Origin of the sequence: Methylomonas aurea, from assembly GCF_024505045.1 — a bacterium.
Classification (GTDB): Bacteria; Pseudomonadota; Gammaproteobacteria; order Methylococcales; family Methylomonadaceae; genus Methylomonas; species Methylomonas aurea.
The window spans coordinates 1-57,671 of record NZ_JANIBM010000016.1; the positions used below are offsets into that span (position 1 = coordinate 1).

Here is a 57,671-nt window from a genome sequence, read left to right on the forward strand (position 1 = left end):
CCCGGCAATCGCTAATAAGTCGAGATAGTCGTCGAAATCATCGAAAAATTCGGCGAAAATCAGCAAAGTGGTTTCTGTTTCCGGATGCGTGTCCAGGTAAATGCATTCGTCTATCAGTGCATTCAGGCAGGATTCGATGCTATTGCCATACTCTACTCGGTAACGAATGCTGTTTCGTTGCTGCTCCCGTTTGGCAAACGGGCAAATGTTGTACGCGATGACAAACGAGTTTAACCAGGCTTGCGTCGCGGCGATGATCTGTTGATTTGACATAACCAATTACTCAAGGTGAAAAAATGCTTCGGCGCTGGTGTTTACTTGCGGTAATTCTGCCTGTTTTGGCAAACGCCGAAGTCTATCGTTGGACTGATGGCCAGGGGCGTAGCCATTATTCGGACCGCAACCACGAAGACGCGCAGGTGTTGCATATCGATCACGGTATCAGCTACTACCGTGTGGAAAAAGTCTTCGACGGCGATACTATTCTACTGAACGATGGCCGCAAAGTTCGGCTGCTCGGTATAAATACGCCGGAAGTTGCCGGCCGAACCAAATCTGCAGAATCGGGAGGCGAGCGGGCGAAGCAATGGTTGAAATCCAAGTTGGAACAACGAAAGGTGTTTCTGCAGGGCGACGTCGAAAAACAGGACAAATACCAACGCACGCTGGCTTACGTATTCGACGAAAACAAGCAACTGGTCAATCTGGAGCTGGTGAAAAACGGTTTGGCGACAGTCAATATTTATCCGCCAAATCTGAGATATGTTGCAGCCTTGTTGGCGGCGCAGGATGAGGCGGAGCGTAACAATATCGGCATATGGTCCGACCCGGCTTACACCCCGATCGCGGCCGAACGGTTGGATCAGACCAATTACCAGGGGTGGAAGCGTTTGACCGGTAAGGTAATTTCGCTGAAACGAACCGCGAAACATAGCTATTTGCTGCTGAGCGATGCCGTTTCAATCGCCATCGATCCGGCCTCAATGGCATTGTTTCCGAATTTGGAGAGCTATGTCGGCAGGCAGATTGAGGCGCGCGGCTGGGCGAGGCGTTCCAAAGACCGCTTCTATCTGACGGTAAGGCACCCTGCCGATATTCGAAGGTTGCCGTAGCGACTTATTCTTCTTCGGCAAATAATTCCTGGATCATTTGCTTTTCTTCGTCGTTCAGGATGGATTCCGCAGAAAACCAGCGGGTACGTTGAAAAATAGCGTCCTCGGATTCTTTGCGCAGTGCCGCCCGGCGGTCGGTCTCGCGCCGTTCGGCTACCCGGCGTTCGCCCATACGCCGCTCTTGCTTGGGCCACAATAAATATTGCTGTTGAATGAAGGCAATCCATTCTTCCGAATTAAACGGGAACGGATTGGTCCGTCTTTCTTGTTGGCGGCGCGCAGTGCGGCGCCGTGCCGAGAAATCGCTATTCATTGCTGGCACTACCATTGGTTCCTCAAGCCGCACCTGCTTATCCGGCAATGCAACTCGATAAGGTCTTAAACAGTAATCGATATGCTCGTTGAGTAATTGCTTCAGTCGGGCGACTTACAACCATGGGTACAGCGTATTTTTAAATATTTGAACCGAGACGATATCGATATCCCGAATTCAGATAATTGAAAATTCGATAAAGTTCCGTTCAAACCATTGAGGTAACCTGACTTGACATTTAGGTTACCGGGTTTTGCCGGATTGCGACAGTTTTTTGGGAAACAGCTTATTTCATGCCGCGTTCGCTCTTGTCCGTCCTCAGTCAAGCGCGGCCAAAGCGGTAGCGTAATCGGGTTCGTCGGCAATCTCGGCGACCAATTGGGTGTAAACCACCTTGTCGTGTTCGTCGATAACGACGATTGCCCGCGCGGTCAGACCGGCCAATATGCTGTCGAGCAGCTCGACGCCGTAGTCGTGGGCGAAACTGGAGCGAAAGGTGGATAGCGGTACCACATGTTTTATGCCTTCAATTTCGCAGAAGCGGACTTGAGCGAAGGGCAAGTCGGCAGATATGGCAAATACCACAGTATTCGGCAAATGAGCCGCTTTTTCGTTGAACTTGCGGGTAGAGGCGGCGCAAGTCGGCGTGTCCAGGCTCGGAACGATATTCAATACCTTACGTTTACCGGCGAACTCCGCCAAGCCCACATCCTGCATTTTCCGGTTGGTAAGCAGAAAGTCCGGGGCTGGGCTGCCGACCGCGGGTAACTCGCCGACGGTATTGATGGGTTTGCCTTGGAAGGTGATGGTGGCCATTCTGGGCTCCTGTAGAGGTTGTTATTTTTATTTCTTCCGCTTGCTGAAGTCGATCAAACGTTTGCGCTTTTTGATTTGCCGTTCGCTGAGCGGGTTTTTTCGGCCTTGAAACGGATTTTCCGGCGATTTGAATACCAAACGTACCGGCGTTCCTTTTAACTGCAGTTGGTCGCGGAAATAGTTCATCAAATAGCGTTTGTAGGCGCCGGGCAGGGCATCGGTTTGTACGCCGTGAATTACTACTACAGGCGGATTGCGCCCGCCCTGGTGGGCGTATTTCAATTTGATCCTGCGGCCGCCGACCAGCGGCGGTTGATGCGCTGCTAGCGCGTCGGTCAAGATTCGGGTCAATAACGGCGTGGACATATCGACCATCGCCGAATCGTACAAGCTGTGCACGACGTCGAACAATTTGCCGACGCCGCTACCGTGCAAGGCCGAGATCGGATGCTTTTCGGCAAAGTCCAAAAACGACAGCTTCATTTCGATTTGCTTTTTGACGAACTCGCGGTGCTCGGCGTTGAGCCCGTCCCATTTGTTCAGACCGATAATCAATGCGCGGCCGGCTTCCAATACTAACCCCAGAATATGCGCATCCTGATCGGTAACGCCTTCGCGGGCGTCGATCAAATAGATCACGACATGGGCTTTTTCGATTGCTTGTAGCGACTTGATGATGCTGAACTTTTCCACAGTCAACGACACTCGGGAGCGGCGGCGCATGCCGGCGGTGTCGATCAGCGTGAATTTTTTGCCGTCGCGTTCGAACGGGATATAAATGCTGTCCCGAGTCGTGCCGGCTTCGTCGAATACCACGACGCGTTCTTCGCCGAGCAAACGGTTGACCAGCGTCGATTTGCCGACGTTGGGTCGACCGACGATGGCGATGGCGATGCCGGGATCTTCTTCCTGAATCTCCTCAGGTTGCGGCGGCAACAGTTCATCGATTCGCCCTAGCAATTCGTGTACGTTACGGCCGTGGCTGGCGGCAATCGGTACCGGTTCGCCGAGCGCAAGACTATAAAAATCGTGGGTGACCGTATTGCTGTCGATACCGTCGATTTTGTTGACGACCAATACCACCGGTTTGCCTAATTTGCGCAGCATATCGGCGATGGCTTCGTCGGAGGCATTGATGCCGTCGCGGGCGTCGACCATGAAGAACACGACGTCGGCTTCCTGCAACGCGATTTCGACCTGTTTCTTGGCGAACGCGTCGATACCTTCCTGGTCGTCGGTGATGCCGCCGGTGTCGACCACCAGGCAATCGCGCTCGCCGCGTTTGACCCGGCCGTATTGGCGGTCCCGGGTCAGGCCCGGATAGTCGGCTACCAGCGCCTCGCGGCTACGGGTCAGGTAATTGAACAGGGTGGATTTGCCGACGTTGGGCCGGCCTACTAAAGCAATAACGGGTAACATCGAATTATCGGGCCTTTAATGCGGCGAGGGTGCCGTCTTTGGCGTAAATGTAAACAGTGTCGTCCACGACTACCGGTTTGGCCTCAATCGCCGCTTTGCTGACCTGGATTCGTGCCAACTGGCGACCGTCGGTCACCGACAGCCAATGTACGTAACCTTCGAAATCGCCGACCACGACATAGCTTTGGTAAGCCACCGGCGCGGTGAGGTGGCGGTTATGCAGATCCTTTTGTTTCCACAACGAAGCGCCGCTGCGTTGGTCTAGCTGCCAAACGTCGCCCTGGGTATCGCTGATATAGATGTAACGGTAATCCAGACTCAGCCCGGTATAGGACGACACGGCTTCGTTGCGCCACAATACATCGCCGTCGATTTCGGAAACCGAAGAAGCGCCGCCGGTAAAACTGGCGACATAGATCGCACCGCGGCTGGCGGCGGGATCGGCGTCGAGATCGACCAATCGTTCGACTTCGGAGCGGCCGCTGGGAATTGCAATGGTGGCTTCCCAAACCGCTTTGCCGTCGCTGAGTTGTAACGCTTGCAGTTTGCCGTTGGCGGCGCCGGCAATGACGTTGCCTTCGATGATAATCGGCGTACCGGCACCGCGAATGCTCAAAGCCGGAACGCTGTGTTCGGAGGTCCAAAGCAAACCGCCGTCGCTTTCGCGCAAGGCCATGATTTTGCCGTCGGTGGTACGGATAATTACCGTGCCGCGGCTGATTACCGGAGTGGCCTGCACTTCGCTGGGCACGTCGGTTTTCCAGCGTTGTTCGCCGCTGGCTCGGTCGAAGCCGATGACTTCGCCGGTGTTGGTTCCCATCACTACGGTATTCACGCCCAAGCCGGGGCCGGCGGAGAAACTGTAGTCGGTATCGGTCTCCCAGGCCAGATTGCCGCTGGCGGCATTGCGCGCTTGCAGATGGCCTTTATAGTCGGCGGCGTAAACCGTGCCGTCGGCCACGGCAGGTATCAATTTAAGGTACTTTTCGTCGGCGCCGGTACCGACCGATTCCTTCCAGACCGTTTCCAGTTGCAGTTCCGGGGTGTATTCCTGCAGTGTCGCCGGCGGATCGGCATTGTCGTCGTCGCCCATTACATAGTCCGTTATCCCGGAGATAAAATCCCGGCCGGCATCCAGACCGGCGCATCCGCCCAATAGCAACGGGCCGGCGACCAGTGTGGCGAGCGTCAGGTATCTGGCTTTCCTTATTTGCATGGCCTAAACGAAACGGTGTTCAACAGCGTTAATTGGCGGCAGTCGGCGCAACCGCAGGGGCGGCGACGTCGTCCAATTTGAATTGAGTCAGCGGCGTGGCTTGGCCCGTTCTGATCGCACTTTGGTAAGCGCTACGCGCTTCGTCGATTCGGTCCAGTGCGACGTACAGATCGCCCTGCAATTCGTCGTAGCTGGCCGAGAAGCCTTCGGCTTTGGCCGAATCGACTTCGGCGATCAATTGCAAGCCTTGCTCGTATTGGCCGGTCGCCAGCATCAGTTGGATCAAACGCAGTCGGGCTACGTGTTTCAGCGGTTCGCTAGCCGCGGTTTGGATTGCCTGTTTCAGCACGGCTTTGGCGCCTTCCAGATCGCCTTTTTGCACTTTGACTTTGGCTAGTTGCAGATGAGCGTAATTGGCGTAGGCGGTGGAAGCAAACTCGGTCGGCAGGCGTTCGGCCAGCTTTTCGGTCGATTCGCTGTTATCCTTGGCGGCACTTTCCAGCATCTGCTGGTACATTTGCGATGCCTGGCTGCGTTGGTTGGTCTGATGGTTTTGCCACATGTTCCAGCCGGCGACCAATACCAAGGCCGTGACCACGCCGGCGATCAGCGACGTTTGGTTGGCCTCCCACCATTTTTTCAACTGTTCCAGTTGTTCTTCTTCGGTATCGTAAATTGCCACGGTGTTTCTCTTATCTTTCCAGGTTACAGGGATTGAGGTTGATGCCGGTCCCGCAGGAATTGCAGGAGTTGGCTGTGGTCGAGCGTGCGTTGTTCCTGATCGGCGCGCAAGGGTTTCAACGCCACCTCGCTGCGGGCGGCTTCGTCGTCGCCGATGACGATGGCGTATTCCGCTCCGGATTTGTCGGCTTTTTTGAACTGGCTTTTAAAGCTGCCGCCGCCGCAATTGACTTGTAATTTCAGATGCGGCAACTGATCGCGGATGGATTCCGCCAGGCGCATGCCGGCGGCTTCGGCCTCGCTGCCGACCCGGATCATGTATACGTCGACGCTAGCTGCAACCGGAACCGTTTCCAGCAGCTCCAACAACGCCAGTATGCGTTCCATGCCCATCGCAAAACCGATCGCATGGTTGGCTTTACCGCCCAGTTGCTCGATCAATCCGTCGTAGCGGCCGCCGGCGCAGATGGTTCCTTGCGAGCCGAGCCGTTCGGTGACCCATTCGAAAACGGTTTTACCGTAATAGTCCAGGCCGCGCACCAGTCGGGTGTTGATGGTGTAGGCGATACCCAAATCGTCCAACGTTGCTTTCAAGCTGTCGAAATGGGCCAGGCTTTCCGCGCCCAAATGTTCCAGTAACACCGGGGCTTGTTGCAGCATCGCCTGCATTTCCGGATTCTTGCTGTCCAGGATGCGCAGTGGGTTGGTCTCCAGCCGGCGTAGGCTGTCTTCGTCCAGCAGGCTCAGATGTTGTTTGAAATATTCGACCAGTGTGCCGCGGTAGGCCAATCGCTCTTCGCTGGTGCCCAACGAGTTGATTTGCAACTCCACCATGTCGCGAATGCCCAGGCGTTTCCACAAGCGGTCGGTCAACAATACCACTTCGGCATCGATATCCGGCCCCGGCATGCCGTAAGTCTCGACGCCCAACTGGTAGAACTGGCGGTAGCGGCCTTTTTGCGGACGCTCGTGGCGGAACATCGGGCCGTAATACCACAAGCGGTGGCTTTGGTTGTGCAACAGGCCATGCTCGAGGCAGGCGCGCAGGCAGCCCGCGGTGCCTTCCGGGCGTAATGTCAACGAATCGCCGTTACGGTCTTCGAAGGTATACATTTCTTTTTCGACGATGTCGGTGACTTCGCCGATCGAGCGTTTGAACAATTCGGTTTTTTCGACGATGGGCAGACGAATTTCCTGGTAGCCGTATCCCGCCAGTACTTGGCGGGCCTGGCTTTCGAGCCATTGCCAGTAAGGCGATTGCTCGGGAAGAATGTCGTGCATGCCGCGGATGGCCTGAATGGCCTGTTGTTGTTTTGCCATGGATTTACTGCGGAATTATTTACTGATCGCGGTTCTAACTTGTTGCGCTTCCTTGGAAGCGGGAAACGAGCCTAGTAGTTGCTCGCGGTATTCTTCGGCCAGCTTGCCGTTGCCCAGCGCGCGTTCGGTTTGGAACGCGATCCACAGGCTTTCCGGGGTGTGTTTGGCAACGCCCAGATAGCGTTCCATAAAAGCCCGCGCCGACATGAACTGCTGGTTTTGGTAGCTGATGCGCTGCATTTCCAGCAACGCCGGCGCATAGTCCGGTTGCGCCTGTAACGCCCGCCGGAAATAAGTTTCAGCTTGGCTGAAATCGTTTTGTTTGACGTGGCACAGGCCGATATTGGTCAGTGCAAACCAGGGCCGGTTATTCATCGCCGATTCCAACGAGGCATTCAGTAATTCGAACGCCTTGTCGTATTTGCCGCGGTCGCATAAGAAACGGCCATAGTTGCTTTTGATACTGAAGCTTTCCGGGTCTTTTTGCATCGCATTGCGGTAGCTGTCGTCGGCGGCATCGTAGTCTCTGATACGCTCGTAAAATACTGCCAGCGTATTATGTATCTCAGCATTGCCCGAATCGAGGCGTACGGCCGTTTCCAGTTTCTCTCTCGCCACGTCGAGCATACCCATGTCCAGGTAACGGGCGCCCATCTGTAAATTCAATTTGGCCTTGTCGGCCGAACTCAACGTTTCCCGGCTGGCCGGCATCAGGCCGCAACCGCCGGCCAAAAATAGCCACAGCAGCGTTGCCGGCAGGTTTTTAACCGACATGCGCCGCTTCCTGGGCTTGCAGTTTCAGATGTCGGCGGCTCTTGTCTTGCACCTGTCCCACCAGTTGGCCACAGGCCGCGTCGATATCCTCGCCGCGGGTTTTGCGGATCGTGGTGACGATGCCGGCGTTATGCAGAATGTCGCGAAACTTAAGAATTGCGCTCTGCGCCGAACAGCGGTAATGGGATTGCGGAAACGGATTGAACGGAATCAGGTTTAATTTGGACGGTACGTCTTTCAGTAATTTGACTAATGTATGCGCATCGGCTTCGCTGTCGTTGACGCCGTCCAGCATCACGTATTCGAAAGTAATGTGTTTGCGCGGCCCGGTTTTGGCGTAAGCCCGGCAGGCCTCCATCAGTTCTTTCAACGGGTATTTGACGTTGATCGGCACCAATTGGTCGCGCAATGCGTCGTTCGGTGCGTGCAGAGAAACCGCCATGCTGACGTCGCACACCGCATTCAAACGTTGCATCGCCGGCACGATGCCGGAAGTGCTGATCGTTACCCGGCGTTTGGATAGCCCGTAACAGAAATCGTCCATCATCAAATTCATCGCTGCTACGACGTTGTCGAAATTCAGCAGCGGTTCGCCCATGCCCATCATCACCACATTGGTGATGCGGCGTTCCGGGCCAAGGCGTTGTTGCGCCAAATAAAGCTGGCCGATGATTTCGGCGGTCGACAGATTGCGATTGAAGCCTTGTTTGGCGGTGGAGCAGAAGGTGCAAGCCAACGCGCAACCGACTTGCGACGAGATACACAATGTGGCCCGGCGTTCCTCGGGGATGTAAACGGTTTCCACCCGGTTGCCGCACTGCATTTGCATCGCCCATTTGCAGGTGCCGTCGCTGGCCAATTGTTCGGCGACGATTTGCGGCGCTTTGATTTGGCAGTTCTCGCTGAGGTAAGCGCGCAAGGGTTTGCTCAGGTTGGTCATCCGCTCGAAGTCGGTGACGCCTTCCTGATAAATCCATTTCAACACCTGGGTGGCGCGAAACGGCTTTTCGCCGAGTCCGACAAAAAAGGCCTGCAGGCCCTTTCTGTCGAAATCGAGCAAATTGATCGGATCCGGTTTAGCGGATGCGGTCGCAGAGTTCATCGGCGGAGAAGAAGTAAGCGATTTCTCTTGCTGCGGATTCCGGCGCATCGGAACCGTGCACCGCGTTTTCGTCGATGCTGACCGCGAAGTCGGCGCGGATGGTACCGGGCGCGGCTTCTTTCGGATTGGTGGCGCCCATCAGCTCGCGGTTTTTCAACACGGCGTTTTCGCCTTCCAGCACTTGCACGATGACCGGGCCGGAGGTCATAAAGCTGACCAGGTCTTTGAAGAAACCACGTTCCTTATGCTCGGCGTAGAAGCCTTCGGCTTGTTCTTGGCTCAGTTGCAGCATTTTGGATGCAACGATGCGCAGACCGTTTTTTTCGAAGCGGCTGACAATTTCCCCAATCACGTTTTTAGCGACTGCATCAGGCTTGATGATTGAGAAAGTACGTTCAATTGCCATTGTTTAACTCCCGTAGGCTAATGTTAAGAAAAGATTTTCGTATTATATCGCGTCCGGCGGGGTGTTGAAAAACGCCCCGCCGAATATCGTGGCTGGGGCCGCCGCGGCGGCCGGTTCGAAGTGGTTGGTTTTCGGTTTAAATGGAAACTCTGCCGTCGCGGCGGTCGCCGCCGTAAAACCAGTTCACCAGCATGCGGGTGCCGGTTACTGCGGTAAATACCGAAGTGGCGATGCCTATCATCAGCACCAGCGCAAAACCTTTCACCGGACCGGTACCGAAACCGAACAGCAGCACAGCAACGATGAAATGGGTGACGTTGGAGTCGAGAATCGTGGCGAAAGCTTTTTCGTAACCGGTGAAGATACTGGCTTGCAAGCTCAAACCGTTACGCAGTTCCTCCCGAATCCGTTCGTTGATCAAGACGTTGGCGTCTACGGCCATGCCGACCGTCAACACGATGCCGGCCATGCCGGGCAAGGTCAGCGTTGCTTGCAGCACCGACATGATCGCAATCAGCAGCACCACGTTGAAAAACAGTGCGAAGTTGGCGATCAAACCAAATGCGCGGTAGTAACCAATCATGAAAAACACCACCAGGAAGAAGCCGGCGGTGATCGACATCATACCTTGGTCGATGTTTTCCTGGCCCAGGCTTGGACCCACGGTACGTTCTTCGACGATTTCCACCGGAGCCGCCAGCGCGCCGGCTCTGAGCAGCAGCGCCAAGGTGCGGGCTTCTTCGGGGCTATCCAGGCCGGTGGTCTGGAAGCGTTTGCTGAAGCTGTCGCGGATGGTAGCGACGCTGATGACCTTTTCGACTTTTTCCTTGTGCTGGACCTTTTCGCCGTTGACTAGACGGGTTTCGGATTTATATTCAATGAAGACTACGGCCATCGGCTTGCCGATATTTTCCTGGGTCATCTTGCCCATTTTCTTCGCGCCGGCGCCGTCCAAGGTAATGAACACCGCTGCCTGGCCATCCTGGTCCAGACCCGACGAAGCGTCGGTGATCTGGTCGCCGGTGACGATTACAGCGCGTTTTAATAACACCGGATTGCCGTTCTTGTCTTTATAGAGGCGACTTCCCGCAGGCTCGTGTCCGCTCAAAGCCGATTGCACGTCATGTTCGACGTCGACTAAACGGTATTCCAGCGTCGCCGTAGTGCCCAGCAGCTCTTTGGCGCGGGTGGTGTCTTGCACGCCGGGCAACTGTACGACGATGCGGCTGTCGCCCTGTTGCTGAATGATCGGTTCAGCTACACCCAGTTCATTGACTCGGTTACGCAGCGTCGTGATGTTTTGGCCCAACGCCGATTTCTTGATCTCGCGCAGGTCGCGTTCCGGAATGGACAGGGTGAATTCGTTGGGTCCGCTTTCTGCCAATGCCAGATTGCGGAAATCCTTGTTCAACACCGCGGCCGCAGCAACCCTCGATTCTTCGTTGGGCAGTACGACTTTGATGCCTTGGTCTTCTTTGGTTACCGACTGGTAACGAACCTTGGCGTCGCGGAATGCGGTACGGATGTCGTTGGTGTAACGTTCTTCCGCTTGCTTCAGTGCGCTGTCCATGTCTACTTCCAGCAGGAAATGCACGCCGCCGCGCAAGTCCAGGCCCAGATGCATCGGGTTTGCACCCAGGGTTCGCAGCCATTCCGGCGTAGCCGGAGCCAGATTCAGCGCCACGGTGGCTTTTTCGGCCAATTGGTTACGCAACAGATCGGCCGCTTTCATTTGCTCGTCGGTGTTATTAAACCGGGCCAGGATTTTGCCGTTCTCGAATTCGAACGCTTTAAGCGTGAAACCCGCGTTTTTGATGGTCGCGGCAACTTCGTCGGCCTGGTTCTGCTGCAACGGCGCCGAAGTGGACGAGGCCAGTTGCACTGCCGGGTCGTTACCGTAAATGTTGGGTAACGCGTAAATCGTGCCGATCAGCAAAATGATCAGCACCAGAGTGTTTTTCCAGACAGGGAAATGATTTTGCATGGTTATTCCGTTAAAGCAGTAACAGCCGGACTGTTGCGGGTAAAAGCGGGAAGTAAACGGGTTACGACGGTCGGGTTTAGGATTTTTTGTTGTTCAAGGTTTTGTAAGTGCCTTTTGGCATCATGCTGGCGATGGCGTGGCGTTGTACTTGAATAAAGCTGTTGTCGGAGACTTCCAATTTGACGAAGTTATCGTCCAGATCCGCGACTTTGCCGAGTATGCCGCCGCTGGTGACCACTTCAGCGCCTTTGGTCAGTGCCGCAAGCATTTGTTTCTGCTCTTTATTACGTTTCGCTTGGGGACGAATAAACAGAAAATAGAAAAATATCAGAATGCCTAGCGGAAACAGCATGCCCTCGAAGCCCGGTTGTTGAACGGCAGGCGCAGTCTGAGCCATTGCGTCGGAAATCAAAAAACTCATATTAATCCTCGTGTTGTTGTCGTTGTTTTAATGGTCCGGCTCGGCGGACAAGCGGCCATTATGCCACATTAGGCCGGCTAAACGCATGCCGGCGGGCAATTGCGAACCTGCGGCTTATTTCAAAACGCGGCCGATAGCTTCACCGAGCTTGACTGCGCAGCCGGCCTGTAACTCGCCGTTCCAAGCGGTAAAGTCTTTGCCGAATAAGACGATGATGGTCGATCCCATATTGAAGCGGCCCATTTCGGCGCCTTTTTCCAGCAGCGGCGGGTTGTCCGGATACTGCCAAGTCCGCGGTGCGCTGATCGACGGCGGCGTCACCACGCCGTGCCATACCGTTTCGATGCTGGATACGAAAATTGCTCCGACCAATACCAACGCCATTGGTCCGGCCTCAGTCTCGAACAGGCAGGCCACGCGTTCGTTGCGGGCGAATAAATTGGGTACGGTCTCGACCGTGGTGTTATTGACGCTGAACAGGCGGCCGGGTATGTGCACCATTTCCGTTAGCGTTCCGCTCAACGGCATGTGCAGGCGATGGTAATCCTTGGGCGACAGGTAGATGGTGGCGAAACTGCCGTTTTCGAAGGCGGCGGCCCGCTCCGCGTCGCCGCCGAGCAATTCCAGGGCCGAATACTCGTGGCCTTTGGCTTGAAAGATACGGCCGCCGTTAATCGAGCCGGCCTGGCTGATTACGCCGTCGGCCGGGCAGGCTATTGCATCCGCCGCGGCCGTGATCGGCCGGGCGCCGTCTTTCAATTCGCGAGTGAAAAATTCATTGAAGTTGGCATAGTGCTCGAGGTCTTGATACTTGGCCTCTTCCAGGTTGACGCCGTATACCCGGCTGATGGTTCGAATGAACAGGTTTTTCCAGGTCTTGTTCCGACAATGGGTCAAAGTGGCCATCCAGCCCGACAACATGTGGTGGGGCAGGGCGTATTGGGGCAGGACGGTGCAAATCTGTTTTAAGCTCATGGTTCGGGATCGGGTGTTTTGCCGCTAAGGAAGTAAGCGAAGGCGATGACTTCGGCAACGGCGACGTAAAGTTGTTGGGGAATTTCCTCGCCCAGCGGAATCTGTGCCAATATCCGCGCCAATTCCGGCTGGTTTTGCAACGGGACGCCGTGTTTTTCGGCGATAGCCAATATTTGCTGAGCGGTAAAGCCTTCGCCTTTGGCGGTGACTTTGGGCGCGTTTTTGCCGTCGTACTTGAGCGCGACGGCAATGTCGGCGTTATAAAAGGTTCTGCCGCTCACGGAGTCTAAGGCAGCTTTACTGGTGCCGGTGCTTGCCAATTCGGGTTGCGGTGCTCGGCGATCACTGTGGTGTAAATACCGCCGCGTACGTTGAATTCGGCACGCAGGCGCATGAAATTGGGCGAAATCGCCGCGACGATATGATCGAGAATTTCGTTGGTGACCGCTTCGTGAAACGCACCGCGTTCGCGGAAGGTCCACATGTAAAGTTTCAGGGACTTCAACTCCACGCAGAGCCGATCCGGTACGTATTCTATGGCCAGTTTGGCGAAATCCGGCTGGCCGGTCATCGGGCACAGGCAGGTGAATTCCGGGATGTCGATACGGATCGTGAAATCACGGGCCGGACGCGGGTTTTCGAAAGTGGTCAAATCTGAGCTGGGTTGGGTGGTCATCGTATTTTTACTCGGGTAATGAAAATTTGCCGCGAACAATCTGCCGCAAAGGCGAAATTTTACCAGCTTAAGAGTCGGGAATATTAATCTTTTGACTCAGCCTGCCGACTGAGTTCGCAGGGCCGATACGCGAGCGTGTTTGGTTTGCTGCGATACCGGTTCGCGTCGGAAAATCCGAAACAAATAGTGAGCAAAGTCTTGGGCTTGGGTTAAAATTCGAAGTGTAGAGCTCTCGGCTCGACGTTGTTTGATCGAAAAATTCAACCATTGGAGGCGACCATGGAGATCAACCCCAGCCATTCCCAACAAAACGTTGCCTTGAATCAAGTGGCGGGTTCGCGTAGAACCGCTCCCGAAGAACTTGCCGAACGGCCTAAACCGACTGAACAAGAGGGCGCGACGCCCAAAAATCAAGCCGTGTCGGGCGACACTCTTGTGCTATCGGAAGAGTCATTGAAGCGATCGCAAGCCGCGGTTGCGCAGCCTAACGGCAACAGTCCGCAAATTGCCAATCGGGAGCAAGCTCAGCAGGTATTAGGCGAACTGATTTCCGGAGTTAATCGGCAGCCGGGACTAGCAATAGCTGCCCAAGGCAACACTTCTGCAGACCGCGTGCGTACGTTGTTAAACTGATTCCCTTGTTGGCGCAACCCGGTATTCGATACCGGGTTGCGCGAGTTGTTTGGGGGATAGCCGGTCGGCTGGGCTGTTGCAGATGCTACTCGCCCAGTTCGTGTAGCGAAATGTCCGAAAAATTGGCTACCCGATTGCGTCCCGCCTGTTTTGCCCTATACAAAGCGGCGTCGGCAGCCTGTAGCAGCGCCGAAAAATTCAAACCGATACTGTCCGAGCCGGCGATGCCGATGCTGATCGTGCTGGTTATGGTTTGGCCTTGCCAATGGGTCGGCCGCGAGGCTTGCATCTGGCGCAGCCTTTCTGCCAGATGGGCGGCTTCTTTTTCGTTGGTGCAGGGCAGAATCAGGCAAAACTCTTCGCCGCCGTAGCGCGCCAGATAATCCTCGCCGCGAATCTGACTCTTGGCGTTTGCTATCAGTTGTTTCAATACTTGGTCTCCGGCTTGGTGACCGTGGGCGTCGTTGATAGTTTTAAAGTAGTCAACGTCCAACATTAGTACGGCCAGGGCCTCTTTGCGCCGCGCGCTTCTCGCCAGCAGTCGCTGGCATTCCAGGTCCAGGCTGCGCCGGTTCCAGGCGCCGGTCAGGGCGTCGATTGCCGCCAAGTTTTCCAGTTCGGCTGCCATCCGGTAGTTCACCATCAAGACAAAGCCGAAGCTCAAGAAAAGCTGGATGATGCTGCCGGCAAAAAACATCAGCGGATTGAGCGGCATCGGATTGAACAGGCCGTAATCCGCAGCCGGCGCGAAAAATATCGATACTGCTCTGGCGACATAAACCAACCCCAGCACGGCGAAAGATGCACCCGTCAGCCAGTGCGCGGTTCTCTGGTAGGATGCCAGCGGAATCAGCAACGAGCGGGCGCAGGCGAAATTGATGACGGCAAAGATCAAGGAATTGGCAGTGGCGCGCCATTGCGTATTGGGTTCGAACAGCGTAAACCAAGTGCTGACGCCAATCACCAAACCGACCGCCAGCATTAGCCAGTGGCACCGGCAGGGCCGGTTTTTGAACGCTTGAATTCCCAAGAACTGCAAAGCGGAGCCGGCCGCCAGAAATGTTGCGCCGGCAACGATATTCCAACCCGGCTGCGGCGTTAACGCCGGATACGCCAGGCCTGCGCCGAAGCTGATAAACAGGCTGGCCATCGACCAGTGGCGGAGTCCCTTAATGCCGCGGGCGTGCAGACTGGCGACCAACAGCAGGATCGAAAGTAAAAAGCTGAGCACGGCAATCATTACCATCATCGTGCGCAGGTCGAGGTTCATCGAATCAATCCATTTTTGGCCGGTTAGTAATGCTTCGGCAGCAACGTTTTAGGGGCGGCGGAAGGATAGTCGAAATTTTCGCACGTGAAGCGGTAAATTCCATAGCCCGATTTGCATTCAGCGCGTAAGCTTCGGCCAGCAACCTAAAATCCATTCCAATCCCCGTCCCATTTCGGGGATAATGCGCCGTTTTGTAGTCGGTCTTGAACGCGCCAACCAGTCATGAAGCTGGAGAAAATCAAACTTTCTGGATTCAAATCCTTCGTCGATCCCACCACGATTCCGATCAACGGCAATCTGACCGCGATCGTCGGCCCCAACGGTTGCGGCAAGTCCAATATCATCGATGCAGTGCGCTGGGTGATGGGCGAGAGCTCGGCCAAGCACTTGCGCGGCGGCAATATGGCCGACGTGATTTTCAATGGTTCGTCCGGCCGCAAACCGGTCAGCGTGGCCTCGGTGGAGTTGGTATTCGACAACAGCGAAGGCAAGGCCGGCGGCGAATACGCCAAATATGCGACGATTTCGATCAAACGCCAAGTCAGCCGCGACGGCCAGTCGCTATTCATGCTCAATGGTTCCAAGTGCCGACGCAAAGACATCACCGATTTGTTTTTGGGGACCGGCCTGGGCTCGCGCAGCTACGCGATTATCGAGCAGGGCACGATTTCGCGGATGGTGGAAGCCAAGCCGGAAGATCTGCGGGTCCACATCGAAGAAGCAGCTGGGGTATCCAAATACAAGGAACGCCGTTCGGAAACCGAAACCCGCATGCGTCACACCCGGGAAAATCTGGAACGCTTGAACGATCTGCGCGACGAGGTGGAAAAGCAGATCAAAAACCTGGCTCGGCAAGCGGAAAAGGCCGAAAAATACACCGAACTGAAAAAACAGGAACGCCGGTTCAAGCAGGAATTGCTGGCGATGCGCTGGCGTAATTTTCAACGTTCCGCGCAACAACTCGAAGCCAAGTTGCAAAGTGTCGCTGAAGAACACAATCGTTTGTTTGTGTTGTTGCGCGATACCGAGAAGGCGATGGAGTTGAAGCGTAGCGAACAAAGAGCTCAGCAGCAGCATCTGGACTCGACCCAAGCTGAATATACCACGCTGGTGGCCGAGGTCAGCCGTCTTGAGCAAACCATCAAGCACAATCAGAAGAGCCACGAAGAGACCTTGATCGAGATCGAGCGCTTGAAGCAACAAGCCGAGCAAGCCCAGGCCGAATGCGAGGAGGATAGGCAGCAACTCGAGGAGATCCGGCAGACGTTATTGGAGGCCGAAGAAACCATGGTGGTGGCCAAGGAGCGCGAGGAGGATTTGTTGGGTATCCAACAGGACGCGCATCTGCAAAAACAGCAATGGCAGCAGCAATGGGAGGCTTTTCTGGCCGAAAACGCCGGTTACCGGGAGCAAGTCGAAGTGCAGCGCACCAAGCTGGTTCAGTTGGAAAATCAGAGCCGGCAGTTGCAGACAAGGCTCGATAAATTGCACAGCGAACGCCACGGTTTGGCCGATACCCAGTTGCAATTGGAATTGGAAACTTTGGATAGCAGCATCGAACTGATCGAGGCTGAGCGCCGGCAGTTGCAGCAGGAGTTGGACGCGTTACTGCAACGTATCGGTCAGTTGCGGCCGGAAATCAAGCAGATTCAGGAACGGTTGCACGCCGATCGCGCCGAACTGCAAAAGGTCAACGGCAAGATCAGTTCGCTGGAATTGTTGCAACAACATGCGATGGGCAAGGATAAGAAAGAGCTCGGTGCTTGGCTGGAGCAAATGGGTTTGGAACAGCAACCGCGCCTGGCGGAATTCCTGGAAGCCGACGAAGGCTGGGAAACGGCGGTCGAAACCGTGTTGGGCAGTTATCTGGAAGCGATCTGTATCGAGAGTGCCGATGCAATTTTGGCCGAGCTGCAAGAGCTGAACAAGCAGTCGCTGGTCGTGTTCGAGACCCATCCGGCGGCCGCAGTTGCATCGAACGGTGCGGATACTCTGGCCGGCAAGGTTCGCAGCCGGTGGCGTCTGGACAGTTTATTGAGTGGAATTTATTGCGCCGAATCCATGCGGCAGGCGCGGCAACTGCCGCTACAGGCGCACGAGTCGGTGGTGCTGCCGGACGGCACTTGGCTGGGCCGCGACTGGATCAAGGTCAGCCGCGGCAGCGATAGCAAGGCCGGCGTGTTGCATAGGGAAAAAGAATTACGCGAGTTGAAATTGCGTCAGGGCGAACTGCAAATGGCAATCGCCGAACAAGAACAGCAATTGGAGCATTGCGAACACGACTTGAAGGTCGCGGAAGGCCATCGCGAGCAATATCAGCAGAAAGAAAAATTGTTGAGTGCCGAGTTTTCGGCAAAAAGCGCCGAATACAGCGCCCAGGCCGCGCGTTTCGAACAACAAAAGCGTCGTCTGGAACAGTTGGACCATGAAGTCGAGGAGATCGGCCAGCATTTAGCCGAGGTGGTCGAGAGCATCTCGGAAGCGGAATTGGCCAAACAGGACGCTGAACAAGCTTTGGGCGATTTGGGCGACCGTAAGACCGAGTTGGAGCGACTCAGTCAGGAATTGCAGGCTAGGCAGCAGAACACCGACGCTTCGGTCGATGAAGCTCGCCGGCATTTGCATCGTTTGCATGCCCAGATCGAGTCGTTGAAATCGTCGGAGATTCTGACCGCCAAGCAGATCGAGCGCCTGCAAGTGCAACACCAGCAAGCGGCCGACCGCATCGTCGAGTTGGAAAACAAATTGCAATATGCGTTGGCGCCGTTGGACGAGGAGCGTATGCAGTTGGAAGAGTTGTTGGAAAAAAAACAACAATTCGAGGACGGCCTGCGCGCCGAGCGCCAAGCGCAACAGGCTAGCGAACAATCCGTCAGCCAGTTGGCCGAACAATATTCGCAAACTCAGCGCGCGTTGGAGAAGCAAAAGGAAGCTTTGGACCAAATTCGTTTCGAACAGCAGGACAGTAAAGTTAGGCAACAAACCGTGGCCGAACAATTGGCTGAAGTGGATGCCGATCCGGAGGTGATACTGGCCAACTTGCGCGAGGGCGCCAGCGAGAGTCAATGGAAGAGCGAGGTCGACGATCTGGCCGAACAAATCGAACGCTTGGGCTCGATCAACTTGACGGCGATCGAGGAATACAAAACCCAGTCGGAGCGGATGAAGTTCCTGAATGAGCAGCACGATGATCTGGTCGACGCGCTGAACACCCTGGATCAAGCGATCAGCAAGATCGACCGCGAGAGTCGGCAACGCTTCAAGGAAACCTTCGACAAGATCAATAACGGGCTGAAAGAAAAGTTTCCGCGCTTGTTCGGCGGCGGCCAAGCCTATCTGGAATTGACCGAAGACGATTTGCTGGAAGCCGGTGTCAACATCATTGCCCGGCCGCCCGGGAAACGGAACAGTTCTATCCATTTGCTGTCCGGCGGCGAAAAAGCGTTGACTGCGGTGGCTTTGGTTTTCTCCATTTTCGAACTGAATCCGGCGCCGTTTTGCTTGTTGGATGAAGTCGACGCGCCGCTCGATGACGCCAATGTCGTGCGGTTTTCGAAGATGGTGGAAGACATGTCGGCAACCGTCCAATTTTTGTACATTTCACACAACAAAGTCACAATGGAAATTGCAAAACATCTGGCAGGTGTTACCATGAAGGAGCCTGGGGTATCCCGAATGGTGGCGGTGGATATTGATGAAGCGGTAAGCATGGCGGAAAACTGATGGATAAAGAATTATTAAGAGTCGTGATTATTTTGATCGGCGTGCTGGTGATGATCGGCATGGTGTTGTGGCATTTCGTCAAATCGTTGCGTTACAAACGCGCCGCCGACGATTACTACGACGACGACTCTTACGACGACAGAACCGTGGACGAATTTGCAGTCGAGGACGATGAAGATGGCCTCGGCGTGTTTGACATCGGCGACGATTTGGTTGATGGAGATGCGCTGTTAGACGACAAGGCCATCAAGCCGTCGCCAAAAGCTGCGGTTGCCGCCCGGCGCGAGCAGGAGAAACCTGCCGTTGCTCCCGTTCCGCCGGCCAGCCGCAACCACTTGCCGATTTTAATCGAGTTCAGCATCGTCGCCCGGGCCGATCAGGGTTTTAACGGCGAAGACTTATTCGACGCTTTCGAACGGGTCGGATTGCGTTACGGCAGCGTCAGAGTGTTCGAGCGGGTGGATGCGAACCGGATGGTGGACTTTGCCGTGGCCAGTATGGTCGATCCTGGTACCTTTCCCGATACCGGTTTGGACGAGTTCTATTGCCCGGGTATCGTATTTTTTATGCAGCCGCGCGAAGTCGATAACCCGTTGGCTGTGTTCGACGACTTCATGGAAACCATAGACACCCTGGCCGAAGAATTGGACGGTGTGGTCTGGGATAACCAACGGCAACCCTTGACCGCCGAAACCGTTGCCCAATTCCGGGAAATATTGGCCACGGCTTAAACCCGCCATCCGGCGGCAGGGCCGCCGCCGCAACGTCATTGCAACCCAACGTATTATCAAGAAACTAAGTGGATCAAAAACATATCAGAAATTTCTCCATCATCGCCCATATCGACCACGGGAAATCGACATTGGCGGACCGGTTCATACAAATTTGCGGCGGACTCAGCGACCGGGAGATGGAAGCTCAGGTTCTGGATTCGATGGACCTGGAGCGGGAGCGTGGCATTACCATCAAGGCGCAAAGCGTTACCCTCGACTACAAAGCCGGCGACGGCGAAACCTACCAATTGAATTTCATCGACACTCCGGGCCATGTCGACTTTTCCTACGAAGTGTCGCGTTCCTTGGCTGCCTGTGAAGGCGCCTTGCTGGTTGTCGATGCCGCTCAGGGGGTAGAGGCGCAGAGCGTGGCCAACTGCTACACCGCGATCGAGCAGGGCCTCGAAGTGGTGCCGGTATTGAACAAGATCGATTTGCCGTCCGCCGAGCCGGAACGGGTGATGGCCGAGATCGAAGATGTGATCGGTATTCCAGCCGACGATGCCTGCCAGATCAGCGCCAAGACCGGCCTGAATGTGGAGTCGGTGCTGGAGCAACTGATCCAAAAAATTCCGCCGCCAAGCGGTAATGCGGACGGGCCGTTGCAGGCCTTGATCATCGATTCCTGGTTCGACAATTACCTCGGCGTGGTGTCGTTGGTGCGTATCGTCAACGGCTCGTTGAAACGCAAACAAAAGATCACCGTGATGTCGACCGGCAAGTCTTATCCGGTCGACAAGTTGGGCGTGTTCACGCCTAAACAACTGGAAAAGCAAGAGCTGGCAACGGGTGAGGTCGGTTTTATCGTCGCCGGTATCAAGGACATTTTCGGTGCGCCGGTCGGCGATACCATTACTGCGACCGACAACCCGGCTGCAGAGGTGTTGCCCGGTTTCGAAAAGGTACAGCCGCGGGTGTTCGCGGGCTTGTATCCGGTCAGCTCCGATGATTTCGGCGCAATGCGCGAAGCTTTGGACAAACTACGGCTAAACGATTCGGCGTTGAATTACGAGGCCGAGACCTCGCAGGCGCTTGGTTTCGGCTTTCGTTGCGGCTTTCTCGGCATGTTGCACATGGAAATCGTGCAGGAAAGACTGGAGCGCGAATACAACATCGATCTGATTACCACCGCGCCGACCGTAGTCTACGAAGTCGAGACCCACAACGGCGAAGTGGTGATGGTGGATAATCCGGCGAAATTGCCGGATCCCGGTACCATCGAAGAGATTCGCGAGCCCATCATTTTGGCCAACATTCTGGTGCCGCAAACCTATTTGGGTAGCGTGATCAATCTATGCGTCGAAAAACGCGGTAACCAAAAGAACATGCAATACGTCGGAGGCCAGGTTTCGTTGAATTACGAATTGCCGATGAGCGAGGTAGTGTTGGATTTCTTCGACCGGTTGAAGTCGGTCAGCCGGGGTTATGCCTCGTTCGATTACGAATTTCTCCGTTTCGATCCGGCGCCGTTGGTGAAACTGGATGTATTGATCAACAGCGATAAGGTCGACGCGTTGTCGATTATCGTCCACCGCGACCAGGCGCAAAACCGCGGCCGCGATTTGGTCGAGAAAATGAAAGATTTGATTCCGCGACAAATGTACGAAGTGGCGATCCAAGCCGCGATTGGCTCTAAAATTATTGCTCGCTCCACGGTCAAGGCCATGCGCAAGAACGTAACGGCCAAATGCTACGGAGGCGATATCACGCGTAAGAAAAAGCTGTTGGAAAAGCAGAAGGCCGGTAAGAAACGGATGAAGCAGGTCGGCAGTATCGAGATTCCGCAGGAAGCGTTTCTAGCGGTGTTGCAAGTCAATAAAGAGTAACGGCAATAGTTTATGGATTACGATTTTTCATTTTTTTTGGTCGCCGCCACCTTCGTCACCGGTATCGTTTGGGGAGGCTATAGCCTGTACCTGAAACGTGCCGGTTTGCCTTACCCGACCGAGAAAGAACCGGTGCTGGTCGAATACGCCCGCTCATTTTTTCCGGTGGTATTGATCGTGCTATTACTACGTTCGTTTTTGGTCGAGCCGTTCCGGATCCCGTCCGGATCGATGATGCCGACTTTACTGGTCGGCGATTTCATCTTGGTAAACAAATTCAGCTACGGCATCCGCCTGCCGGTGTTGAATACCAAAGTCGTCGAAATGGGTGAGCCTAAACGCGGCGACATCGTCGTATTCCGTTATCCGAAGCAACCGGAAGTCGATTACATCAAACGCGTGATTGGTTTGCCGGGCGACAGAATCGCTTATTTCGACAAAAAACTGTACGTCAACGGCGCCCCGGTCAAGCAGGTATCCCTCGGTCGCTATCAAGGTGTCGGCCAAGGCGCTAACATGACCGGTGCCGAGCGTTTGGAAGAAGATTTGGCCGGCGTGCAGCATTCCATCCTGGTTGCGCCGGGAGCTTCATCGGTCGAAGACGTATTTGTGGTGCCGCCCGGCCATTATTTCATGATGGGCGACAACCGCGACAATAGTAACGACAGCCGTTATTGGGGATACGTACCCGAAGCCAATCTGGTCGGTAAAGCGTTCTTTATCTGGATGAATTGGGACTGGCAAAACAACGGCATCGATTTTGGCCGTCTGGGTACGGTGTTACAGTAATCCAGTGTTGCCGGGTGTTCGGCGTGCGTTTAGACAGCGACGATATGCGCCGGTTGATTAAGATTTTAGGAGGGACGGTATGCGTTCTTTACCCCGCACACAACAAGGGCTGACCTTTTTGTCGATCGCATTCATTTTGGCATTGATCGGTTTCTTTACGCTGTTGATTCTGAAGATTGCGCCGATTTATATCAACCACAGCCGCGTGGTCAACGCGATCAAAGCGGTGGAAAACACCACCGATATCGTGACCAAGTCCAAATCCGAGATCAAGACCAGTCTGGAAAAGCGATTCGATATGAACTACGTCGAACACGTTACGCCCGAAGACGTCACCATCGTGGCGCAGCCCGGTTACGTCAGGGTGGAAGTCGACTACGAGCGGGTCGAGCGTATTTTCGGAAATCTGAGCGTGCTGGTTGAATTCCACGAAGGATTCGAAGCCGGCAACAAGTGATAAAAAATCCCGAAATTCTCTCTGCAAAACTGGGGTTGGCGTTTAACGATCCGCAGTTGTTCAGCATGGCATTGACCCACCGCAGTGTCGGTTCTCGCAATAACGAGCGTTTGGAATATCTGGGCGATTCGGTACTCGGCTTCGTCATCGCCGAGCAATTGTACGAGTTGTTTCCCGATGCCGGCGAAGGGGTGCTGAGCCGTTTACGGGCCAGTCTGGTGAACCAAAGTTCGCTGGCAGAACTGGCCAGACAGCATAACCTCGGCGATTATCTGATCCTGGGGTCCGGCGAGTTGAAGAGCGGCGGATTCCGCCGCGATTCGATTTTGTCGGATGCGCTGGAGGCCATCATGGGCGCGTTGCTTAGAGACCAGGGTATCGATGTTTGTCGGCAATGGATTCTGCGCCTATTTGCCGATAAGTTGGCGGCGCTTAAAGTCGACGATTGGAACAAGGATCCGAAAACTCGGCTGCAGGAATTGATGCAGGCTAGCCGAAAACCATTGCCGGTTTATGAGTTGGTCGGCATGTCCGGCGCCGATCATGCGCAGACTTTCGAAGTGAAATGCAGTGTGGCGGTTACTTCCGAAACCTGTAACGGCGTCGGAATCTCCCGCAAAAAGGCCGAACAGGCCGCTGCGGAAAATATGTTGAACCTTTTGCAAACCAAAGCTAAATGAACTGCGGATACGTCGCTTTGATCGGTAGGCCCAATGTCGGTAAATCGACGTTGATGAACCACTTGCTCGGGCAAAAGCTCAGCATCACTTCCCGTAAGCCGCAAACCACTCGGCATCGCATTCTCGGCATCAAAACCACGGAAGCCGGACAGGCGATTTTCATGGATACGCCGGGCATGCATCAGGACGAAAAAAAGGTCTTGAATCGTTACCTGAACAAGACCGCCGATAGCACTTTGCTGGGTGTCGATGTCGTGGTCTGGTTATTGGACGGCTTGTATTGGCACGAATACGACGAGAAAATTTTCAAGAAGTTGGAGCGGGCCGGGTTGCCGGTGATTCTGGTGGTCAACAAGGTCGATAAGCTCAAGGACAAGGACGCCGTGCTGCGGTTTTTCGCCGAGGCCCAAGCCAAGTATCCGTTTCAACACATTCTGCCGGTGTCAGCCTTGAGGAATACCAATCTGGATGTGCTGGAGCAGCAGATCATGGCCTTATTGCCCGAGGCCGAGCCGATTTACCCGGAGGACCAAATCACCGATCGGCCGGAGCGGTTTTTTGCCGCGGAAATCATTCGCGAAAAATTGACCCGGCGCCTGGGCGACGAGTTGCCTTACGCATTGACCGTCGAAATCGAGCGCTACGAAGAATATCCGGAATTATGCAAAATTTACGCGGCGATTTTGGTCGAGCGCGACAGCCAGAAAAGCATCGTCATCGGCAAACAAGGCGAGATGCTGAAAAAGGTTGGCAGCGAGGCCAGGGTCGATATCGAAAAATTGATCGGCCAAAAAGTTTATTTGCAGTTATGGGTCAAGGTTAAGAAGGGCTGGTCGGACAACGAGCGGGCCTTGCAGAGTTTGGGTTTTACCGACTTCGGCGATTGATGGATGGCGGTGCGGTCCACTTGCAGCCGGCGTTCGTCTTGCAACATCGGCCCTATCGGGAAACCAGTCTGCTGCTAGACGTATTCACCCGCGATTTCGGGCTGGTCTCGATTTTGGCCAAAGGTGTCAGAAAACCCAAGTCGAAGACGGCCGGCTTACTGCTGCCATTTTCGGCATTAAAGCTGTCTTATGTCGGCAAACACGAACTGAAAGTCCTGGCCGATGCCGAATATGTCGACAGTTATCCCTTGCAAAGCTTGGCTTTGTATTGCGGATTTTATGTCAACGAATTGGTTGGTATCTTTGTGCATAAAGCCGATCCCCAGCCTGGCATTTTTGCACTTTACATTCGTTGCCTGCGCGAACTATGTGAGGCACAGAATATCGAGCAAAGCTTGCGTTATTTCGAGCTGGATTTGCTGAGTGAGTCCGGCTATGCCGCCGATTTGGCGTATGACGTCAAAGGGGAGCCGATTCAGGCAGGCCTGCGCTACAACTTTGTCGCAGATTTCGGCATGGAGCAAGCGGTCGGCGGCGCGGTCGGCGGCGACACGCTGGCGATGCTGGCCGGCAGGGCGGCGTTGCCGGCTGCGGCGTTAGCCGAAGCCAAGACCCTGCTCAGGAAAATGCTGGATGTTCATCTGCAAGGGCGGCATCTGAGCAGTCGCGCCGTACTGGCCAAAATAATCAAACATTTATAACCGAATGGTTTTCGCGGATTTTTTCCCCGGATTTGAGAGTACATGACAAAACAACCTATATTGCTGGGCGTCAATATCGATCACGTCGCGACACTGCGGCAAGCCAGAGGTACCCGTTACCCGGAGCCGCTGCAGGCCGCTCTGCTGGTTGAGCAGGCCGGTGCCGACGGCATCACGGCACATTTGCGCGAGGATAGGCGGCATATTCAGGACCGGGATATCCGGCTGTTGAAGGAGATGTTGCACACCCGCTTGAATCTGGAAATGGCGGTCACCGCGCCGATGCTGGCCATCGCTTGCGAAGTGCGGCCGCAGGCTTGCTGTCTGGTGCCAGAGCGCCGCGAGGAATTGACGACCGAGGGCGGCTTGGACGTAGCCGGCGCTGCCGGCAGAATGAAAGAGGCTTGCCGACAGTTGGCTGAAGCCGGCATCGAAGTTTCGTTGTTCATCGATCCTGATTTTCGCCAAATCGACGCTGCGCTGGCTGCCGGTGCTCCGGTAGTAGAATTACATACCGGCCGCTATGCCGATGCCGAAAACTACGAGGAGCGCGATCGGGAACTGCAGCGGATTCGCGATGCGGCGGCATACGCCCATGCCGCCGGCCTGCAGGTCAATGCCGGGCATGGTTTAAATCTGCACAACGTCGAAGCGATTTGCCGGATCGATTCTATCGTCGAACTGAATATCGGCCACGCCTTGATCGCCCAGGCTTTGTTTTGCGGTTTGGAACAAGCGGTAAGGGATATGAAGCGGGTGATGCGAGAGGCGCGTTTGCACGGTTAGAGCTATGCTGGCGGAACTCGAGTTTTACCAATTGACCTCGATCGGTAACCGCGAGGTCAATCAGGATTGTATGGCGCATCGGGTATGTAACGAATATGCCTTGTTCGTGGTTGCCGACGGTTTGGGCGGGCACCATGGCGGGGAGAAAGCGTCGCAATATTTTTGCCGTTGTTTGATTGCGTTTGCGGACAAATACCGCGCTCCTATACAGAGCCGCGGTGTGCCGGCCGTGCAGGACTGGATTACCGAAGCGGTCGCCGGCATGCGTGAGCTGTTTGCCGGCGATCCCGTGGCGCTCAATGCGCACACCACTTGTGCGGTACTGTATCTGGACGCGGAGCAGGCCATCACCGCACACTGCGGCGATTCGCGAATTTACCGGCTGAACGCCGAACGGGTATTGTGGCGGACCAAAGACCATTCGCTACTGCAGCAATTGTTAGACGAAGGCAAGATCAGCGAATGGGAAATGGGCGTGCATCCCGATCAGCATAAATTGACCCGGAGTATTAACGCCTTATATCCGCCGGTTGTCGATATCGTCAGTTGCCCGCCGATAAAAAGCGGCGAGACATTTATTTTATGCAGCGACGGTTTTTGGGAATTTGTCAAAGAGCCGGAATTGCTACAATTATCGCAGCCGGCCAGCGCCAAACCGGAGTTGCAGAAAATGGCGAAAATGGCCGTGCTGCGGGCTCAGGGCAAAAGCGATAATGTTACCGTGCAATGGGTGCGCAAGCGTTAATCCGACGGACTGGAAGATTTGCCTCGGCCGTTTTTGCCGCGCATAAAAAAGGCCGCTGTTTGCGGCCTTGGTTTGTTAGTGGGTGGCTAAACCATGCTTCTGAATCCGATACAGTAGCGTATCTCGCGATATACCCAGCAATCTGGCTGATTTGCTTCGGTTGCCTTTTGTTCGCGCCAGGGCTTGTAAAATCATATCCGCTTCCAATGCATCCAATTGCAAGCCAAGTTCCGGTAATGTGAATTCGGGGTTCGGTGCCACTGTGCCGCGGTTAAACTCGTGCGGCAGGTTTTCCGGCTCGATGACTTTGCCGGACAGCAGGATACTGAGTCTTTCGCAGAGGTTGCGCAATTCGCGGACGTTGCCGGGCCATTTGTAGTTGCGCAGCGTTTTCAGGGCTTGTCTGCTAAAGGTCGGCGGTTCTAACGAATGCATTGCGGCAAAATGGGCAAAGAAATGCTTGGCAAGTTCTTCGATGTCTTCGCTGCGCTGGTGTAAGGACGGGATTTCCAACGGAACCACATTCAGGCGGAAATATAAGTCTTGGCGGAATTCGCCGTTTTCGATTAATTTAGTCAAATCGGCGTTGGATGCGGCGATGACGCGCACGTTCACCGTGTAGGGCTTGGTGCCGCCTACGGGCAGGCATTCGCCGGATTCCAGAAAACGCAATAGTTTGGACTGAATGCTGATCGGCAAGGAGTTGATTTCGTCCAGAAACAGCGTGCCGCCGTCCGCGGCCTGGAACAAACCTTGTTTGTCGGAAATTGCGCCAGTAAATGCGCCTTTTTTGTGGCCGAAAATTTCCGACTCGACCAAGCCCTCGGGCAGGGCGGCGCAGTTCAAGGTAACAAAGGGCTTGTTAGCGCGCGGGCTGTCTTTTTGTATCGCCGTGGCAAGCACCTCTTTTCCTGTCCCGGTTTCGCCTTTGATCAACACAGTAACGTCGGTCGCTGCGACGATACGGGCGCTACGGATTAAAGCTTCTATGGCTGGAGATTGTCCAATAATCGAATTGAAGTTATCCACCTGTAAAACCTCTCAATACGTCATAATGTGTTCAACGCGCATCGGGTTTAGCCAAGGAAAGGCTGCCAATAATGCGAAAATGATAAACAAGGCTCCGACCGCATGCTTGAATTGGCGGAGTCTGGAAAGCCGAGTCAGAAACGAGGTCATTATACCGATTCCCATCACGGCTGGTAAAGTACCTAACCCGAAAGCCAGCATGGTCATTGCGCTGTGGACTATCCCTTCGGCGGTTGCCGCCAGCGCCAGCGCGGTATAGATTAGCCCGCACGGCAGCCAGCCCCAAACCATACCGAACAATAACGCCTGAGTGCGGTTCTTTACCGGAATCAGGCGTCTGCCCAGGGGTTCAATGCATTTCCAAAAACGCGAGCCCATTTTTTCGATGTAAGCAAAGCGCGGGAACCAGCCACCGAGGTAGAGTCCGGCGCCGGCCATTACGACGGCGGATAAAATTTGCAGCAAACGGTGCGCCTGGCCTTGGCTGAACGGCATGCTCAAAAATACTTGTAAGGTCCCGACCAGCGCACCGGCGAGGGCGTAGCTGAAAATCCGCCCTAGGTTGTAATTCAGTACGATTTCGAACAGGCGCCGTTTGTCGTTGCGCAGTTCCGGTTTCAGGCTGTATGTTAGCGTGCCGATGATGGAGCCGCACATGCCGATGCAATGTAGGCTGCTGAGCAAGCCCATCACGAATGCGGCAAGATACGATGCGTTGAAATCGAGATAAACGTGCATATGCGGTACGAAGCGGCGCCGATCGGTGGTGAAAGTGGGGAAAGATTATAGCCGGTTTCCCGTGCACTCTCGATGCCGGTGTACGCAACCTTCGTCACGGCACGTCCTCCAGGTTGTTGGCGCAAACCCGATTGCGCCCCTGCTTTTTGGCTTGATACAACGCGTCGTCTGCGGCTTTTAACAAGACGGTGGACTGGTCGTGGGCATGGGCCCGTAAACTGGCAATGCCAGCTGAAATGGTGACGAATGCGGTGGGATTGTTTTTAACGTGGCGGATTTTCAAGGCCTCGACGGCCTCGCGGTATTGTTCGGCGCGTAGCATTGCGCCGATGCTGTCGGTGTTGGGCAACAAGATTGCGAACTCTTCGCCGCCGAGCCGAGCCACCAAGTCTTCGGGGCGGTGAGTCATGCTTTGTAAGGCGCCTGCCACGTTTTTCAAACATTCGTCTCCCATCGGGTGGCCGTAATAATCGTTATATTGTTTGAACGAATCGATGTCGGCGATCATCAACGAAAGGGGCATGCCGGTGCGTTTGGATTGGTTCCATTGCCGTTCCAGGGCCGCATCGAACGCGCGGCGGTTGGGAATCTCGGTCAAACCGTCCAGCGACGCCAATTTTTCCAGCAAATCGGATTTGGCTTTCAGCTGAATTTGGGTTCTGACCCTGGCCAGAACCACCGACGGGGAAAAGGGTTTAGTAATGTAATCGTTGCCGCCGATGCGGAAGCCGTGCACTTCGTCTTCTTCGGAATGTTTGGCGGTCAGGAAAATGATCGGTATGTTGCGGGTTTTATCCAACGCTTTGAGTTGTAGGCAAGTCTGGTAGCCATCGGTACCGTCCATCACGATATCGAGCAGGATCAGGTCCGGCTGCTGGTTGGCGGCAATTTGCAAAGCCAATTCGCTGTTCACGGCTACTTTGACCTGGTAGTAAGGTTCCAATATGTTTTTGATTAAATCCAGATTTTCCGGACTGTCATCCACTGCCAGGATGGTATGAGTCTTCGGATTTTCCATTTCTTTATATTCCTGAGTCCAATAAACGGTTCAGCGCCTGGGCGGCTTCCACGAATTGGTAGTTGCCAATTTGTTTTTTTACCGGCACCAACGCTTCCAACAGTTTTGCGTCTTCGATGGAAGCAACGATTTGATCCATCTGCCGGTCCGCGTCGGAGTCGAAGAGCTGTAATTTGTTGACCAGTAAAGCCAGTTGCTGCCGTACTTCCAGCGGCGACAAGCGGACATTGGGTTCCAGTTCCGCGGTGGCCGGCAATGCGCTGTTGATGCCGCGAATCACTTTAGCCATTTCCAATGCCGTTGCGGCGATATTACTCTCGATTGTCGCCAGATTCGCGCGCTCGGATTGGCTGGTTGACAAGCACTCCTCGAGCCTTAGCAAATGGCTTTGCAACTGTAGCGCGCCGAGTGAGCCGACCAGCCCTTTTAAAGTATGGACCAATTGGTAAACTTTATCGAAATTGTTACCGGCCAGGGCCTGATTAATCTCGTTCATCGTATCGGCGTGGTTTTCGGCAAATTTTTGCAGGATTTTGCGGTATACCTTGCGATTTCCGGCCGTGTGCTGCAAACCGACCATGCTATCGATGCCGTAAAGGTAAGGAATATGGCTGCTGGTCGCCTCTGGCGTGGGAACGCTCGGATGGGTCCGGCTCCGCGGCGTAATCCACTTGACCAGCGCCGCGTAGAGGGTTTCCGGCAAAATCGGTTTGCTAACAAAATCATCCATATCCGCCTGCAGGCATTTGTTCCGGTCGTTCCGCATTGCATTCGCCGTCATCGCGATGACTGGCAAGGTCTGGCAGCCCGGAATCGATCTCAAGTGTTGCGTGGTTTGATAGCCGTCCATCACGGGCATTTGTACGTCCATCAATACGCAGTCGAATAGGGTTGTGTGCAGTTTTTGCAGCGCGATTTCGCCGTTTTCGGCGACTTCGACCTCGATACCGGCCTGGTTGAGTAACTCGATTGCCACGATCCGGTTTACCTCGTTATCCTCGACCAGCAGCACCCGCGCTCCGGCGATCGCATGTAGTTTGTCGGCATCCAGCGAGTTTTTCCGCAGGTATTGAGCTTGCCAAATCGAGGCCATATTGCTAATTCCCAATTTGACGCTGAAGGTGAAGGTCGAGCCGACGTTTTCCCGGCTCGATACGCTGATGGTACCCCCCATTTGTTCGACCAACTGTTTCGATATGATCAGGCCGAGCCCGGTGCCGCCGTAATTGCGGGTGACGCTACTGTCGCCCTGACTGAATGCCTGAAACAGTTTAGCTTGCATTTCGGCGTTCATGCCAATGCCGGTATCGCTGATGCTGAATTGCATGCAGGTCTGTTGGGCCGAGCGACTCAATTCGCTGAGCGTGACTTTGATTTCGCCATGTTCGGTGAACTTGATGGCGTTACCGATCAAATTGATGAAAATTTGCCGTAAACGTTGCGGGTCGCCGACGACCGCCAGGCGGGTCTGGTCTGCCGGCGGACGGATCAACGCCAGGCCTTTGCGGGCGCTGAGTTCGGACATCGTGGAGAAAACATTGTCCAACATTTCCTCGAGCACGAACGGGATGGATTCCAATTGCATTTTCCCGGCTTCCATTTTCGAGAAATCCAGAATATCGTCGATGATGGTCATCAGCGAGCGCGATGCGGTTTCGACCCGTTCCAGGTAGTCGCGTTGCTTGGCGGTGATGCCGGTATTCAGGCATAGTTCCACCAAGCCGATAATCGCATTCATCGGCGTGCGGATTTCGTGGCTCATATTGGCCAGAAATTCGGATTTGACCCGGTTGGCTTGTTCAGCTTGTTGTTTGGCTTCCAATAAACGTTGTTCGGCCTGCAGCCGGTCGGTAATATCTTGCATCGTACCTTGCACGCCTACGATTATATTGTCGGCATCGCGCAAGGCTTTGCCGCGCTGGTGCACATGGCGGATTTCCTTGTTGCTTAACACAATCCGGTGGCGAAAGTCGATAATGCCGCCGCGGGCGGCGTTCTGCATCGCCGATTTGAAAAAGGCCTGGTCTTCCGGATGGACTAATCGGCTCACAATTGCCGAAAAATCCGGGGAAAAATCCTGTTTGTTGGTCGCGGTGATGCGGTACATTTCGTCCGACCAACTGAAATGGTCGTCCGCCAAGCGCCAGTGCCAATCGCCGATATGCGATATGCTTTGGGCATCCAGCAAGCGTTGCTTTTGGTCCTGCAAGGCGTCGATAGCGCGGCTGCGCGCTAATTCCGCACTGATTTGCAGCGCGAGCAGTTTCAAAATGTCCGCGGCGAATGTAGCGTCCGGAATCGGTTTGCAATAGGAAACGGCGATGTAGCCGAAGCTGGTTTGCTGCTTGTCCTGCAGTGGGATGCCGAGATAGCCTTCAATGTTCAAGGTTTGCAGCCATTGCGCATTCGGGAAGCGTTGGCCGACGCCGCTTTCGAAGCAGCAGATCCGACCTTCCGCGACGATACGGCAAGGCGAGTCGAGCAGGTTGAATTCCTGGTTCGGCACGATTTTGCCGTGCGCGCATAAGCACAGGCTACGCGCGCGACCGTTATCCAATATTTCCGCGACCAGTGCGTAATCGGCGCCCAATGTTTCGAGAGTCAGTAGGGTCAAATTATCCAGCAACGATTCGGCGTTCTGCGGCAAGGCGCTGGAAATGATGTTTCTGATTGCCCGGTTTTGTTGGCGTTGCTGGGTGATGTCGCTGACCAATCCCTGGTAATCGGTAATGCGGCCTTGTTCGTTGCGGACGATCATCTTGCGGTCTTGTACCCACTTGATGTTGCCGCCGTGGGTAACGATGCGGTAGGGTTGATGCACTATTTCCCGGCATTCGGGCATTTCGCTGCCGGCTTCGATTTCTCGTAGGAAAGCGGCCAAATCGTCGGGATGGATCAAGTTTGCGTAAAACACACCGCCGTTGACTAGTTGTTCCGCGCTGTAGCCTAGTAACTGGCGGGCGTTCTCAGTGGCGAACTCGACGGGCAGCCCTTCGGAGTTATTCCATTTCAGTACTACCGCGCCGCTACGGCTGATGATCTGATAAGCAGCTTGTAAGTTGTTCTCGGATTGTTTACGTTGGCTGATATCTTGATGTGTGCCGCATAAGCGCGTAGGGCGGCCACTTACCGGATCGTACGCGACTACGGCGCCGGAGCCCTGAATCCAGACCCAGTGGCCGAGTTTGTGTCGCATCCGGAACTCGACGACGTAGGGGCGGCGGGATGCGATGTGCTTGTCGACTGTCGCCCGTACCCGTTCCCGGTCGTCGGGGTGCAAACGCTCTGACCAATCGCTGACGTAATTGTCCAGTTCGTCCTGGTTCAGACCGAGCATGTCCAGCCAGCGTTGATTGACCAAATGCTTGCCGGTTGGGTATTCCCAGTCCCAATAGCCGAGTTGGGCGCCGTCGATGGCCAGCGTCAACTGTTCTTCGATCCGTTTGCGCGGGGTAACGTCGACATGGAATTCGATCATTTCGCTATTGTTGCGCGAACTCAGTCGCTGTAACGAGATTTCCCGCCAATTATCGCTCGGGAAGGCGAAGTCGGCGCCGGCCATGGCTTTTCCGGCTTTGATGTGTTGGCACAAACGGCATTCGGCTTCGTCGAATTGGGGCGGGTGAAACCAAACGTGTACCGGTTGATTCAGCAGTTGTGCGGCGCTGCTGCCGGTCACCAATTCGGCCGCTCGGTTTACGCCCCGGATCCGGCAGGCATTGTCGACTACTACCACCGCGTGCTCAAGCGCATCGTAATTGCGGCGTATTCGAGAGGCCAACGAGGCATCGCGCGGCGGACGTAGCAATAAGCTGCCGAATACCAACAGCGCGGTAACTCCTGGTAACAACAAACCGAGCAGATCGGATATCGCGCTGCGGCTGCTGACGTGCTGGAACAAGGTGACCGCAACATCGCAGAGCAATAACAGGCAGGCGCCGATCAACGCCAGGCGCGGAATTTGCTCGGAAGGTTCGGAGGCGTTGTCGGTCATGGCGGGTGGGGTCGGGAGTAAACCGTTCTCGGAACGAAAATCTTAGACTGCCGCCATGCAAATGTGAATTTTGCCGAAGTGGAATTTGCCGGCGAGACTAGCAAATCGGGATTTTATAGGCTGCCCCCGCTTGCTCCATGACCAGTTTCGGCACCAGATACCCGGGCAAGTGCCGTTGCAGGTGTTGGTGCAATGCGCGGGCTTTCGCTTCGCTGACTTCGAAATGGCCGACGCCGCTGGCGCGGTCCAGCAGATGCAGGTAGTAGGGCAGTATGTTAAAGCTGAATAGGCGCTCGCTAAGCTCGCAGAGCCGTTCGCCGTCATCGTTGATTCCCTTTAACAACACGCTTTGGTTTAACAGCGTGACGCCGCAGTGCCTGAGTTCGCTACAGATGTGTTTGACCGAATCGCTGAGTTCTTGCGCATGGTTGGCATGTAAAACCATGACAAGCTGTGCCGACAACTTGGAAAAAGCCTTCAGCAATTCGCCGGTTATGCGTTGCGGCAGCACGACCGGGGTGCGGGTGTGGATACGGATGCGCTTGATGTGACTGATTTCGGCGAAGCGGCGCATAAGTTGTTCGAGTTTGGTATCGCTGAGCAGCAACGGATCGCCGCCGCTCAGAATGACTTCGCTAATTTCCTGGCGTTGCTCGACGTAAGCCACTGCGCTGTCGACTTTTTGACCGGACAATTGCAGTTCGGCGTACGGAAAATTTCTGCGAAAACAGTAGCGGCAGTGCACCGCGCAGGCGCCGGTTGCGATCAACAGAATCCGGCCGTGGTACTTATGAATCACCCCGGTTTGGGCCACCGCTTGCAAATCGCCGACCGGGTCGTCGTTATAGCCGGGGTAATCGTTTAATTCGGCCAGATCCGGCAATACTTGGCGTAGCAGTGGGTCATCCGGGTTGCCGGCTTGCATTCGTGCCGCAAAATCGCGCGGAACCCGTAACGGAAATGCGCTGGCATGCTCGGGTAAATTCAAATCGGCGGGTGAAAGTTGCAGGTAGGCGCACAAGTCGGCAACGCTGTCGAATGCATCGGCAAGCGCCTGTTGCCATGTGGCGGATGGGGTGTTCAAAGTTGCTCCGGTTTCCGAATAAAAATCTTATCCATTATAATCGTCGGCTTATTGTTTGTTTCACGAGGAAAAAATGGCGACTTTTAGCACCAACGAGTTCAAGGGCGGTTTGAAGATCATGCTGGATAACGACCCTTGCGCGATTATCGAGAACGAGTTCGTTAAGCCGGGCAAAGGCCAAGCTTTCAACCGGGTCAAGATCCGCAATCTGAAAACCGGCCGGGTAATCGAGCGCACTTTCAAATCCGGCGATACCGTGGAAGGTGCCGATGTTGTCGATAAGGAAATGCAATACCTCTATAGCGACGGCGAATTCTGGCATTTCATGGTGCCGGACACCTTCGAACAATACCAAGCCGATAAAAACGCCGTATCCGAAGCCATCAAATGGTTGAAAGAGCAGGATATCTGCACGATGACCCTGTGGAACGATTCGCCGCTGTCGGTGACTCCGCCCAACTTCGTCGAACTCTCGATCACCGAAACCGATCCCGGCTTGAAGGGCGATACCTCCGGCGGCGGCGGCAAGCCGGCGACACTGGAAACCGGCGCTGTGGTGCGGGTGCCGCTGTTCGTGCAAACCGGGGAGGTAATCAAAGTCGATACCCGTACCGGCGAGTACGTCTCCCGCGTCAAAGAATAGTGGTTGCCGCCTGGCGGCCTGCTTGCTCTATCGAGCATTTGCGCCGGCGCGCGCAAATGCTCGCCGCGATCAGGCGTTTTTTCGACCAGCGCCAGGTTCTGGAAGTCGAAACCCCGCTGTTATGCCGGGCCACCGGCACCGATCCGCAGTTGGATTTTTTCAGCAGCGACTACCTCGCGCCGCCGATGCGACAAACCCTGTTTTTGCAAACTTCGCCGGAGTTCGCGATGAAGCGGCTGCTGGCAGCCGGCAGCGGCAGCATCTACCAGATTTGCAAGGCCTTTCGCAATGGTGAGGCCGGGCGCTTTCACAATCCGGAGTTCACGATTCTGGAGTGGTACAGAGTCGGTTTCAATTTGCAACAATTAATGGCCGAGGCGGCCGAACTGTTGCGGTCTTTATTGGCGGCGGACGGTTTGCCGATGCCAGTGGTGCAAATCTCCTACCGGCAACTGTTCCGTGACAGCGTGGGCCTCGACCCGTTGGTGTTCAAGCGCGAGACCTACGCCGCCTATGCTGCGGAGCACGGCCTACAAGACGCCATTAGCTTGTGCGGGAACGACCACGCCATGTGGTTGGATTTTATTTTCAGCCACCGGGTGCAGCCGGCGATGGCCGCAAGCACTCTGTATCTGGTTTACGGCTATCCGTCGATACAGTCTTCGCTGGCCAGGAACTGTGTCGACGATCCGCGGATCTGCGAGCGTTTCGAGATTCTTGTCAATGGTGTCGAATTGGGCAACGGATTTTTCGAGTTGGCTGACCCGGTCGAGCAGGAAGGGCGGTTCGACCGCGAAATCGCTTACCGCGAGCAAAACGGCCTGCCTGCGGTTGCCAAAGACCTTTATCTGCTGGACGCGTTAGCTTCGGGCTTGCCGGATTGTAGCGGGGTGGCGATCGGTTTGGATCGGTTGTTGATGTTAGCCACCGGCAGCGAGTCGATTGCCGAGGTGTTGGCTTTTCCGTTGGCGAATGCCTGACGTTGGGCGATTGTCGCCGGAAAAAACGCCCCCTTCTGCTGAAGGGGGGATTCGGCATGGGTTCCGGATCAGTATAAGATAGGCATAGCCATGCGGCTGTTTAGAAAGGCCAGCTCAGACGGTTTTTGGGGTTGTCCATGCTGTCGAGCGCCGCTTGTACGTCCTTAACGAAAAAGCGTTTCAAGCCGCGGCCCAGTCGGGTCGAAAGCATCGGAACCGCCTGTTCTTTAGCCAGATAAGCGGCCGGTTCGCGCCCTCTACGGTATTTGCTGAGCGCTTGTCTAACGGCCGAGCACAGATAGCATTCGGTGCCTTCCGGAAGTGTGGCGTTTAAATCGCGAATAAGATGGGGGGTTATTTTGTTCATACCAACCTCCTCCGCAATCGGGAGCCGGGGACGCTAATCCCTGTGTCAGTTAAAGATCCGCGACTCGGATCTGTTATTTAACAAAAATAACGTGATTAACTTATCAATACCGTAGAAAAAGTCAACGATTGTTTGACAGTGTTTATTGATTTGTGTCAAGGAAGTTTGTCACGGCTCGCGAGCCGGGCATGATGTGGATAGCAGGCGAACCTTCTAACGGTTCGCCTGCTGCTGTCTGGTGGCAGATTAGTCTTGTTTGTCTTCTTTGCCGGCCGGTTTGCGTAGACGGATGCCCAACTCTTTGAGCTGTTCTTCGCTGACCACGGCGGGGGCATTGAATAGCGGGCAAGCCGCGGTTTGGGTTTTCGGGAAGGCAATCACGTCGCGAATTGAACCGGCGCCGGTCATCAGCATCACTAAGCGGTCGAGACCGAAAGCAATACCGCCGTGCGGCGGCGCACCATATTTCAGAGCATCCAGCAGGAAGCCGAATTTCTCTCGGGCCTCCTCGTGACCAATGCCTAGGATGTCGAACACGGTTTGCTGCATCGCGGTGCGGTTGATCCGGATCGAGCCGCCGCCGACTTCTGTGCCGTTCAATACCAAATCGTACGCGCGCGACAACGCTGTTCCCGGACTAGCGACCAGTTCTTCCACCGAGCAACTCGGCGCGGTGAACGGATGGTGAATTGCGGTGTAGCGTTGGGCTTTGTCGTCCCAGGCGAACATCGGAAAATCGACTACCCACAGCGGTTTCCAAGGTCCGGTCAACAGATTGCGGTCCAAGCCCAATTTAACCCGCAACGCGCCCATCGCTTCGTTGACGACGTGGGCTTTGTCGGCGCCGAAGAAAATCAGGTCGCCGTTTTGGGCGTCGACTTTTGCCATGACTTTGGCCCAAACTTCGGCCGGGGCGAATTTGACGATCGGCGATTGCAAGCCGTCGACGCCGGCGGCCAAATCGTTGACCTTGATGTACGCCAAACCTTTCGCGCCATAGATGCCAACGAATTTGGTCAGTTCGTCGATCACGCTGCGGCTCAAGTCGCCGCCTTCCGGCAATTTCATGGCGACGACGCGGCCGTTGGGATCGTTGGCCGGGCCGGAGAAGACTTTGAAATCGACGTTTTTCATTTCCTCGGCGATGTCCACCAATTCCAGCGGAATCCGCAAATCGGGACGGTCGGAACCGTAACGGCGCATCGCTTCGGCGTAGCTCATGACCGGGAATTTGTCGCCCAAATCGACATCGATGATGTCCTTGAACAAGCGGCGGATCATTTCTTCCATCACCGCCATGATTTCCTGCTCGTTCATGAACGAGGTTTCGATATCCAGCTGGGTAAATTCCGGTTGGCGGTCGGCGCGCAAGTCCTCGTCGCGGAAGCAACGCACCACTTGGTAGTAACGGTCCATGCCAGCGATCATCAACAACTGTTTATATAACTGAGGCGATTGCGGCAAGGCAAAGAACGAATTTTGGTGAGTACGGCTTGGGACAATATAGTCGCGAGCGCCTTCGGGCGTGGCCTTGGTCAGATACGGGGTTTCGATTTCGAAAAACTCGTGGTCGTCCAAGTACTGGCGCAGGTTGCGAGTCACGTCGCGGCGCACCTTCATCTTTTGCTGCATCGCGGTGCGGCGCAAGTCTATGTAACGGAAACGCAAGCGGGTTTCTTCGTTGACTTCGATGTCGCTTTCCAGCGGGAACGGCGGGGTTTCGGCTTCGTTTAGCACTTCGATGTGCTTGCCGAGCACTTCGATCTGGCCGGTCGACATATTCGGATTATGCGTGCCCTCGGGACGGTCGCGAACGATACCTTCGATGCGCAATACGTATTCGCTGCGCACGTGCTCGGCGATCGCGAAGCTCTCGGCCGCGTCGGGATCGAACACCACTTGCACCAGGCCGGCGCGGTCGCGCAAGTCGATAAAAATCACGCCGCCATGGTCGCGGCGGCGGTGCACCCAGCCGCACAGGGCCACGGTTTGTCCCAGATGCTGGGTGTTCAGTTCTCCACACTTGTGGCTACGCATAATGTCTCTCGGAATATTTCAAAAAAGCTGGCGATGGTACGAATTTATAGGGTTTCAGGCAAGTTTAATGGCAGGCGCAACTGCCGCCGCAACCGCCGCTGTTGCCGCCGGATTTTTCCGGAGCCTTGCTCTCGCCGGCCACGTTTTTCTTGTTGCCGCTTTTGAAATCGGTTTCGTACCAGCCACTGCCTTTCAATCTGAATCCGGCCGCGGAAATTTTCTTTTTCAATTCGGCTTCGTTACAGGCAGGGCAAATCACCAACGGTTCGGCGCCCAGTTTTTGCAGGGCCTCGTGTTCGTGTCCGCAAGCGTTGCATTGGTATTCGTAAATAGGCATCTGCTTCTCCAGTTGAAAGTCTCTAAAAACCGCTTACTAAGGGCTGGTTTTAAATTTTCAAGGCCCTTAATGCTAGAATATCGCGCCATTTTAAATGAAAACGCCCGGAGATTATGGACAAATTGACCATCCGCCAGCCCGACGACTGGCATTTGCACGTCAGAAACGGAAGTATGTTGCGATCGGTCATCGGCCATAGCGCCCGGCAATTTGCCAGGGCGATCATCATGCCCAATCTGAAGCCGCCGGTAACTACAGTGGGGCAGGCGTTAGCCTATCGGCAGGAGATTCTGGATGCGCTGCCTGAAGGTTCTGGGTTTCAGCCATTGATGACGTTGTATCTGACCGGCAACACAACGCCGGAAGAAGTAAAAAACGTTGCCGACTGCGAGCACGTTCATGCCTTCAAGCTGTATCCGGCCGGCGCGACGACCAATTCCGACGCCGGCGTCGCCGACATCGTTGCGGCTTATCCTTTGTTCGAAGCGATGGAAAAATATGGCGTGCCGCTGCTGGTTCACGGCGAGGTCACCGACGCCGAATATGACATCTTCGATCGCGAAAAAATCTTTATCGAAACCAAGCTGAGTCCAATTCTCCGTCACTTCCCGCAGTTGCGGATTGTCGTCGAACACTTGACTACCGAAGAAGCTGTGCAATTCGTCGAATCGGCCGCGGCCAATGTCGGCGCGACCATCACGCCGCAGCATCTGCTTTACAACCGTAATGCCTTGCTGGCGGGCGGTATCCGTCCGCATTTTTATTGCTTGCCGATTCTGAAACGCGAGCATCACCGGCAGGCTTTGCTGCGGGCGGCGACCAGCGGCAACCCCAAGTTTTTTCTCGGCACCGACAGTGCGCCGCATCTTACCGCGTTGAAAGAAAACCACTGCGGCTGCGCCGGCTGTTTCAGCGCCCACGCCGCGCTGGAGTTGTATGCGGAAGCTTTTGAAATGGTCGGCGCTTTGGATAAGTTGGAAGGTTTCGCCAGCGATTTCGGTGCCGATTTCTACGGATTGCCGCGCAATAGCGGTACGGTGACTTTGGCCAGGCAGGCGTGGCAGGTGCCGGATGTTTACGTCGATGCCGATTCGGGTATCGCGATCACACCGTTGCGGGCCGGAGATGAAATTTCCTGGCGTCTGCTGGTTTAATTGAGCCGTTTGTATCGGTTGATATCAACCCGCAGCCACGTCCGCGGGCTTTTTCGATTAGGAGCATGGCGCCGGAACCCCTCTATCGACGTAATGGCATGAATCTGGCTTAATCTATCGATTTACGTCCGGCTTTCAGCCTCGTTGGCGGCTAGCCGCGGCAACCGCAAAATTTTCTGCATGAACTTATCTAGCGATCCGATTTACCGTTGGGGTGTATTTTTGCTCTGGCTCGTGCTGAGCATCAGCGTTTTTTTTCGCGCACCGATCCCGATCGACGAAACCCGTTATCTGAGCGTGGCCTGGGAGATGTGGTTGCGCGGCGATTTTTTAGTGCCGTATTTAAACGGGCATACCTACAGCCATAAACCGCCGCTGTTATTCTGGTTGATCCAGGTCGGCTGGGGCGTATTCGGCGTCAATGACTGGTGGCCGCGTTTGGTGGGGCCGTTGGCGGCACTGGTTAATTTGCTATTGGTCCGACGCCTGGCGGCAATACTTTGGCCTGAGCAACGCGAGGCAGCGGCACTGGCGCCCTGGGTGCTGGCGGGTACATTGCTGTGGACTTTGTTTGCCACGTCGACCATGTTCGATATCTTGCTGACCGATTGCGTGATGCTGGGCATGTTGGGGCTGTTGATCGTAGCGAACGGTCGGGTTCTCAAGGGATGGCTTTACTTCGGCTTGGCGATCGGGTTGGGACTGCTGGCCAAAGGCCCGGTCATTTTTCTGCATTTGCTGCCGGCGGCCTTGTTTGCCAAATTCTGGCACACCGGGGGAAAAGCACCGGGAACGGCGTGGTGGCTGGGGCTAGTGGCCTCGGTTTTGTTCGGTGCCTTACTGGCCCTGGCCTGGGCGCTGCCCGCAGCGCTGGCGGGCGGCCAGGAATACGCGGACGCAATTTTGTGGCATCAAACCGCGGACCGTACGGTGGGCACCAAAATCCATACCCGGCCGGTTTTCTGGTATTTACAGTTCCTACCGTTGCTATTGTTTCCCTGGTTGTTCTGGCCGCGACTATGGGCCGGGTTGCGTCAAGGGTTTAATGGCGACAACGGCTTAAGGTTCAGCGCGATTTGGCTGGTTTCGGTTTTTCTGCTGTTTTCGGCACTACCCAGCAAGCAACTGCATTATCTGATTCCGATGCTGCCGGCTTTTGCTTTGGTTGTCGCCAGGGTACTGTCGCGCAACCGTTTGGTCTGTTCCATCGCCGCGGAATCGGTTGTTCCGGCCTTGTTTGCATTGATCGGGGTGTTTCTATTGTTGTTGCCGCAAGTGCCCGGTTTGGCCAAGTTGCATTGGGTGCAAACCGTCGAAATCGACTGGGGGCTCTGGGTGTTGGTGATCTCGTTGGGCCTGGCCGTCGCGGTCTGGCGCTCGCGGGCTCTGTCGGTGGCATCCTTGTCCGCTGCTGTGGTGGCAGCAGTTTTCGCCGGTTTTATCTACTTCTTTCAGTATGTCGGTCTGGCGTACGATTTGCGTCCGGCTGCGATGCAGATCCGGGCGTTTAACGAGCAGGGCGTGCCCTACGCCTACGTCGGCAATTACCAAGGCCAGTTAAATTTTCTGGGGCGATTGACCGAACCGTTGCCGGTATTGGCGACGGTTGCCGACGCCGAGCACTGGGCGGCGAGCCATCCGGCCGGTTATCTGGTTTCGCTGGAGAAAGATAAACCGGAGGATACCTTTTATCTGCAGGGGCATCGCGAATATTGGCTGGTATTCCGGTCCGCCGGCCAGTTCGGGCGGCTGAAACCCTTATGATCGGCTGACAATTATCCGGTTTCGCATTAAGCGTTTGATACAATTAGCAACTTTTTACTTTTTCCGAGTTTATGCAAATTTCTGTCGTAGTCCCCGTTCATAACGAAACCGATAACGTTGACGCGTTAATCGCCGAAATTGACCGAGCCCTGAGCGGTCAGGAAGCTTACGAAATGATATTCGTCGACGACGGCAGTACCGACGATACCGCGGCCAAGTTGCAGCGGGCCATGCAAAAATATCCGGCGCTGAGGGTGTTGCAGCATCGGCGCAGTTGCGGCCAAAGCCGGGCGGTGCATAGCGGCGTGGTTGCTGCGCATTACCCGTGGATCGCAACGCTGGACGGTGACGGCCAGAACGATCCGGCCGACATTCCAAATCTGGTCGCGGCCTGGCAAGCGCAGAACGATCCGCAATTGTGGATGCTGGCCGGGTTTCGCCATCAGCGCAACGACACCGGCTGGCGCAAATTCTCGTCCAAATTCGCCAACGCCGTGCGCCAGGCGATTTTGCACGATGCAACGCCCGATACCGGTTGCGGTTTGAAACTGTTTTTGCGCGATAAATTCCTGGCATTACCTTACTTCGACCACATTCACCGCTTCTTGCCGGCCTTGATCCAAATGGCCGGCGGCCGGGTGATTTCGGTAAAGGTCAACCACCGGCCGCGGAGTTTCGGCCAATCCAAGTATGGAACGTTGGATCGCGCATTGGTGGGTATCGTCGATTTATTGGGCGTGGTCTGGCTGAAACGGCGCCACAGCCTGGCGCAAGTCAGCGAGGTGGCGCGTGGCTAAGTTTGTTATCGCCTTTTTCTCACTGATTTGCGCAGGTGTTTAATGGAGCAGGGCGTCGTCAATTTTTTCAGTCATTTGTTCGACAAATGGCAGCATCATTTGTCCAGCATGGACTCCAACGACATTATCTGGCTCACGATCGGTTTGGTCGGCCAGTCGCTGTTCATGATGCGCTTCATCGTGCAGTGGATCCATAGCGAACGCCACCAGAAAAGCATCATCCCGGTCAGTTTTTGGTATTTCAGCCTGTCGGGCGGCGTGATCGTGTTGTTGTACGGCATTCATCGGGTCGATCCGGTGATTATTCTTGGGCAGTTGCCGGGTACTTTTGTTTATGCCAGAAACCTGATGTTGATCAGGCGCGAACACAGAGACGCGTTGGCTGAGTTGGCCGACGAGGATTTGGGCGGTTAATGCCGAGCCGGCAGCGATTAGAAACACGATTTTTCAGATTTGCGGAAAATCCGGCCGCTTTGCCCTAGACTAGGGCCTTTGGCATAACGACGTATCGGGGAGGTGTCTGATGAGGATTTTAGTTTTGTTCGCGCTGGTTATCGCTTGGCAACATGCGCATGCCGAGGTTTACAAATGTACCGGTAAGGACGGCAAGACCGTTTACCAATCGAAGCCTTGCCAAACCGCGGTCAAAGCCGAACAATTGGATATCCAGGCCGATCCGGAAGTGGAGGCGGCCGCTAAAGCCAGGCGCGAGGCCTTGGAAAGCGAATACGACGCGAAGAAAGCCGCGAAACTGGAAGCCGAGCGGCGCGAAGCGGTGCTGCGCAATCAAACCGAATCCGCTGCCGCATTGAAACAGAGCGCGATCGCCCAGCAGCAGCAGGTTGAAGCACAACAAAGACAGGCCGCGGCTCTGGAGCGCCAAGCTCAGCAAGGCGCCAATCCGGTGATGATAGTCGCGCCGCCGGTCGTATTGCCGGCACCGGCGGTTCCGCAGGTGCCGGGAGCTCCGGTGCCGAGCGGGCCGATCGTTAAAGACCGGACTTTGCGTTAAACGGCGGGCCTGGCCATGTTGTGGTTGAAAGCACTGCATTTAATTTTTATGGTGACCTGGTTCGCCGGCTTGTTTTATCTGCCGCGGCTGTTCGTCTACCACGCGATGAGCGAAGACAGTATTAGCAACGAGCGCTTCAAAACCATGGAACGCAAGTTGTATTACGGCATCATGACGCCGGGGATGGTGTGCACGTTTGCCTTCGGCGTCTGGATGTTGGCCGATTATGCCTGGATGTTGTATTCGGCCAGCGGCTGGTTGCACCTGAAATTGGTGTTACTGCTGTTGTTGGCGGTGTATCACGGCTTTTGCGGCAAATGGCTGTTGGATTTCAAACACGACCGTAATCGCCATTCTCACGTGTATTTCCGCTGGGTCAACGAGATACCGGTCCTGTTCCTGTTTGCCATCGTGATCTTGGCTGTGGTCAAGCCGTTCTGATTCATGTCGTGTCTTCGGTCGGAACCGCGGCCTAAATCTTTGCCGCGTCGTGTTTGCTGGCGACGATGTCGCTGAATTCTCTCAGCCTGTCTGGCGTGCCGATATCGAGCCATAAGCCGGAATGCTTTTGCCCGCCGATGCGCTGGCTGCGTATCGCTCGATTCAGCACCGGCCGCAATTTAAGCGGGGCCGCCGGAATGCCTTCGAATAATTCGGGGCGGTAGACGCCGATTCCGCTGAACGTCAATTTGGTTTCCCCTTGTTCGGCCAGCAAGCCTGAGCCGGCCAGTGCGAAATCGCCCTCGGGGTGGTGCGGCGGGTTGTCGATCATGATCAGATGCGCCAGATCCAGGGGTAAGTCGCGTAATTTATCGAGTGGAAAATCGCAGACGATGTCGGCATTGACGGCCAAAAACGGCGCATCGCCCAGCAGCGGCAGTGCTTTGGCTATGCCGCCGGCGGTCTCCAGTGCCGTTTCGCCTTCGTCCGAATAGTCGATCGACAGGCCCCAGCGGGCGCCGTCGCCGCAGTACTCCTTGATCTGTGCGCCAAGGTGGGCGATATTGACCACGATCTCGCTGAAACCGGCAGCGGCCAGATTTTCCAGCGTGTATTCGATCAAAGGCTTGCCGGCGACTCGCAGCAGCGGTTTCGGGGTATGGTCGGTCAACGGACGCATTCGTTCGCCGCGTCCGGCGGCGAGAATCATGGCTTTCATTGGATGGGCAGGTAAGCGGGTTTAAGCGGGTCTTGTAAAAATCGGTGGAATTCGTCCAATTCCGGGTAGCGGGCACAAACGCTTTCCACATAGGCAAACGTGCGCGGAATGTCCGCCAGGTAGTTTGGTTTGCCGTCGCGCAAGTGCAGTCTGGAGAAAATGCCGATCGCTTTCAAGTGGCGTTGCATGCCCATCAGATCGAACCAGCGCCGAAATTGCGCATAGTCGGCTTGCAACAGCCCGCCGGCAAGCAGGCGGGCATGATAGGATCGAGCCCATTCGTCGACGCGATGCTCCGGCCAAGCGACATAACAATCGCGCAATAACGATACCGGATCGTAACTGATCGGGCCGACCACGGCGTCTTGAAAATCGATCACGCCGAGGCTGCCGTTGGCTGGCAGCATCAGATTGCGGGAATGGTAGTCGCGATGTACGCAGACCCGTGGTTGTGCCAAAGCGGAGTCGATCAGAATCCGGTTCAATCTTGTGGTCAGCCGCTGCGGCAATTCCAATCCGACCAGCTTTTGCAGGAACCATTCGTAAAAGATGCCCAGTTCGCGTTCGATGAACGCCGCATCGTATTCCGGTAATTGGCAAGTAGCGCTGTCTACGTTGCGTTGCAACTCAAACAGGCTGTCCAATGCCTTGGCATAGAGCGTATCGGCCGCTTCCGGATTTAGGCGGTCCAACAGGTTTTCGCTGCCCAAATCTTCCAACAGCAAAAAACCTTGTCGGGTATCGCTGTGGTAAACGGCAGGCACATGGATGCCGGCGTCGCGCATTAAGCCGGCGACGCGGATAAAGGCTGCGCAGTTTTCCTTTTCTGGTGGGGCGTCCATCGCAATCTGCACGCCGCCGGAGTGAGCGACCCGGAAGTATCGCCGGAAGCTGGCATCGCTCGAGGCGGGGGAGATTTGGCGGATATCGAGCGACAAGTCGCGCTGCAGCCAATCGACGAGCGCCGCCAGGCGACGGTCTTCCAAGCTGGAGTCGTACATTTTTGTTATTTGCTGGGCAACCTAAGGTAAAATGATCCGATGCATTTTATTCGATTTCCAATCTGCTAAGCCAATTTAGCCGCATTCGCCCAAACATGAATTATCGGTTTCATACAATTTCTTCGGCCTTGATGTTCATCACCGGGCTCGCCTCCGCCGCCAATAACTCGGCGTGGAATTGTGAACAAACCCAAAGCGGCGAATGGACTTGCCTGAACCAAGGCCCGAATAACGCTCCCGAAGCCCCGCAACAAGCGCCATCGGTAAAAGCCGTTCCGGCCGAGCCGGCGACTCCCTCCAAACCTGAGAGCGTGGCGCAGCCGCCGGCGGCCGTGGCGCCGGTTCCGCTGCAACAGGTGCAGAAACCGGAGGCTCCGGCCCAGCCGGTTAAAGAAGCGGTGAAAGTGGTGGAGAAGTCCGCTGCCGAGCCGCAGAAACTGCGAGTCAAAGTCGGCGAGAACCAAAAGCCGGAAGTGGAGAAAGTCGATGCCAAATCTCAAGTCGCGGCCGGCGGCAACAGGACGCAAGGTTGGACCTGTAAAGCCGGGGACGGTAAAAGCGGTTGGGACTGTAATCTGGTCGGTGCCGATCCCAAAGGCGAAGCCCATATCGTCGACGAGAACGGCGTTGCCGATGTGGCAGGTTCGCTGTGGTTCGCCCCGGCTTTCAGCCATCGCCAGGAGCGCGATTTCCAGACCTTGCGGGCCGAATTCGATCGCGACCCTTGGCAAAGCTGCGAGGTGTGGGGGAAAAGGAAGCCTAAAATCAAGGCGACCTCGAAGGAGGCCAGGGACGCGGCAACCACCGAAATCAACGCCGATTTTTCCGAAGTGTTCGATGGCGAAGTGCTTAATTTCGCAGGCAACGTCGACATGAACCGGGCCGACCAGCATTTGGTGGCCGACAAAGCCAGTTACGATACCGTCGCCGAGACTTTGGACGCCCAAGGCGGGGTTTTGTACAGCGAAGACCAGTTGGCGATGTCCAGCGAAACCTTGTCGTTGAATTTGGCTAAAGACGAGGCCCGCCTGCGCAAGGCCCAGTTCATCGTGCCGCAAGCACCGTTTCGCGGCAGCGCCGATGTAGTCTATCGGGACAGCAAAAGTTTGTCGCGCTATAACGAAGCCGCGTTTACCAGTTGCGCGCCGGGCAACCAGGACTGGGTGGTGTATGCCTCGCGCTTGAAGATCAACCGGGAAAGCGGGCAGGGCTCGGCAAAAAACGCCTGGCTGGAATTCAAAGGCGTCCCGGTTTTGTATACGCCGTACATCTCGTTTCCGACCGACAACCGTCGATTATCCGGTTTTCTGGCGCCGACCTGGGGCAGCACGCAACGTAACGGCTTCGACGCCACCTTGCCTTTTTATTGGAATATCGCGCCGAACTTCGACGACATCGTCACGCCGCGCTACATGAGCAAGCGCGGCGAGCAGATACGCAACAAATTCCGCTACCTGACCGATATGTCGCGCGGAACGTTCGCCGCCGAATACATGCCGCACGACCAGTTGGCGAACAAGGCCCGCTATTCGGCGAGCTTGAAGGACCAAACCTTATGGCTGCCGGGCCTGAGCTCGTTGTTGGATTTGAACTACGTTTCCGACAAGACTTACTTCAACGACTTGAACAACGCTCTGGGATTTCAAAATACCAGTTACTTGCCCAGCACCGGGATGCTGACCTACGCGCGTACCGGCATGTATTTGTCGGCGGCCGGTTACCACTACCAATCGGTGGACAAGACCATCACCGACGATTTGTTGCCTTACGATGTGCTGCCGCGCATCGGCATGAATTTTTCCCACGCCTTCGACGATTTCCCACTGACTCTGGCGTTGGACAACCAATATAGCTATTTCACCCACAAGACCCTGGTCAACGGCCAGCGTTTTAATGTGGCGCCGTCGGTCAGCTTCCCGTTGGAAAGCAGCGAGGGCTTCTTCATCCCGAAGATTTCGGCCTTGTATTCCCAATACCAGCTGAGCAACCAGACCGTCGCCGGGCTGCCGAGCAGCATTTCCCGGACCTTGCCGGTATTTTCGGTGGACAGCGGCATCGTCTTCGAAAAGGATATGCAGATCTCCGGTACGCCGTACGTCAACACCTTGGAACCGCGCCTGTTTTACCTATATATCCCGCGTAAAGACCAGAGCAATATTCCGATTTTCGATACGGCCCTGTTCGATACCAATTTCTACAGTTTATTCCGGGAAAACCGCTTTTCGGGTTACGACCGGATCCAGGACGCCAACCAGATTACGCTGGCCGCCTCGTCGCGCTTTATCGATTCGACCACCGGACTCGAACCTCTCAAGCTGACGCTGGGCCAGATTTTGTATTTCGAGGACCGTACCGTCGATTTGTTCGACCGCAATAATCCGACCTTGCGCCCCTTCGCCCAACCTCAGACCAGCAGTACTTCCAACTTTATCGGCGAACTCAGCGGCCAGGTCAGCCGCCATCTGCGTTACATCACCGGCGCCCAATGGGATCCGGAGTTGAACAGTCTGTTTCGCGGTCAGTTTGCGTTGAAGTACCGGATGCAGCCGAACCAGATCCTAAATATCGGTTACCGCTACCGCCGCGCCAATCCGCAGGACGTGGTGCAGACCGTCAACCAAAACAACACGACTCAAGTGTTCTCGCAAACCATCTCGCAGACCGACGTATCGTTCCGCTGGCCGCTGTTCGGCGAGTGGTTCGGCTTGGGCCGTTGGCAATATTCGTTGAATTTCGACAAAACCACCGAAAGCTTCATCGGGATCGAGAAGGAAAACTGCTGCTGGCGGTTCCGCGTCCTCGGCCGGCGTTTCATCAACGGCGCCAACACCATCGCCTTCATCGATCCGAGCACGAAACCGGAAACGGCCTTCTTCGTGCAATTGGAGCTGAAAGGCTTGAGCAGTTTCGGCGACCACGTCGATACCTTCCTGCAAACCAACCTGGACGGTTACCGCAAGGATAATTTCTTTGAATAAGCACGACATGTTGAAACAATCGATCGCAATTCTGTTTTATGCGCTGAGTTTTTACGTGGGCTTGGCCCAAGCCCAATTGTTGGACCGGATCGTTGCCGTGGTGGAAGAGGACGTGATCCTGGAACGGGAACTGAACGCAGAAGTCGCGGCGATCAGCAGCAAACTGAGCAGCAGTAACGTGATGGTGCCGCCGGAATTCGTGTTGCGCAAACAGGTGCTGGAACGGATGGTGGTCGATAAACTGCAGCGGCAAATGGCGGCGAAATCCGGTATTCAGATCAGCGACGAGATGTTGAGCGCCTCGGTGTCGGATATCGCCGCCCGCAACGGCATGTCGGTCGATGCGTTTCGCAGCGAACTGGCCCGGCAAGGCATGGATTACAAGAGTTTCGAGGACAATCTGCGCAACGAAATCATCATCAACCAATTGCGCGGCCGCGAAATCGGCGCCCGGGTCAAGGTAACCGATGCCGAAGTCCAGCACTATATGGAAACCCAAAGCAAGGCCGGGCAGAGCGGTGCCCAGTACCATTTAGGCCATATCCTGATCGCCGTGCCGGAAGGCGCTTCGGCGTCGGCGATTCAAAAGGCCAAGGATAGAGCCGACCAAGTCATTGCCGATTTGCGCGGCGGCAAGGATTTCAAACAAGTCGCGGTCGGTGTTTCCGACGACGACAATGCATTGAAGGGCGGCGATCTCGGCTGGCGCAGCATAGGCCAGATTCCTTCGTTGTTCACCGACATCGTCGGCACGATGAACCAGGGCGACGTGTCGGAAGCGATCCGCAGCCCCAGCGGCTTTCACATCATCAAGATGCTGGAAACCGAAGGCGGCAGCCAACATATCGTCACCAAAACCAAAGTCAGGCATATTCTGATCAAAACCAACGAACTGGTCGACGACGCCGAAGCCCAGAAACGCTTGTTGGCGTTACGTGAGCGGATCAACGACGGCGACGATTTTGCCGCATTGGCTCGGGCCCATTCCGATGACAAGGGTTCGGCCATCAATGGCGGCTCGCTGGATTGGGTCGGGCCGGGCGCATTGGTGCCGCCTTTCGAGGAGGCGATGAACAAATTGGCGATCAATGAGATCAGTGCGCCGGTACAGACCCAGTTCGGCTGGCATATGATTCAGGTGCTGGGCCGGGAAAGCCAGGACAACAGCGAGCAATTCAGAAAAGACAAAATCCGCGACGAGATTCGGAAACGTAAAATCGAGGAAGAAACCGAATTGTGGTTGCGGCGTTTACGCGACGAAGCCTACGTGGAAATCGATTTGGATCGGCTATAACGGATTATGAGCGCGATTCCGGTAGAACCGAGAAAGGAAGAGAAATTCAAGCGCCGCTTACAGCGCGTCGTCAGGGAAGAAGATCTGGCCAGGCAGAGCGACTTGGTGCAACGGATTGCCGCAGATTTGAACATCGACCTGCTTACCTGCGCTGCGGCGTTGGTGTTCATGAACCAACCGAATCTTTATCCGCCGCTTAAACGCCAGCCGGCAGCCGATCCTGGGCGCGCACCGCAGCCGCAATACAAGATGGTACGTTACCGCTTGGCGGTCGGCAGCCAGCACCAGGTCAGTCGCGACCAGATTCAGGCGGTGTTGGTGTCCGAATCCGGCGTCGACAAAAGACGCATCGGCCGGATCGACATTCGCGATACCTACACGCTGGTGGAATTGCCCGACGGTATGCCGGCGGACATTTTCCAGTTGTTGGCCGAAACCGAAATCGGCTCGCAAAAGTTGAATATCAAACGCATCAAGCCCAATAAATTCAGGCAGCAACGCAATGTAAGCGGGGAAGAAAACGGCGGTTGAACCGCCGTTTTCATTTGTGGAAGGTTACATTGTCAGGCGAATGCCGATCCAGGCCGCTCTCGGCGCGCCGACGCCGACGAAGCGGCTTTGTTGATCGCCCGGCAAACCCAGGCCATCCAATACGTCGCCGGTGTTGCCCCAGGTGCCGAAATTGGCGTATTCGCGGTCGAACAAGTTGGTCACTCGGCCGAACAACGTGACGTTCGGATTGAAGCGGTACTCGCTGCGCAGATTGAACACGACGAAAGCCGGTAGTTTTGCGGTCAGATTGGCTTCGTCGCCGCGCAGATACTGGGAACTGTTGTAGTTCATGTCCATGCCCAAAGTCCAGGCCGAGACGATGTCGAAGTCGGTGCTGAATTTGAATTGGTGGGCCGGGATGCCGGGCAATTTATCGCCGGGCTGCACGACGATGTCGCCGTTTCCGTCCGCCATCGGATTGTTCGGGCTACTGGACAGGAAGCCGGTTTCGAAGCTGGCGTCGATATAGGTGTAATGGGTCGACCAGCGCCAACGCTCGTAAAAGTTTCCGTTCAGGCCAAGTTCGACGCCCTGGCGCAGGGTCGAGCCGACGTTGTCGAAATAGCCGAGGTTGCTGCCGACGCCGCCGGTACTTTTGAAGATAATGTCGTCGTTGTTGATGGTGCGGAACAGTGCCAAATTCCAGTCCAGATAACCCGGCAGCAGATTTTTCAAACGGCCGCGCAGACCGGTTTCGAAGGTGTTCGCGACCACCTGCTTCAATGGCGGATCGGAGACGAAAGCGTTCGGCAACCGGCAAGGGTCGTTCGGATTGGCGCAGCTCAACTCCATTGGTGTCGGCACCCGCGACGACTCGCTGTAGTTGCCGAAGAAGGTCAATTCCGGCATCACGGCGTAGGTAAAGCCCGCCGCCGGGTTGAAGCGGTCGAACGAATGCGAGCCGTTCAAATCTTCGCCGACGTGGTCGCGCAGTTTGATGTGCGATTGGTTGTAGCGGCCGGAAACCGTAACGTCCAGTTTATCGGTCAACGAATAGGTATCGGTCAGAAACACGCCGTAGTGGTCGGTTTCCGTGGTTAGACGCACGTGGGCGTCTTGGATCAAAACGCCGCCGCCGGCGACGCCGCGGTCGGCGGTCAAGGAGCCTAGTTGCGTATCGGCGTGGTAACGGGCGTTGCCGTAGTCAAAGCTGGCGCCGCCGACCAGATGGTTGTTGCGGCCGAAAATTTTGTGGTCGAAGGCGTCTTGCAGCGCAAAACCGAAGGATTGTTGCAGCGTGCTGGAGGTATTGATCGTACCGCCTTCCAGCGCGTCGCTGGCAGGAATGGGATTTTCGTTCAAGTCTTCCAACTGCGTCACGCCGTCCTCTTCGCACATAAAGCCGCCGCAGTCGTCGAACTCGCTGCCGTCGCCGTTATAGGTGCCGATTTTATTGCGCCGGTAGTACATCGTGCCGGACAACTGGTTGTGGTCGTTCAGCCAGGTGTCGCCGTCCAGCGAGACCAATAACATGCGGTTGCGGGTAATGTCCGGGTGGGTGAATACTTGATCGCGACCGAAGGCCAACATTTGTTGCGGTAGCGCACCGTTACCGCGCAGCGTATTCTCGGTACCGGCGATGCTTAAATCCAGACTGGATTTGACACCGCGCCAGCTCAAAGTCCCGAAACCCTGTTTGGCCTCGCTGGGCGAATGGGCGCGCCAGCCTTTCTCGTTGAAATATTTGAAATCCAGGAAATAACCCCAGGTGCCGTTGTTCCAGCCGCTGCTGATTTCTTCCGAATGGCGGTCCCAGGAGCCGCCTTGGGCCTCGAAGCTGTGGCCGGGTGCCGAAAAGCCGGTTTTGGTATTGACGCTGATCGAACCGCCCAACGCATTCAGACCGAAGGCGGGATTCGACGCCGGTTGCAGCGCCATACTTTCGATCGCGCCGTTCGGTATCAAATCCCAGTTCACCATGTCGCCGAACGGTTCGTTGAAGCGGATGCCGTTGACGTAAACGGCCAAGCCCTGCGGCAGCCCCATCAGCGGCGAGGCGCTGAAACCGCGGTATTGCACGTCCGGTTGCAGCGGATTGTTCTGGGCGTCGTTGATATTGACGCTGCCCAAATAGCGGTTCATGTAGTCGGCCAGCGAAAGCGCCTGAGCCTCCTGCAACTGGTCGGCGGAAACAGTTTGCACGTGCGCCGGAATTTTCTTGACGTCGATGCCACCGAACTGGAGTGGAGTCACCGCAACCACTTCCACCGCATCCAGTTTACCGGACGTTTCGGCCGCGACGGCTGCGGCCAACGGCAGCAGACTGAACCAGGGCAACATGCCCACGGCAATTTTATTCATGACTATTACCTAAACTGGCTACCAAAAAGGGCCGCATGGTAACCCCGTGCGCAGCAATGCTCCATGGAACGGTTATAAAAAAGGATTTTTTCCCGGGGTCGGGCCGGGGCGAATAGTTAAGCCGTACCGGCTCCGGCAGAGTAAAATAGACGGCCGCGCCGGTTACCGGCCACCCTCGTCAAACAGAAAACGCACATGTCCATCCAATACATCGATAGCCCCGACCAAATTGAAAACCTCTGCCGGCAGATTGCCAACGAGCCTTGGATCGCTCTGGATACCGAGTTTCTCCGCGAAAAAACCTACTACCCCAAATTCTGCCTGCTGCAAATCGCCGCACCGGGTTGGGTGGCTTGCGTCGATCCGTTGGCCATAACCGATCTAACCGCGCTGTTCGAGGCGATTTACCAGCCGAATATCGTCAAAGTGTTACATTCCTGCCGCCAGGATCTGGAAATTTTCTATCAAATCACCGGCAAGATTCCGGGGCCGATTTTCGATACCCAGATCGCCGCGCCGTTGCTGGGATTTCAGGAAAATCCGGGTTACGCCATGCTGGTATCCAGTTTTTTAAACGTCAATTTGAGCAAGGCGCATACCCGCACCGATTGGTCGGAGCGGCCATTGAGCGCCGACCAAATCCAATACGCAGCCGACGACGTGATTTATCTGTGCAAGATTTATACGACGATGTGCGAACAATTGGCGGCACTGGGCCGCTTGCATTGGCTGGAGAGCGACTTTGCGTTGTTGAACAATCCGGAGCTTTACCAATTGTCGCCGGAGAACGCTTGGCTGAAAATCCGCGGCAAGAACAAACTGACCGGTAAGCAATTGTCGATCATGCAAAGCCTCAGCGAATGGCGCGAACGCACCGCGCAGCAGGAAAACAAACCGCGCAACTGGTTGATGCAGGACGATATGCTGCTGGAATTGGCCAAACTGCAACCGGTGACGCTGGCGGATCTGGCCAAGATCCGCAATATCAACGAGCGCACCGTCAACCGTTACGGCAAGACCCTGTGCAGTCTGATTGAGGAAGCCAGGCAACGGCCGCCGAAGCCGATCACCGGCAAAGACCAAATGGTCAAAAAGAACCAGCAACACGAAGCCATATTGGATGTGTTGAGCGCGGTGGTTAGGATCCGCGCCGAGGAAAATTCGTTGAACCCGGTGATTCTGGCCTCGCGCAAGGACTTGGAGCAGTTGCTGTTCGGGGACGAAGATTGCCTGTTGCTGCATGGTTGGCGCTACAACATGGCCGGCCGCGAATTGCAGGGCTTGCTGCAAGGCGATTACTCGTTGAGCCTGAAACCGGAAGGCGTGGTCATCAGCGCCGCAGCACCGGCCGGGCCGGCTTAACGGCGCTAGCTCTGCGAGCCGGCCCCGGCCCCGCCGAAACGTCGGCCGAAAAGTTCGGGCGGCAGCGGTTCGGCAAACAGGTAGCCCTGGCCGTAATCGCAGCCTATCGCCGCCAGCAGCGCACGCTGTTGCTCGGTTTCCACTCCTTCGGCTACTACTTTCAGCCCCAATTTGTGGGCCATCACGATAATCGCCTCGCACAATACGAAATCGCTGGAATCTTCGGCCATATTGCGAACGAAGGACTGGTCGATCTTCAAATAGTCGATGTCGAATTTTTTCAGGTAAGACAGGGCCGAATAGCCGGTACCGAAGTCGTCTATCGCCACTTGCATACCGGCATCGCGGAACGCCATTAGATGGTTGTGGACGCTGGTGCCGGCATCCAGAAGCAGGCCCTCGGTGATCTCGACCACGATGCTCTGGCCGGATAGGCCGAGCCGGTGCAAGTAGTCGAACCATTCCTGCGGGCTATGCTGCGGATTTTGAAATTGCACCGGCGATTTGTTGACGCTGATTTGAAAATCGCCGCTGATCTGCCGCCGCCAAATCGCAACTTGCCGGGCCGCCGCCTGGAACACCCAGTCGCCGATTTCGTTGATCAAACCGGTTTCTTCGGCCAGAGCGATGAAATGGCCGGGGCCGGTCAGGCCGCGACTGGGATGCTGCCAACGCAGCAGTGCCTCGGCTTTATGGGCGAGGCCGGTTTGCAGGTCGACAATCGGTTGGTAATACAGCAGAAATTGGCCTTCGGCCAAGGCGCGGCGCAGGTCGGCCAACAGGGCGGCGCGCGCCACCAACGCGTCTTGTAACGCCCGGGTGAAGAAACAGAAGCTGTTGCGACCCTGGTTTTTCGCCGCGTACATCGCCTGGTCGGCGTTTTTCAGCAATTGGGAGACGTCCCGGCTGTCGTTCGGATAGATCGTGATGCCGATACTGGCGGAAACGTAGGCCGATTCGCCGGCCAGATCGAACGGCGCGCTGAGTTTTTCCAACAAATGGCGGGCGACCGGCTCGCAGCTTTCCGGACTTTCCAATTCGCTGACGATGATGGTGAACTCGTCGCCGCCCAGCCTAGCCACGGTATCCGATTCGCGGACGCAGCCCTGCAGGCGCAGCGCGGTTTGTTTCAACAACGTATCGCCCAGGTCGTGACCCAGCGTGTCGTTGATTTCCTTGAACCGGTCCAGGTCGATGAACAGCAAGGCAAACGATTGTTGCAGCCGGTGCGCTTTCTTGATTTCAAGTTCCAGCCGGTCGCGAAACATGCGCCGGTTGGGCAGGCCGGTCAGCGGATCGAAATTGGCCTGGCGCCAGATTTGTTCCTCGGACTGTTTGCGTTGCGTTATATCGGAGAACAACGCCACCCGTCGTTGCGGCTTGCCGTCGGCGTTGTAGATGGTATTGATCGCCAATTCCTCGACGAACATGCGGCCGTCCTTGCGCCGGTTTTTGATCTCGCCGCGCCAGGCTCCGGTGGTTTCCAGCGCTCGCCACATATCCCGGTAGAAGGCGCGGTCGTGTTCGCCGGAACGTAGCACGCTCGGATTCTGGCCGATCACTTCCTCGGCGCGGTAGCCGGTCATTGCCGTGAATGCCGGGTTGACGCTAAGAATATTGTTGTCGGCGTCGACCACGATCATCGCCTCGCTGCTGTTGTTGTAAACCAGCGCCGCCAGGCGCAGATTTTCTTCGTTTTTGCGGGCCTCGCTGATATCGCGGGCGAAACCGACCGTCCCGAGCAGTTGGCCTTGTTCGTCGATCACCGGCGCCTTGTAGGTCTCGAACAATGTGCGCCGGCCGCGGTTGATGATGTATTCCTCGACGATCAGTTTTTGCCGGGTCTCCAGTACCCGGCGATCGTCGGCCCGGTAGGCTTTCGCCAGTTCCGGGGGCGCGATGTCGAAATCGTTTTTGCCGATCAGTGCTGCGGGGTTGTCCGCGCCGAATACTTCGGCGAATTCCTGATTGACCGCCAACAGCCGGCTGCCGGTGTCTTTTAGCCAGATCGCATGCGGAATATTGTCCAGCAGCGCCCGCTGATAGTATTCCTTCTGCCGCAACGCTCGCTCGGCTGTACGGGTCGCGGTGACGTCGCGGAATTGCCAGATCCGGCCCAAATAGCGGGCGTTGCCGTCGGAGACCGGGGCGGTATGCAATTCCACGATGGTATCGTCGATCAATTCCACTTCGTAATGGGCGGCGAGACCTGGTTCGGCGATGATGTCCGCGATCCGCTCATCCATGAACTCCGGGGTTTTGAGTAACTGACGGGCGAAATTGCGTTGCGGCAGGGTATCGGCTTGTTCGGCGATGTCCGGCGGCATGCGCCAGATTTCCGCGGCGCGGCGGTTTTGCAGAATTTTTTGGCCCTCGTTGTCGACCGCGACGATGCCGTCCGGCGTCGATTCCAGTAGCGCTTCCAGAAACGCGGTGCGCCATAACAATTGCTGTTCCAGGCGGCGGCGCTCGGTGACGTCGCTGTAGCACCAGACCCGGCCGATGACCTTGTTGCCGATTTTTTGCGGACGCGAATAACGCTCCAGTAAGCGGCCGTCTTTAAATTCGAGCACTGCCGAGCTTTCGCATTCCGGGTTCTCGCGGATTTCGTGGAATTGGTTCAGGTAATACTGCGGATCGGCGAGTTGGGCGATGGCGAATTCCAGTAGGCGGTCGCCGTTATCGCCGATTCGAATCAAGCCGAGCGGTACCCGCCATAATTCGATAAAACGTTGGTTGAAGCTTCTGATTTGGCCTTCCAGGTTGACAACCAAAATACCGTCCGCGGTGGCTTCCAGCGTGGCTTGCAGGGTGGAGACGGTTTCGGCCAAGGCGTCCTGGCTGGCTTTGAATGCAGTAATGTCTTCGTAAATGCCCAACACGCCGATTATCTTGTGCTCGGAATCGCGGAGCGGCAATTTCGAGGTGCGCAGCCAGATGGTTTCGCCGCTGGGTGTGGTTTGCGGTTCTTCGTAGTTCAGGCGGGCAACGCCGGTTCGCATCACCTCTTCGTCGTCCTGCCGGTAGAGTTCGGCCTGATTTTTCCACCCCAATTCGCCGTCTTCCACGCCAATCAGTTCGCTGGCTTGATTGCGGCCGGCGTCGCGGGCGAATAAGCTGTTGCAGCCCAGATAACGGCAGTTCCTGTCCTTCCAGAATACCCGTAGCGGCAGCGTTTCCAGAATGGTTTGCAGCAGCAGGTTGGATTCGGTCAGCGCCTTTTCGAAATGCAATTGGTCGGAGACATCGAAATAGGCCACCAAGTAGCCGTCCTCGAATGCTTCTCCCAATGCTACGCTGCTGGCAATCACCTGGCGATCAACGCCGTCCTTGCGCCTGATCGTGACTGCGGCTTTCTGCCAGGTCTGGTTTTCCCGGTGCAGTTCGATATGATTTTGCCAGATGGCTTTGGCCGCTGCGCGATAGGCCGGATCGGGATAAGCCAGCTGCCACCAGGCATCCCGGTCCGGAATGTCTTCGACGCGATAGGCGAAGGTGTCGAGAAAGGCTTGGTTGACGAAAGAGACTTTTTCGTCACGATTGTAGACGATATGCGGTACTGGTGAGGCTTCGATGATGGCACGC

At 55.6% G+C, this 57,671-nt stretch carries 52 protein-coding genes (1 of these 52 running past the window's edge); 24 read left to right on the top strand and 28 right to left on the bottom strand.

What is annotated here, in order from left to right:
- A partial coding sequence (locus NP603_RS13470) for a DUF1415 family protein (RefSeq protein WP_256611412.1) occupies positions 1-273 on the bottom strand: 273 nt, incomplete at its 3' end.
- Positions 274-296: 23 nt separating this feature from the next.
- Between NP603_RS13470 and NP603_RS13475 the strand changes: the two genes are divergently transcribed.
- The gene (locus tag NP603_RS13475; RefSeq protein ID WP_256611413.1) at positions 297-1,112 is read left to right on the top strand and encodes a thermonuclease family protein; all 816 of its coding nucleotides are present in this window, start codon (positions 297-299) and stop codon (positions 1,110-1,112) included.
- A gap of 4 nt (positions 1,113-1,116) precedes the next feature.
- On the opposite strand, the gene NP603_RS13480 is transcribed toward NP603_RS13475, so the two are convergent.
- The 14 genes from NP603_RS13480 to queF all read right to left on the bottom strand — a co-directional run bounded on the left by NP603_RS13480 (position 1,117) and on the right by queF (position 13,215).
- Complete coding sequence (locus NP603_RS13480) at positions 1,117-1,434, bottom strand: hypothetical protein (protein WP_256611414.1); 318 nt, start codon at positions 1,432-1,434, stop codon at positions 1,117-1,119.
- Positions 1,435-1,743: 309 nt separating this feature from the next.
- The gene (gene tpx, locus NP603_RS13485; RefSeq protein ID WP_256611415.1) at positions 1,744-2,241 is read right to left on the bottom strand and encodes a thiol peroxidase; all 498 of its coding nucleotides are present in this window, start codon (positions 2,239-2,241) and stop codon (positions 1,744-1,746) included.
- 27 nt (positions 2,242-2,268) lie between these two features.
- On the bottom strand, positions 2,269-3,660 hold the full coding sequence (gene der, locus NP603_RS13490; RefSeq protein ID WP_256611416.1) for a ribosome biogenesis GTPase Der: 1,392 nt from the start codon (positions 3,658-3,660) through the stop codon (positions 2,269-2,271).
- A gap of 4 nt (positions 3,661-3,664) precedes the next feature.
- Positions 3,665-4,876 carry an outer membrane protein assembly factor BamB gene (gene bamB / locus NP603_RS13495; RefSeq protein WP_256611417.1) on the bottom strand — a complete coding sequence of 404 codons (1,212 nt, stop codon included), beginning with the start codon at positions 4,874-4,876 and terminating at the stop codon, positions 3,665-3,667.
- A 28-nt stretch (positions 4,877-4,904) separates the two neighbouring features.
- The gene (locus tag NP603_RS13500; RefSeq protein ID WP_256611419.1) at positions 4,905-5,558 is read right to left on the bottom strand and encodes a YfgM family protein; all 654 of its coding nucleotides are present in this window, start codon (positions 5,556-5,558) and stop codon (positions 4,905-4,907) included.
- 23 nt (positions 5,559-5,581) lie between these two features.
- Positions 5,582-6,877 (bottom strand): histidine--tRNA ligase, encoded by a 1,296-nt coding sequence (hisS, locus tag NP603_RS13505; protein ID WP_256611420.1) that lies wholly within the window; start codon positions 6,875-6,877, stop codon positions 5,582-5,584.
- Between the two features lie 15 nt (positions 6,878-6,892).
- Positions 6,893-7,651 (bottom strand): type IV pilus biogenesis/stability protein PilW, encoded by a 759-nt coding sequence (pilW, locus tag NP603_RS13510; RefSeq protein WP_256611421.1) that lies wholly within the window; start codon positions 7,649-7,651, stop codon positions 6,893-6,895.
- A complete protein-coding gene (rlmN, locus tag NP603_RS13515) occupies positions 7,641-8,753 on the bottom strand; it encodes a dual-specificity RNA methyltransferase RlmN (RefSeq protein ID WP_256611422.1) in 1,113 nt (370 codons plus the stop codon). The genes pilW and rlmN overlap by 11 nt, the downstream gene beginning before the upstream one ends.
- Positions 8,728-9,159, bottom strand: a complete 432-nt coding sequence (gene ndk / locus NP603_RS13520) for a nucleoside-diphosphate kinase (protein ID WP_256611423.1) — start codon at positions 9,157-9,159, stop codon at positions 8,728-8,730. The genes rlmN and ndk overlap by 26 nt, the downstream gene beginning before the upstream one ends.
- 136 nt (positions 9,160-9,295) lie before the next feature.
- Complete coding sequence (secD, locus tag NP603_RS13525) at positions 9,296-11,143, bottom strand: protein translocase subunit SecD (protein WP_256611425.1); 1,848 nt, start codon at positions 11,141-11,143, stop codon at positions 9,296-9,298.
- A 76-nt stretch (positions 11,144-11,219) separates the two neighbouring features.
- Positions 11,220-11,564 (bottom strand): preprotein translocase subunit YajC, encoded by a 345-nt coding sequence (gene yajC, locus NP603_RS13530; RefSeq protein WP_256611426.1) that lies wholly within the window; start codon positions 11,562-11,564, stop codon positions 11,220-11,222.
- Between the two features lie 114 nt (positions 11,565-11,678).
- Positions 11,679-12,539, bottom strand: coding sequence for an archaetidylserine decarboxylase (asd, locus tag NP603_RS13535; RefSeq protein ID WP_256611427.1), 861 nt, complete (start codon positions 12,537-12,539; stop codon positions 11,679-11,681).
- Positions 12,536-12,820: an EscU/YscU/HrcU family type III secretion system export apparatus switch protein gene (locus NP603_RS13540; protein ID WP_256611429.1), complete on the bottom strand. Its 285-nt coding sequence runs from the start codon at positions 12,818-12,820 to the stop codon at positions 12,536-12,538. Before NP603_RS13540 ends, asd begins: the two co-directional genes overlap by 4 nt.
- A gap of 5 nt (positions 12,821-12,825) precedes the next feature.
- Positions 12,826-13,215, bottom strand: coding sequence for a preQ(1) synthase (gene queF, locus NP603_RS13545; protein ID WP_256611430.1), 390 nt, complete (start codon positions 13,213-13,215; stop codon positions 12,826-12,828).
- 279 nt (positions 13,216-13,494) lie between these two features.
- Between queF and NP603_RS13550 the strand changes: the two genes are divergently transcribed.
- Positions 13,495-13,848, top strand: coding sequence for a hypothetical protein (locus tag NP603_RS13550; protein WP_256611431.1), 354 nt, complete (start codon positions 13,495-13,497; stop codon positions 13,846-13,848).
- An 85-nt stretch (positions 13,849-13,933) separates the two neighbouring features.
- Here NP603_RS13550 and NP603_RS13555 read toward each other — a convergent pair whose 3' ends face one another.
- Entirely contained in the window at positions 13,934-15,118 is a 1,185-nt protein-coding gene (locus tag NP603_RS13555; protein ID WP_256611432.1) for a GGDEF domain-containing protein, read from the bottom strand.
- A 222-nt stretch (positions 15,119-15,340) separates the two neighbouring features.
- Here NP603_RS13555 and smc point away from each other — a divergent pair, with 222 nt between their 5' ends.
- From smc to NP603_RS13605, 10 genes are all read left to right on the top strand, one after another.
- Positions 15,341-18,841, top strand: coding sequence for a chromosome segregation protein SMC (gene smc, locus NP603_RS13560; RefSeq protein ID WP_256611433.1), 3,501 nt, complete (start codon positions 15,341-15,343; stop codon positions 18,839-18,841).
- Positions 18,841-19,572 (top strand): cell division protein ZipA C-terminal FtsZ-binding domain-containing protein, encoded by a 732-nt coding sequence (locus NP603_RS13565; protein ID WP_256611434.1) that lies wholly within the window; start codon positions 18,841-18,843, stop codon positions 19,570-19,572. The genes smc and NP603_RS13565 overlap by 1 nt, the downstream gene beginning before the upstream one ends.
- Before the next feature lie 68 nt (positions 19,573-19,640).
- Positions 19,641-21,440, top strand: a complete 1,800-nt coding sequence (gene lepA, locus NP603_RS13570; protein ID WP_256611435.1) for a translation elongation factor 4 — start codon at positions 19,641-19,643, stop codon at positions 21,438-21,440.
- A 12-nt stretch (positions 21,441-21,452) separates the two neighbouring features.
- Complete coding sequence (gene lepB / locus NP603_RS13575) at positions 21,453-22,229, top strand: signal peptidase I (RefSeq protein WP_256611437.1); 777 nt, start codon at positions 21,453-21,455, stop codon at positions 22,227-22,229.
- A gap of 79 nt (positions 22,230-22,308) precedes the next feature.
- Positions 22,309-22,686 carry a DUF4845 domain-containing protein gene (locus NP603_RS13580; protein ID WP_256611438.1) on the top strand — a complete coding sequence of 126 codons (378 nt, stop codon included), beginning with the start codon at positions 22,309-22,311 and terminating at the stop codon, positions 22,684-22,686.
- On the top strand, positions 22,683-23,366 hold the full coding sequence (gene rnc / locus NP603_RS13585) for a ribonuclease III (protein ID WP_256611439.1): 684 nt from the start codon (positions 22,683-22,685) through the stop codon (positions 23,364-23,366). Before NP603_RS13580 ends, rnc begins: the two co-directional genes overlap by 4 nt.
- Positions 23,363-24,253 carry a GTPase Era gene (gene era / locus NP603_RS13590; RefSeq protein WP_256611440.1) on the top strand — a complete coding sequence of 297 codons (891 nt, stop codon included), beginning with the start codon at positions 23,363-23,365 and terminating at the stop codon, positions 24,251-24,253. The genes rnc and era overlap by 4 nt, the downstream gene beginning before the upstream one ends.
- Positions 24,253-24,954: a DNA repair protein RecO gene (recO, locus tag NP603_RS13595; RefSeq protein ID WP_256611441.1), complete on the top strand. Its 702-nt coding sequence runs from the start codon at positions 24,253-24,255 to the stop codon at positions 24,952-24,954. The genes era and recO overlap by 1 nt, the downstream gene beginning before the upstream one ends.
- 42 nt (positions 24,955-24,996) lie before the next feature.
- The gene (pdxJ, locus tag NP603_RS13600) at positions 24,997-25,740 is read left to right on the top strand and encodes a pyridoxine 5'-phosphate synthase (protein ID WP_256611442.1); all 744 of its coding nucleotides are present in this window, start codon (positions 24,997-24,999) and stop codon (positions 25,738-25,740) included.
- Positions 25,741-25,744: 4 nt separating this feature from the next.
- Entirely contained in the window at positions 25,745-26,485 is a 741-nt protein-coding gene (locus tag NP603_RS13605) for a PP2C family protein-serine/threonine phosphatase (protein WP_256611443.1), read from the top strand.
- Between the two features lie 75 nt (positions 26,486-26,560).
- On the opposite strand, the gene NP603_RS13610 is transcribed toward NP603_RS13605, so the two are convergent.
- The 5 genes from NP603_RS13610 to epmB form a co-directional block, all read right to left on the bottom strand.
- The gene (locus NP603_RS13610) at positions 26,561-27,514 is read right to left on the bottom strand and encodes a sigma-54 interaction domain-containing protein (protein WP_256611444.1); all 954 of its coding nucleotides are present in this window, start codon (positions 27,512-27,514) and stop codon (positions 26,561-26,563) included.
- Positions 27,515-27,526: 12 nt separating this feature from the next.
- Positions 27,527-28,252: a sulfite exporter TauE/SafE family protein gene (locus tag NP603_RS13615; protein ID WP_256611445.1), complete on the bottom strand. Its 726-nt coding sequence runs from the start codon at positions 28,250-28,252 to the stop codon at positions 27,527-27,529.
- Between the two features lie 94 nt (positions 28,253-28,346).
- A complete protein-coding gene (locus tag NP603_RS13620) occupies positions 28,347-29,270 on the bottom strand; it encodes a diguanylate cyclase domain-containing protein (RefSeq protein ID WP_256611446.1) in 924 nt (307 codons plus the stop codon).
- A 4-nt stretch (positions 29,271-29,274) separates the two neighbouring features.
- Positions 29,275-33,264 carry a PAS domain-containing protein gene (locus NP603_RS13625; protein WP_256611447.1) on the bottom strand — a complete coding sequence of 1,330 codons (3,990 nt, stop codon included), beginning with the start codon at positions 33,262-33,264 and terminating at the stop codon, positions 29,275-29,277.
- 97 nt (positions 33,265-33,361) lie between these two features.
- Complete coding sequence (gene epmB, locus NP603_RS13630; protein WP_256611448.1) at positions 33,362-34,348, bottom strand: EF-P beta-lysylation protein EpmB; 987 nt, start codon at positions 34,346-34,348, stop codon at positions 33,362-33,364.
- Positions 34,349-34,421: 73 nt separating this feature from the next.
- On the opposite strand from epmB, the gene efp reads away from it, so the two are divergent.
- On the top strand, positions 34,422-34,991 hold the full coding sequence (gene efp / locus NP603_RS13635) for an elongation factor P (RefSeq protein WP_256611449.1): 570 nt from the start codon (positions 34,422-34,424) through the stop codon (positions 34,989-34,991).
- Complete coding sequence (gene epmA, locus NP603_RS13640; RefSeq protein WP_256611450.1) at positions 34,991-35,971, top strand: EF-P lysine aminoacylase EpmA; 981 nt, start codon at positions 34,991-34,993, stop codon at positions 35,969-35,971. The genes efp and epmA overlap by 1 nt, the downstream gene beginning before the upstream one ends.
- A gap of 100 nt (positions 35,972-36,071) precedes the next feature.
- Here the strand turns inward: epmA and NP603_RS13645 are convergent, their stop codons facing one another.
- The 3 genes from NP603_RS13645 to NP603_RS13655 form a co-directional block, all read right to left on the bottom strand.
- Positions 36,072-36,338, bottom strand: coding sequence for a hypothetical protein (locus NP603_RS13645; protein WP_256611451.1), 267 nt, complete (start codon positions 36,336-36,338; stop codon positions 36,072-36,074).
- Between the two features lie 246 nt (positions 36,339-36,584).
- Entirely contained in the window at positions 36,585-38,375 is a 1,791-nt protein-coding gene (gene aspS / locus NP603_RS13650) for an aspartate--tRNA ligase (protein ID WP_256611452.1), read from the bottom strand.
- A 64-nt stretch (positions 38,376-38,439) separates the two neighbouring features.
- Entirely contained in the window at positions 38,440-38,712 is a 273-nt protein-coding gene (locus NP603_RS13655) for an FmdB family zinc ribbon protein (RefSeq protein ID WP_256611453.1), read from the bottom strand.
- Positions 38,713-38,825: 113 nt separating this feature from the next.
- Between NP603_RS13655 and pyrC the strand changes: the two genes are divergently transcribed.
- From pyrC to hemJ, 6 genes are all read left to right on the top strand, one after another.
- On the top strand, positions 38,826-39,866 hold the full coding sequence (gene pyrC, locus NP603_RS13660) for a dihydroorotase (RefSeq protein ID WP_256611454.1): 1,041 nt from the start codon (positions 38,826-38,828) through the stop codon (positions 39,864-39,866).
- 180 nt (positions 39,867-40,046) lie between these two features.
- Positions 40,047-41,630, top strand: coding sequence for an ArnT family glycosyltransferase (locus tag NP603_RS13665; protein WP_256611455.1), 1,584 nt, complete (start codon positions 40,047-40,049; stop codon positions 41,628-41,630).
- Positions 41,631-41,701: 71 nt separating this feature from the next.
- Positions 41,702-42,427: a glycosyltransferase gene (locus NP603_RS13670; protein ID WP_256611456.1), complete on the top strand. Its 726-nt coding sequence runs from the start codon at positions 41,702-41,704 to the stop codon at positions 42,425-42,427.
- 42 nt (positions 42,428-42,469) lie between these two features.
- The gene (locus NP603_RS13675) at positions 42,470-42,841 is read left to right on the top strand and encodes a lipid-A-disaccharide synthase N-terminal domain-containing protein (protein ID WP_256611457.1); all 372 of its coding nucleotides are present in this window, start codon (positions 42,470-42,472) and stop codon (positions 42,839-42,841) included.
- Between the two features lie 109 nt (positions 42,842-42,950).
- Positions 42,951-43,439, top strand: a complete 489-nt coding sequence (locus NP603_RS13680) for a DUF4124 domain-containing protein (protein WP_256611458.1) — start codon at positions 42,951-42,953, stop codon at positions 43,437-43,439.
- A 15-nt stretch (positions 43,440-43,454) separates the two neighbouring features.
- Entirely contained in the window at positions 43,455-43,880 is a 426-nt protein-coding gene (hemJ, locus tag NP603_RS13685) for a protoporphyrinogen oxidase HemJ (RefSeq protein ID WP_256611459.1), read from the top strand.
- Between the two features lie 31 nt (positions 43,881-43,911).
- On the opposite strand, the gene murU is transcribed toward hemJ, so the two are convergent.
- Both murU and NP603_RS13695 read right to left on the bottom strand, forming a co-directional pair.
- Positions 43,912-44,598: an N-acetylmuramate alpha-1-phosphate uridylyltransferase MurU gene (murU, locus tag NP603_RS13690; RefSeq protein ID WP_256611460.1), complete on the bottom strand. Its 687-nt coding sequence runs from the start codon at positions 44,596-44,598 to the stop codon at positions 43,912-43,914.
- On the bottom strand, positions 44,595-45,599 hold the full coding sequence (locus NP603_RS13695; RefSeq protein ID WP_256611461.1) for an aminoglycoside phosphotransferase family protein: 1,005 nt from the start codon (positions 45,597-45,599) through the stop codon (positions 44,595-44,597). Before NP603_RS13695 ends, murU begins: the two co-directional genes overlap by 4 nt.
- Before the next feature lie 95 nt (positions 45,600-45,694).
- Between NP603_RS13695 and lptD the strand changes: the two genes are divergently transcribed.
- Genes lptD through NP603_RS13710 form a run of 3 tightly spaced genes read left to right on the top strand, consistent with a single transcriptional unit; the run spans position 45,695 to position 50,402 of the window.
- Complete coding sequence (gene lptD / locus NP603_RS13700; protein WP_256611462.1) at positions 45,695-48,577, top strand: LPS assembly protein LptD; 2,883 nt, start codon at positions 45,695-45,697, stop codon at positions 48,575-48,577.
- A gap of 7 nt (positions 48,578-48,584) precedes the next feature.
- On the top strand, positions 48,585-49,871 hold the full coding sequence (locus tag NP603_RS13705; protein WP_256611467.1) for a peptidylprolyl isomerase: 1,287 nt from the start codon (positions 48,585-48,587) through the stop codon (positions 49,869-49,871).
- 6 nt (positions 49,872-49,877) lie between these two features.
- Positions 49,878-50,402 carry a DbpA RNA binding domain-containing protein gene (locus NP603_RS13710; RefSeq protein ID WP_256611463.1) on the top strand — a complete coding sequence of 175 codons (525 nt, stop codon included), beginning with the start codon at positions 49,878-49,880 and terminating at the stop codon, positions 50,400-50,402.
- A 24-nt stretch (positions 50,403-50,426) separates the two neighbouring features.
- Here the strand turns inward: NP603_RS13710 and NP603_RS13715 are convergent, their stop codons facing one another.
- Entirely contained in the window at positions 50,427-52,724 is a 2,298-nt protein-coding gene (locus NP603_RS13715; protein WP_256611464.1) for a TonB-dependent receptor, read from the bottom strand.
- Between the two features lie 195 nt (positions 52,725-52,919).
- Between NP603_RS13715 and rnd the strand changes: the two genes are divergently transcribed.
- Positions 52,920-54,086, top strand: a complete 1,167-nt coding sequence (gene rnd / locus NP603_RS13720) for a ribonuclease D (RefSeq protein WP_256611465.1) — start codon at positions 52,920-52,922, stop codon at positions 54,084-54,086.
- A 5-nt stretch (positions 54,087-54,091) separates the two neighbouring features.
- Here the strand turns inward: rnd and NP603_RS13725 are convergent, their stop codons facing one another.
- Positions 54,092-57,671: the 3' portion of an EAL domain-containing protein gene (locus NP603_RS13725; protein ID WP_256611466.1), read on the bottom strand. The gene runs 917 nt beyond the window's last position; 3,580 of the gene's 4,497 nt are visible here — the last part of the coding sequence; the start codon falls outside the window, past its right edge; the stop codon is at positions 54,092-54,094.

Coding starts and splice junctions, on each gene's coding strand:
- NP603_RS13475 (WP_256611413.1), top strand. CDS start 297: ATGCTTCGGCGCTGGTGTTTACTTGCGGTAATTCTGCCTGTTTTGGCA.
- tpx (WP_256611415.1), bottom strand. CDS start 2,241: ATGGCCACCATCACCTTCCAAGGCAAACCCATCAATACCGTCGGCGAG.
- der (WP_256611416.1), bottom strand. CDS start 3,660: ATGTTACCCGTTATTGCTTTAGTAGGCCGGCCCAACGTCGGCAAATCC.
- bamB (WP_256611417.1), bottom strand. CDS start 4,876: ATGCAAATAAGGAAAGCCAGATACCTGACGCTCGCCACACTGGTCGCC.
- hisS (WP_256611420.1), bottom strand. CDS start 6,877: ATGGCAAAACAACAACAGGCCATTCAGGCCATCCGCGGCATGCACGAC.
- pilW (WP_256611421.1), bottom strand. CDS start 7,651: ATGTCGGTTAAAAACCTGCCGGCAACGCTGCTGTGGCTATTTTTGGCC.
- rlmN (WP_256611422.1), bottom strand. CDS start 8,753: ATGAACTCTGCGACCGCATCCGCTAAACCGGATCCGATCAATTTGCTC.
- ndk (WP_256611423.1), bottom strand. CDS start 9,159: ATGGCAATTGAACGTACTTTCTCAATCATCAAGCCTGATGCAGTCGCT.
- secD (WP_256611425.1), bottom strand. CDS start 11,143: ATGCAAAATCATTTCCCTGTCTGGAAAAACACTCTGGTGCTGATCATT.
- yajC (WP_256611426.1), bottom strand. CDS start 11,564: ATGAGTTTTTTGATTTCCGACGCAATGGCTCAGACTGCGCCTGCCGTT.
- asd (WP_256611427.1), bottom strand. CDS start 12,539: ATGAGCTTAAAACAGATTTGCACCGTCCTGCCCCAATACGCCCTGCCC.
- queF (WP_256611430.1), bottom strand. CDS start 13,215: ATGACCACCCAACCCAGCTCAGATTTGACCACTTTCGAAAACCCGCGT.
- NP603_RS13550 (WP_256611431.1), top strand. CDS start 13,495: ATGGAGATCAACCCCAGCCATTCCCAACAAAACGTTGCCTTGAATCAA.
- NP603_RS13555 (WP_256611432.1), bottom strand. CDS start 15,118: ATGAACCTCGACCTGCGCACGATGATGGTAATGATTGCCGTGCTCAGC.
- smc (WP_256611433.1), top strand. CDS start 15,341: ATGAAGCTGGAGAAAATCAAACTTTCTGGATTCAAATCCTTCGTCGAT.
- NP603_RS13565 (WP_256611434.1), top strand. CDS start 18,841: ATGGATAAAGAATTATTAAGAGTCGTGATTATTTTGATCGGCGTGCTG.
- lepB (WP_256611437.1), top strand. CDS start 21,453: ATGGATTACGATTTTTCATTTTTTTTGGTCGCCGCCACCTTCGTCACC.
- NP603_RS13580 (WP_256611438.1), top strand. CDS start 22,309: ATGCGTTCTTTACCCCGCACACAACAAGGGCTGACCTTTTTGTCGATC.
- era (WP_256611440.1), top strand. CDS start 23,363: ATGAACTGCGGATACGTCGCTTTGATCGGTAGGCCCAATGTCGGTAAA.
- recO (WP_256611441.1), top strand. CDS start 24,253: ATGGATGGCGGTGCGGTCCACTTGCAGCCGGCGTTCGTCTTGCAACAT.
- pdxJ (WP_256611442.1), top strand. CDS start 24,997: ATGACAAAACAACCTATATTGCTGGGCGTCAATATCGATCACGTCGCG.
- NP603_RS13605 (WP_256611443.1), top strand. CDS start 25,745: ATGCTGGCGGAACTCGAGTTTTACCAATTGACCTCGATCGGTAACCGC.
- NP603_RS13615 (WP_256611445.1), bottom strand. CDS start 28,252: ATGCACGTTTATCTCGATTTCAACGCATCGTATCTTGCCGCATTCGTG.
- NP603_RS13620 (WP_256611446.1), bottom strand. CDS start 29,270: ATGGAAAATCCGAAGACTCATACCATCCTGGCAGTGGATGACAGTCCG.
- NP603_RS13625 (WP_256611447.1), bottom strand. CDS start 33,264: ATGACCGACAACGCCTCCGAACCTTCCGAGCAAATTCCGCGCCTGGCG.
- efp (WP_256611449.1), top strand. CDS start 34,422: ATGGCGACTTTTAGCACCAACGAGTTCAAGGGCGGTTTGAAGATCATG.
- NP603_RS13645 (WP_256611451.1), bottom strand. CDS start 36,338: ATGAACAAAATAACCCCCCATCTTATTCGCGATTTAAACGCCACACTT.
- aspS (WP_256611452.1), bottom strand. CDS start 38,375: ATGCGTAGCCACAAGTGTGGAGAACTGAACACCCAGCATCTGGGACAA.
- NP603_RS13655 (WP_256611453.1), bottom strand. CDS start 38,712: ATGCCTATTTACGAATACCAATGCAACGCTTGCGGACACGAACACGAG.
- pyrC (WP_256611454.1), top strand. CDS start 38,826: ATGGACAAATTGACCATCCGCCAGCCCGACGACTGGCATTTGCACGTC.
- NP603_RS13665 (WP_256611455.1), top strand. CDS start 40,047: ATGAACTTATCTAGCGATCCGATTTACCGTTGGGGTGTATTTTTGCTC.
- NP603_RS13670 (WP_256611456.1), top strand. CDS start 41,702: ATGCAAATTTCTGTCGTAGTCCCCGTTCATAACGAAACCGATAACGTT.
- NP603_RS13675 (WP_256611457.1), top strand. CDS start 42,470: ATGGAGCAGGGCGTCGTCAATTTTTTCAGTCATTTGTTCGACAAATGG.
- NP603_RS13680 (WP_256611458.1), top strand. CDS start 42,951: ATGAGGATTTTAGTTTTGTTCGCGCTGGTTATCGCTTGGCAACATGCG.
- hemJ (WP_256611459.1), top strand. CDS start 43,455: ATGTTGTGGTTGAAAGCACTGCATTTAATTTTTATGGTGACCTGGTTC.
- murU (WP_256611460.1), bottom strand. CDS start 44,598: ATGAAAGCCATGATTCTCGCCGCCGGACGCGGCGAACGAATGCGTCCG.
- NP603_RS13695 (WP_256611461.1), bottom strand. CDS start 45,599: ATGTACGACTCCAGCTTGGAAGACCGTCGCCTGGCGGCGCTCGTCGAT.
- lptD (WP_256611462.1), top strand. CDS start 45,695: ATGAATTATCGGTTTCATACAATTTCTTCGGCCTTGATGTTCATCACC.
- NP603_RS13705 (WP_256611467.1), top strand. CDS start 48,585: ATGTTGAAACAATCGATCGCAATTCTGTTTTATGCGCTGAGTTTTTAC.
- NP603_RS13710 (WP_256611463.1), top strand. CDS start 49,878: ATGAGCGCGATTCCGGTAGAACCGAGAAAGGAAGAGAAATTCAAGCGC.
- NP603_RS13715 (WP_256611464.1), bottom strand. CDS start 52,724: ATGAATAAAATTGCCGTGGGCATGTTGCCCTGGTTCAGTCTGCTGCCG.
- rnd (WP_256611465.1), top strand. CDS start 52,920: ATGTCCATCCAATACATCGATAGCCCCGACCAAATTGAAAACCTCTGC.